The organism is Nitriliruptor sp., assembly GCF_040882075.1.
GTDB lineage: Bacteria > Actinomycetota > Nitriliruptoria > Nitriliruptorales > Nitriliruptoraceae > Nitriliruptor.
The window spans coordinates 15,183-66,206 of record NZ_JBBEBZ010000185.1 but is presented as its reverse complement, the minus strand read 5'-3'; the positions used below and the strand labels follow the sequence as shown (position 1 = coordinate 66,206).

The 51,024-nt window shown below is 71.8% G+C and carries 44 protein-coding genes and 2 pseudogenes; 14 read left to right on the top strand and 32 right to left on the bottom strand.

The window, feature by feature from the left end; all coding sequences use genetic code 11:
* Positions 1-893, bottom strand: a pseudogene (locus tag WEB03_RS12880) (intein-containing recombinase RecA); the annotation flags it as partial.
* 246 nt (positions 894-1,139) lie between these two features.
* On the opposite strand from WEB03_RS12880, the gene WEB03_RS12875 reads away from it, so the two are divergent.
* A complete protein-coding gene (locus tag WEB03_RS12875) occupies positions 1,140-1,949 on the top strand; it encodes an exonuclease domain-containing protein (protein ID WP_368071351.1) in 810 nt (269 codons plus the stop codon).
* A gap of 130 nt (positions 1,950-2,079) precedes the next feature.
* A complete protein-coding gene (locus WEB03_RS12870; RefSeq protein WP_368071350.1) occupies positions 2,080-2,817 on the top strand; it encodes a hypothetical protein in 738 nt (245 codons plus the stop codon).
* Positions 2,818-3,500: 683 nt separating this feature from the next.
* Here WEB03_RS12870 and thpR read toward each other — a convergent pair.
* Genes thpR through WEB03_RS12845 form a run of 5 tightly spaced genes read right to left on the bottom strand, consistent with a single transcriptional unit; the run spans position 3,501 to position 8,453 of the window.
* Positions 3,501-4,058 carry an RNA 2',3'-cyclic phosphodiesterase gene (thpR, locus tag WEB03_RS12865; RefSeq protein ID WP_368071349.1) on the bottom strand — a complete coding sequence of 186 codons (558 nt, stop codon included), beginning with the start codon at positions 4,056-4,058 and terminating at the stop codon, positions 3,501-3,503.
* A complete protein-coding gene (locus WEB03_RS12860) occupies positions 4,055-5,362 on the bottom strand; it encodes a CinA family nicotinamide mononucleotide deamidase-related protein (RefSeq protein WP_368071348.1) in 1,308 nt (435 codons plus the stop codon). Before WEB03_RS12860 ends, thpR begins: the two co-directional genes overlap by 4 nt.
* Positions 5,359-5,985 carry a CDP-diacylglycerol--glycerol-3-phosphate 3-phosphatidyltransferase gene (gene pgsA, locus WEB03_RS12855; protein WP_368071347.1) on the bottom strand — a complete coding sequence of 209 codons (627 nt, stop codon included), beginning with the start codon at positions 5,983-5,985 and terminating at the stop codon, positions 5,359-5,361. Before pgsA ends, WEB03_RS12860 begins: the two co-directional genes overlap by 4 nt.
* A complete protein-coding gene (rimO, locus tag WEB03_RS12850; protein WP_368071346.1) occupies positions 5,978-7,663 on the bottom strand; it encodes a 30S ribosomal protein S12 methylthiotransferase RimO in 1,686 nt (561 codons plus the stop codon). The genes pgsA and rimO overlap by 8 nt, the downstream gene beginning before the upstream one ends.
* 4 nt (positions 7,664-7,667) lie before the next feature.
* Positions 7,668-8,453, bottom strand: a complete 786-nt coding sequence (locus WEB03_RS12845) for a helix-turn-helix domain-containing protein (RefSeq protein WP_368071345.1) — start codon at positions 8,451-8,453, stop codon at positions 7,668-7,670.
* A gap of 225 nt (positions 8,454-8,678) precedes the next feature.
* Here WEB03_RS12845 and WEB03_RS12840 point away from each other — a divergent pair, with 225 nt between their 5' ends.
* Positions 8,679-9,002, top strand: a complete 324-nt coding sequence (locus WEB03_RS12840; RefSeq protein ID WP_368071344.1) for a hypothetical protein — start codon at positions 8,679-8,681, stop codon at positions 9,000-9,002.
* Positions 9,003-9,005: 3 nt separating this feature from the next.
* Here the strand turns inward: WEB03_RS12840 and WEB03_RS12835 are convergent, their stop codons facing one another.
* Positions 9,006-11,555 (bottom strand): DNA translocase FtsK, encoded by a 2,550-nt coding sequence (locus tag WEB03_RS12835; RefSeq protein WP_368071343.1) that lies wholly within the window; start codon positions 11,553-11,555, stop codon positions 9,006-9,008.
* Between the two features lie 248 nt (positions 11,556-11,803).
* Here WEB03_RS12835 and WEB03_RS12830 point away from each other — a divergent pair, with 248 nt between their 5' ends.
* The 4 genes from WEB03_RS12830 (at position 11,804) to WEB03_RS12815 (ending at position 14,484) form a co-directional block, all read left to right on the top strand.
* Complete coding sequence (locus WEB03_RS12830) at positions 11,804-12,556, top strand: hypothetical protein (protein WP_368071342.1); 753 nt, start codon at positions 11,804-11,806, stop codon at positions 12,554-12,556.
* A gap of 83 nt (positions 12,557-12,639) precedes the next feature.
* Positions 12,640-13,371, top strand: coding sequence for a class F sortase (locus WEB03_RS12825; RefSeq protein WP_368071341.1), 732 nt, complete (start codon positions 12,640-12,642; stop codon positions 13,369-13,371).
* A 33-nt stretch (positions 13,372-13,404) separates the two neighbouring features.
* Complete coding sequence (locus tag WEB03_RS12820; RefSeq protein ID WP_368071340.1) at positions 13,405-13,878, top strand: plastocyanin/azurin family copper-binding protein; 474 nt, start codon at positions 13,405-13,407, stop codon at positions 13,876-13,878.
* Between the two features lie 78 nt (positions 13,879-13,956).
* On the top strand, positions 13,957-14,484 hold the full coding sequence (locus WEB03_RS12815; RefSeq protein ID WP_368071339.1) for a hypothetical protein: 528 nt from the start codon (positions 13,957-13,959) through the stop codon (positions 14,482-14,484).
* Between the two features lie 10 nt (positions 14,485-14,494).
* Here WEB03_RS12815 and WEB03_RS12810 read toward each other — a convergent pair whose 3' ends face one another.
* The gene (locus WEB03_RS12810; RefSeq protein ID WP_368071338.1) at positions 14,495-16,174 is read right to left on the bottom strand and encodes a ribonuclease J; all 1,680 of its coding nucleotides are present in this window, start codon (positions 16,172-16,174) and stop codon (positions 14,495-14,497) included.
* Positions 16,174-17,118, bottom strand: a complete 945-nt coding sequence (gene dapA, locus WEB03_RS12805; RefSeq protein WP_368071337.1) for a 4-hydroxy-tetrahydrodipicolinate synthase — start codon at positions 17,116-17,118, stop codon at positions 16,174-16,176. The genes WEB03_RS12810 and dapA overlap by 1 nt, the downstream gene beginning before the upstream one ends.
* Before the next feature lie 185 nt (positions 17,119-17,303).
* Here dapA and WEB03_RS12800 point away from each other — a divergent pair, with 185 nt between their 5' ends.
* Together WEB03_RS12800 and WEB03_RS12795 are read left to right on the top strand one after the other, a co-directional pair.
* Complete coding sequence (locus WEB03_RS12800) at positions 17,304-17,603, top strand: Dabb family protein (protein WP_368071336.1); 300 nt, start codon at positions 17,304-17,306, stop codon at positions 17,601-17,603.
* Positions 17,600-18,358, top strand: coding sequence for a hypothetical protein (locus tag WEB03_RS12795; protein WP_368071335.1), 759 nt, complete (start codon positions 17,600-17,602; stop codon positions 18,356-18,358). Before WEB03_RS12800 ends, WEB03_RS12795 begins: the two co-directional genes overlap by 4 nt.
* Positions 18,359-18,754: 396 nt before the next feature.
* Here the strand turns inward: WEB03_RS12795 and WEB03_RS12790 are convergent, their stop codons facing one another.
* Positions 18,755-19,096: a hypothetical protein gene (locus WEB03_RS12790; protein WP_368071334.1), complete on the bottom strand. Its 342-nt coding sequence runs from the start codon at positions 19,094-19,096 to the stop codon at positions 18,755-18,757.
* 29 nt (positions 19,097-19,125) lie between these two features.
* The gene (locus tag WEB03_RS12785) at positions 19,126-20,718 is read right to left on the bottom strand and encodes an FAD-dependent thymidylate synthase (protein ID WP_368071333.1); all 1,593 of its coding nucleotides are present in this window, start codon (positions 20,716-20,718) and stop codon (positions 19,126-19,128) included.
* Positions 20,719-20,974: 256 nt separating this feature from the next.
* Between WEB03_RS12785 and WEB03_RS12780 the strand changes: the two genes are divergently transcribed.
* The 3 genes from WEB03_RS12780 (at position 20,975) to WEB03_RS12770 (ending at position 23,035) form a co-directional block, all read left to right on the top strand.
* A complete protein-coding gene (locus tag WEB03_RS12780) occupies positions 20,975-22,411 on the top strand; it encodes an SEC-C domain-containing protein (protein WP_368071332.1) in 1,437 nt (478 codons plus the stop codon).
* A 75-nt stretch (positions 22,412-22,486) separates the two neighbouring features.
* On the top strand, positions 22,487-22,738 hold the full coding sequence (locus WEB03_RS12775) for a hypothetical protein (RefSeq protein WP_368071331.1): 252 nt from the start codon (positions 22,487-22,489) through the stop codon (positions 22,736-22,738).
* A gap of 3 nt (positions 22,739-22,741) precedes the next feature.
* On the top strand, positions 22,742-23,035 hold the full coding sequence (locus tag WEB03_RS12770) for a type II toxin-antitoxin system RelE/ParE family toxin (protein WP_368071330.1): 294 nt from the start codon (positions 22,742-22,744) through the stop codon (positions 23,033-23,035).
* Positions 23,036-23,135: 100 nt separating this feature from the next.
* Here the strand turns inward: WEB03_RS12770 and WEB03_RS12765 are convergent, their stop codons facing one another.
* Positions 23,136-23,459: a hypothetical protein gene (locus tag WEB03_RS12765; protein WP_368071329.1), complete on the bottom strand. Its 324-nt coding sequence runs from the start codon at positions 23,457-23,459 to the stop codon at positions 23,136-23,138.
* Positions 23,460-23,608: 149 nt separating this feature from the next.
* The gene (locus WEB03_RS12760; RefSeq protein WP_368071328.1) at positions 23,609-24,322 is read right to left on the bottom strand and encodes a GDSL-type esterase/lipase family protein; all 714 of its coding nucleotides are present in this window, start codon (positions 24,320-24,322) and stop codon (positions 23,609-23,611) included.
* Between the two features lie 148 nt (positions 24,323-24,470).
* Between WEB03_RS12760 and WEB03_RS12755 the strand changes: the two genes are divergently transcribed.
* Positions 24,471-26,342 carry an ABC transporter ATP-binding protein gene (locus WEB03_RS12755; protein WP_368071327.1) on the top strand — a complete coding sequence of 624 codons (1,872 nt, stop codon included), beginning with the start codon at positions 24,471-24,473 and terminating at the stop codon, positions 26,340-26,342.
* Positions 26,343-26,476: 134 nt separating this feature from the next.
* On the opposite strand, the gene WEB03_RS12750 is transcribed toward WEB03_RS12755, so the two are convergent.
* Positions 26,477-28,726, bottom strand: a complete 2,250-nt coding sequence (locus WEB03_RS12750) for a hypothetical protein (protein ID WP_368071326.1) — start codon at positions 28,724-28,726, stop codon at positions 26,477-26,479.
* A 205-nt stretch (positions 28,727-28,931) separates the two neighbouring features.
* Here WEB03_RS12750 and WEB03_RS12745 point away from each other — a divergent pair, with 205 nt between their 5' ends.
* Positions 28,932-29,861, top strand: a complete 930-nt coding sequence (locus tag WEB03_RS12745; RefSeq protein ID WP_368071325.1) for a ribonuclease Z — start codon at positions 28,932-28,934, stop codon at positions 29,859-29,861.
* A gap of 6 nt (positions 29,862-29,867) precedes the next feature.
* Here WEB03_RS12745 and dapB read toward each other — a convergent pair whose 3' ends face one another.
* The 18 genes and pseudogenes from dapB to WEB03_RS12655 all read right to left on the bottom strand — a co-directional run.
* Entirely contained in the window at positions 29,868-30,653 is a 786-nt protein-coding gene (gene dapB, locus WEB03_RS12740) for a 4-hydroxy-tetrahydrodipicolinate reductase (protein WP_368071324.1), read from the bottom strand.
* Positions 30,654-30,735: 82 nt separating this feature from the next.
* The gene (locus WEB03_RS12735; protein ID WP_368071323.1) at positions 30,736-32,004 is read right to left on the bottom strand and encodes a M16 family metallopeptidase; all 1,269 of its coding nucleotides are present in this window, start codon (positions 32,002-32,004) and stop codon (positions 30,736-30,738) included.
* A 67-nt stretch (positions 32,005-32,071) separates the two neighbouring features.
* On the bottom strand, positions 32,072-34,585 hold the full coding sequence (locus tag WEB03_RS12730) for a polyribonucleotide nucleotidyltransferase (protein ID WP_368071322.1): 2,514 nt from the start codon (positions 34,583-34,585) through the stop codon (positions 32,072-32,074).
* A 261-nt stretch (positions 34,586-34,846) separates the two neighbouring features.
* Complete coding sequence (gene rpsO / locus WEB03_RS12725; protein ID WP_368071321.1) at positions 34,847-35,119, bottom strand: 30S ribosomal protein S15; 273 nt, start codon at positions 35,117-35,119, stop codon at positions 34,847-34,849.
* 200 nt (positions 35,120-35,319) lie between these two features.
* Complete coding sequence (locus WEB03_RS12720; RefSeq protein WP_368071320.1) at positions 35,320-37,305, bottom strand: ATP-binding protein; 1,986 nt, start codon at positions 37,303-37,305, stop codon at positions 35,320-35,322.
* Positions 37,235-39,502 carry an ATP-binding cassette domain-containing protein gene (locus WEB03_RS12715; protein WP_368071319.1) on the bottom strand — a complete coding sequence of 756 codons (2,268 nt, stop codon included), beginning with the start codon at positions 39,500-39,502 and terminating at the stop codon, positions 37,235-37,237. The genes WEB03_RS12720 and WEB03_RS12715 overlap by 71 nt, the downstream gene beginning before the upstream one ends.
* A 320-nt stretch (positions 39,503-39,822) precedes the next feature.
* Entirely contained in the window at positions 39,823-40,782 is a 960-nt protein-coding gene (locus WEB03_RS12710; RefSeq protein WP_368071318.1) for a bifunctional riboflavin kinase/FAD synthetase, read from the bottom strand.
* Positions 40,779-41,771, bottom strand: a complete 993-nt coding sequence (gene truB / locus WEB03_RS12705) for a tRNA pseudouridine(55) synthase TruB (RefSeq protein WP_368071317.1) — start codon at positions 41,769-41,771, stop codon at positions 40,779-40,781. The genes WEB03_RS12710 and truB overlap by 4 nt, the downstream gene beginning before the upstream one ends.
* A complete protein-coding gene (locus tag WEB03_RS12700; protein ID WP_368071316.1) occupies positions 41,764-42,798 on the bottom strand; it encodes a bifunctional oligoribonuclease/PAP phosphatase NrnA in 1,035 nt (344 codons plus the stop codon). The genes truB and WEB03_RS12700 overlap by 8 nt, the downstream gene beginning before the upstream one ends.
* Positions 42,795-43,277: a ribosome-binding factor A gene (locus WEB03_RS12695; RefSeq protein ID WP_368071315.1), complete on the bottom strand. Its 483-nt coding sequence runs from the start codon at positions 43,275-43,277 to the stop codon at positions 42,795-42,797. The genes WEB03_RS12700 and WEB03_RS12695 overlap by 4 nt, the downstream gene beginning before the upstream one ends.
* A 30-nt stretch (positions 43,278-43,307) precedes the next feature.
* Positions 43,308-43,637: a DUF503 domain-containing protein gene (locus WEB03_RS12690; RefSeq protein ID WP_368071314.1), complete on the bottom strand. Its 330-nt coding sequence runs from the start codon at positions 43,635-43,637 to the stop codon at positions 43,308-43,310.
* Positions 43,638-43,740: 103 nt separating this feature from the next.
* Positions 43,741-46,506, bottom strand: coding sequence for a translation initiation factor IF-2 (gene infB, locus WEB03_RS12685; RefSeq protein ID WP_368071313.1), 2,766 nt, complete (start codon positions 46,504-46,506; stop codon positions 43,741-43,743).
* A 95-nt stretch (positions 46,507-46,601) separates the two neighbouring features.
* Positions 46,602-46,940 carry a YlxR family protein gene (locus tag WEB03_RS12680; RefSeq protein WP_368071355.1) on the bottom strand — a complete coding sequence of 113 codons (339 nt, stop codon included), beginning with the start codon at positions 46,938-46,940 and terminating at the stop codon, positions 46,602-46,604.
* Positions 46,941-47,063: 123 nt separating this feature from the next.
* Positions 47,064-48,224 (bottom strand): transcription termination factor NusA, encoded by a 1,161-nt coding sequence (gene nusA, locus WEB03_RS12675; protein ID WP_368071312.1) that lies wholly within the window; start codon positions 48,222-48,224, stop codon positions 47,064-47,066.
* A gap of 55 nt (positions 48,225-48,279) precedes the next feature.
* A complete protein-coding gene (gene rimP, locus WEB03_RS12670; protein ID WP_368071311.1) occupies positions 48,280-48,759 on the bottom strand; it encodes a ribosome maturation factor RimP in 480 nt (159 codons plus the stop codon).
* A 275-nt stretch (positions 48,760-49,034) separates the two neighbouring features.
* Positions 49,035-49,520 (bottom strand): DUF4411 family protein, encoded by a 486-nt coding sequence (locus tag WEB03_RS12665; protein WP_368071310.1) that lies wholly within the window; start codon positions 49,518-49,520, stop codon positions 49,035-49,037.
* Complete coding sequence (locus WEB03_RS12660) at positions 49,513-50,634, bottom strand: ImmA/IrrE family metallo-endopeptidase (protein WP_368071354.1); 1,122 nt, start codon at positions 50,632-50,634, stop codon at positions 49,513-49,515. Before WEB03_RS12660 ends, WEB03_RS12665 begins: the two co-directional genes overlap by 8 nt.
* A 93-nt stretch (positions 50,635-50,727) precedes the next feature.
* Positions 50,728-51,024 (bottom strand): annotated as a pseudogene (locus WEB03_RS12655) (site-specific DNA-methyltransferase); the annotation flags it as partial.

Sequence of the window (51,024 nt, the reverse complement as noted above, 5' to 3'; positions counted from 1 at the left end):
GACAGGAACGCCCGCTGGATCTTTGCACCGCCGGTACGGACCGCGTGCGGGATCTCCTTGCCGGCAGACTTCACGTACTCGAGCCCGTAGTCGTCAGCGAGACGACGACGCAGCGCGGTGTCGTGGATGACGTAGTCGCTACCGGTGTAGGACTTCACTCGCTCACGTGGGACACCTAGAACGTGCTCGACGAGATCGAGGTACTCCTCCGCCACGTCGGGATCGTGACGATTCGAGAAGGCAACCATCGCCTTCCCCTTCTCGCCGAGGCTTCCCTCGGCGATGAGGTAGCCGAGGAGGACCGCCTCGTCCTCTGAGAGGTCGCTGCCACCGGTAGCGGTCTCGGCACCGAAGAGGGCCGACACCACCACGTCCCCCTCGGTTAGCTCGTCGACCGTGCGCCAGACGACCCGTCCACGTTCGTTGAGGACCCGTAGGGGGTGGTTGGCCGTGGCCTCGACATGACGGCCAGAATCGAGCACGACTCGCGTCACAGGCTTGCGGTCGTTGTGCGTCACCCCCGCCATGGCCTCGAGCTGCGCCTCCTCGTTGACGAGGCGGACGCCGTAGCTGGACACGTCGGTCACACGGCTGGTGCAGCTGACCGGCTGGTCGACCCGAGCGAACAGCTCCTCGACGGTCTCGAGGCCGTCGTCGGTCCACACGTAGGTCCCCGCTGGATGGCACTTGCCGCTGCTCTCCGGGCCGAACACCTCGATGACGCGGCCTCGGGGGATACCACCGATCCCGAGGGCGAGGTCGAGGGAGAGTGCCCCGGTCGGGATGGCGGCGATGTTGACCGCCGCGGCGTCGCCGAGCTTCATCAGCGAGCCCTTGCCGAACTGCTTCTCGATGTTGGCGAGGGCGAGGTCGAGAGCCTTGTCGCGGTCCACGGCGCTTCCTTGCTCGTCTGGTGGGATCGTGTGTGGGGCGGTGAGGTTCGCGCCACCCGGGGAGCGTGGGAGGCACCGTAGGTCGGAGGTGGGACACCGCCGCGAAGGGTGCGCTCGCGGCTGGGGACAACCGTACCGAACACCTGTTCGTCGGTCGAGCACGTGGCGCAACCAAGGCCGCACCGGCGGTCGCGTCCGAGGCGTTCGCTAGCGTCGACCTCCCTCGTCACCAGCACCGGAGCGTCCGTGTCCAGCGAACCGAACCTCGACACCGGTACCGACACCGACCCCGACAGCGCCGACGCCCCGACCGGCGTCCCCGCCGGCACCGACGCGCCCACCGGTACTCGCTTCGTGTTCATGGACACCGAGGCGACCGGGCTCGACCACCGCCGGCACGAGCTCACCGAGGTCGCGTGGGTCGTGCGGTTCGAGGATGGACGGGAGGAACAGCGTCGCTACTTCCCGACCCACACCACCGACGGTGCGGATGACGACGCGCTCGAGCTCACCCACTACGACGAGCGGATCGCGCCGCAGGACAAGACCCCCTCGAAGGTGTGGTTGACCGAGTTCCTCGAGCACGCGGACGGCGCGGTGCTCGTCGGTGCGGTCCCCGACTTCGATGCCCGCCACCTCGACCTCGCGTGCCAGAAGCTCGGCGTCGAGCCGACCTGGGACCACCATCTGCTCGACGTCGAGACCCTCGCCCTGCCGTTGATCGCTCCCGGCCCGGAGTCACCCCGCAGCCTGGCCAAGACCTGCGCCGCCCTCGGCATCCCGCACGACAAGGACCAGGCCCACGGCGCCCTCTACGACGCTCTACAGGCCATGCGGGTCTTCGACCGCGTGTGGGAGCTGGTGGCCGACCTGCGCTCCTCCGGCGACCCCCTCCCCCCGCCGGTACCCCGCGTCCAGCCACAACCGGACGACGCGACGACCCGATCCGACGGTGAGACGAGCATCGACGGCGTCGCGAACGACGACGCCACGGCACACGCGGTGGAGGCGTCCGAAGCCACCGGTCCCGGCCGGCCCGGCGACGTCAGCGCTTGATGGCGCCGCTCGGGTCCGGTCCGGTGTGGATCGTTCCGGGGGGGAACCGTTGATGGAGAGGTGGAGGGCCGCCGCTCGGGAGGACCTCCGGGAGCGCGGGTACGCCGGTGCGAGTTGGCGGATCGCGACGATGGCTGCACTGCTGGTCACGTCGGCAGCCGTGTTGGTGTGGCTGCGGGCGTACCTGACGACCGGGTACGTGCCGATGCTGCCGGTGCTCGGCGGCGCGAGCCTGGCGACGTTCGTCGTGGCGGCGATCGGCTACCCGGTAGCGGCGCTGCTCTGGATCGATGGCCGTGGACGCGCAGCCCGCGTCGTCGGCTCCGCTGCAGCGGCTGGGTGGCTCCTGACCGCGGTCGTGTTCCAGCTCCTGCTCGGCGGGTCGCTGCAGGTCGCCGGAGAGATCGAGGCCCCGCAGTCAGCGTTGCTCGCGTGGACGTTCCTCGCCGTCGTCGCAGCTGCAGGGCTGTGGCAGCCACCGTCGCGTGCCCGACGATCTGCGGCCACGGTGCTGCTCGTGACCATCGCGGTGGTGGTCTTCACGGCCCGCGGCGGCGTCCAGCTCCAGGGCGCGAGCGGCTACCTCGTCGTCGACGGTGGCGCGGGGTGGCTCCCCGCCGGCCTGGACCGCGGTCCCTTCGACACGTTGCACACCGGCGCATTCACGGCCTGGGTCCTGCTCCTGGTCACGGGGATCGGTTGCTGGTGGATCGATCGACGACTCGCGCTGGCAGCCTGCTGGCTGGCGCCGTTCGTCGCGTTCTCCCAGTTGGGTGCTGCCGGTCCCGCGGCCATCAGCATCGGGCTCGTCGCTGTGGTGGCGGTCGTGGCCCTGGCGGTCCACTCGTCTCCGCCCGGCCGCACGTGACAGCCCACCGACGCGGCTATCGTCTCGTCGCCGAACACGCTGCCGCAGCAGCGATGGTGACCGCGGGTGAACACCGTGTCGCACGGATGGTCGCAGTGGACACTGCCGGTCGGATCGTGCCTCCCTGTGGACGTTGTCGGGAGTTCATCAGCCAGCTTCACGATCAGCACCTCGACGTCGAGGTGCTGGTCAACGACGACACGACCGTCACCCTGCACCAGCTGCTGCCGTTCGACTGGCGCGCCGCACGAACGAACGCGCCCTCACAGTCATCTCGTGGGGCCGACGAGCGATGACGACGATCCCTCGAGCTCACCCGGACCCGCCTGCAGCGATGGCGTCAACGTCCGAGTAGCCCCTACGGGCGTGTCCTTCCGATTGGGCGAGGGTTCCCCGCGGCGTCCGGGGCGCCCGCGGTGCCGCGACTTCGTCGTCTTCGCCTCAGGCGGCTCGCGGGGTCCCCACGTGGCGCTGGCGCCACGCCAGCGCCCCGGTAGGCCGGCGCGCACCCATCGGTCGGGCTCGCGGGGTCCTGACGTGGCGCTGGCGCCACACGAGCACCCCGGTGGGTCGGGCGCACCGATCGGATGGGTTCCGGACGTCCAAGGGGCCGACCAGGCAAGAACCGCCGCTGTCACGGTCGGGGAGGGTTGGGCCCACCGGGCAACACGCCCGCTGCCGGTTCAGGACCCGGCGAGGGGCCAGGCACCCACCGGTTCGTAGCGGGCAGGGCCGCCACCGAGGTGAGAACGAACCAGTTGCACCTCGTCGGCTTCCCAGCTCGCCCCGACCGGCGCGACGGAACCGACCACGGCGTCGGTCACCTCGGCGCCCGAGCGCGACGCGCGGGCGAGGGTGAGGTGCGGGCGCACCGGGCCGCGCCGCACGGGGAGCCCGGCCGCCTCGAGCCCGGTCTGCACGGCGTCGCCGAGCGAGCTGATAGCCCCCTCCGGATCGTCGCGCACCCCCAGCCACAGCGTCCGGTGGCCGAACCGGTCCGGGCGGTCGAGCGCGCAGGTGATCGCCGCACGGGGAGCGACGACCGCAGCGATCACGCGGCCCACGTCCGCGACCGCCTCGTCGGCGACGTCGCCGAGGAACCCCAGGGTGAGGTGCCACCCCTCGGACCGGGTCCAGGTCAGCTCGGGGGCTGCGTCCCGGGCCGGAGCGGCCGCAGCGGTGATCAGCGTGCGGACGTGCGCCGGGACCGGCAGCGCCACGAACAGCCGCTGCGAGCTCACAGCTGTTCGAGCAGCCGGCGACGCAGGAGGTCGAGGGCAGCCGTCCCGAGCCGTGCGATGACCTGTCCTCGGTCGCCGGGCAGCCGGCCGTGGTGCACCTCGGTGTTGCCGTCGGGGTGGGTGAGCGCCCAGAAGCAGGTCCCGATCTCCAGACCGTTCTGGGTGCCGGGGCCCGCCACGCCGGTGACCGCCAGGCCCCAGTCCGCACCGAACCGTTCCCGGGTCGCGCGGGCCAGCGCGTCGGTGACCGGACCGCTGACCGGGCCTTGGCTCTCCAGCAGCTCCTGCGACACCCCGAGCACGCGGTGCTTGGCATCGGTGTCGTAGACCGCCACCCCACCGAGCAGCCCGTGTGACGCGCCGGGGACGCGAGCCAACCGCGCCGAGATCCCACCGGCGGTCGCTGACTCCGCGGTCGAGAGGGTCGTGCCGGTCTGGCCGAGCAACCGGACGATCACGTCCTCGAGCGATTCCTCGTCGAGCCCGGCGACGGCCGGGCCGAGCGCTGCGACGACCTCCTCGACCAGCGGCTGCGAACTGGCGCGGGCCGTGTCGGCGTCCTCCGCGGTGACCGTGAGGCGGACCTGGATCTCCTCGCTCTTGGCCAGGAACGACAGCGTCACACCCTCGCGTCCCTCGACGATGGGTTCGACCTGCTCGGCGACCGAGGACTCCCCCTTGCCGACGACGTGGAGGAGGCGGGTGAGGGTCGCGCCGGCGCCGGCCAGGGCGAGCAGCTCGGGTGCCACATCCCGGTCCCAGAGCGCCTTCAGCTCCCACGGCACGCCGGGGACGGCGAACACCCGGGTCGCCACGTCATCGCCGGGGATGGTCAACGCGAACCCGGGAGCGGTCCCGACCGGATCCAGCGCGAGCGCGCCTCGCGGGATCCGGGCCTGCTTGAGGTTCTGCGGGGCCATCCGCGCGCCCATCGAGGCGAACCGCTGGACGATGGCCTCCTCGAGATCGTCGCGGTGCTCGAGGTCGACGCCGGCGGAGGCAGCCACCGCTTCCCGCGTCAGGTCGTCAGCGGTCGGGCCGAGCCCACCTCCGATGAGGACGACGTGGACCCGCTCGCAGAGCCACCGGAGCGCGTCCACGAACTCGTCGATGTCGTCACGGACGGCGAGGTGGTGACGCACCTCGATGCCGAGCTCGCGCATCCGCTGCGACACCCAGGTGGCGTTGGTGTCGGTGAGGTCGCCGAGGAGCAGCTCGGAACCCACCGACAGGACCGCCGCGCGCAGCGACACGCCCGCCGGTTGCAGCGCCGTGCCGGTCACGTCCACCGGGTGCAGGTTCACCTGGAGCTCCCTTCCGTGGTCGACGACGTCCCACGACGGCCTCGTGCCAGGCGGCCCGCCCGGAACGCGTAGTCGATCCCGGACCAGACCGTCATGACGACCGCGACCAGGAGCAACCCCTCGCGGAGCGTGTCGTCCACGGTCGGCCACAGGTAGGCACCGACCGCGACCACCTGGGTGAGCGTCTTGGCCTTCCCCCAGGCGCTGGCCGCCATGACCAGGTCCAGGCGGCGGACGAGGTTGATACGCAGCAACGTGACGGCGAGCTCGCGGGTCACGATGACCGTCACCGCCCACCACGGCAGCTCGTCGATGTACGCGAGCGAGGCCAGCGACCCGATGATCAGCAGCTTGTCGGCGATCGGGTCCGCCAGCTGGCCCCACCGGGTGATCCCGTGGTAACGGCGAGCGACCCACCCGTCGATCGAGTCGGTGGCCGCGGCGAACACGAACGTGCCGAACGCCCACCAGCGGAGCGTGTCGCCCTCGGCGTCCTGCACGAGCAGCCACAGGATCACGGGGACCAAGAGGGCCCGCAGGAAGGTCAGCGCGTTGGGGAAGTTCAGCCAGTGCGGCTCGGGAGGACCGGCCGGTTCGAGCCCGGTGTCCGACGGGTCACGCACGGGCGCGATCCACCTCGGCGACCAGATCGACACCGACGGCGTCCACGACCTCGGCGGTCACGGTGCGCCCGAGCGGTAGGTCGACGGGGTACCCATCGACGGAGACCAGCTGCACCTCGCCGTCGGTGTCGGGCGCCTCGCGGTAGGAGCGCCCGACCGTGAGCTCGAGCGTGCCGTCGGCCCCGACGTGCTGTTCCTCGACGGTCACGGCGAGGTGGCGGCCGACGAACCGGCGGGCGGCGTCGTCGGCGACGCGTTCCTGGACCTCGGCGAGCCGCTCGAGCCGGTCGGCCGCCTCGTCCGGATCGACCTGATCGGGCATCGTCGCCGCGGGCGTGCCGTCCTCGGGCGAGTAGGCGAACAGGCCGACCCAGTCGAGCTGCTGCTCGACCAGGAAGTCCTCGAGGACGGCCACGTCCTGCTCGGTCTCGCCGGGGAAACCGAGGATGAAGTTGGACCGGAACACCGCGTCCGGGTCGAGCCCGCGGATGCGGTCGATCAGGGCCCCGAAGCGGACGTGGTCGCCGCTGCGGGCCATGCGCCGCACGACCGGGCCGGAGACGTGCTGGAGCGAGAGGTCGAAGTAGGAGGCCACCTTCGGGTGGCCCGCGACGGTCTCGAGCAGCGGCACGGTCAGCTCGGCCGGCTGCAGGTACATCAGCCGCAGCCGTTCGAGCCCGTCCACGTCGGCGAGCGTCCCGACCATCGCCGCCTGACCGTCCCGGCCGCCATCGAGGTCCTTGCCCCACGAGGTGGTGTTCTCGCTGACCAGCACCAGTTCGCGCGCGCCCTGCTCGACCAGCCACGACGCTTCGGCGACCAGCTCGTCGAGCGGGCGCGACCGGAACCGGCCACGGAACGACGGGATGGCGCAGAAGGTGCAGAGCCGGTCGCACCCGGAGGCGAGCTTGAGGTAGGCCCACGGCCGACCGTCGTGCCGGCGGACCGGGAACCGAGGCCCGGTGACGGGCACGCGGTCGAGGTCGTCCTGTGAGGTGCGCGGGTCGGCCGTCGGGCGTGCGGCCTCCGGCGGCAGCTCGGAGACGTTCAGGCCGAGCGCCATCGTCGGGTCACCCGATCCGCGCCCCGTGCCCGAGGCGACGGCCGGCACCGAGATCGGCTCGGCCGCGACCGGCTCGGCCACGACCGGTGTGATCGACAGCAGCGGCAGACCGCGCCGGGTGGGCACGGGCTCCGCAGTCTTCGTGGTGACCCGCTCGTAGGGACGTCCGGCGAGCACATCGTCGACCAGCTGCGGCAGCCGGCCGTACCCGTCGAAACCGACGATGGCGTCGGCTTCCGGGATGGCCTCGGCCAGCTCGTCGGGGTAGCGCTCGGCCATACACCCGACGACGAGCACGGCACGGGCCGCTCCGTCGTCACCCTTGAGATCGCACGCCTCGAGGACGGTGTCGATCGATTCCTGCTTGGCGGGGGCGATGAACGTGCAGGTGTTGACGAGGACGACATCGGCGGTCGCCGGGTCGTCGACGATATCGACGCCCTCGCGGTGGAACAGGCCGGCGAGCTGGTCGGAGTCGACCTCGTTGCGGCCGCAGCCGAGCGTGACGATGGCCACCGAGGTGGCACCGCCCGGTCCCGCGGCAGGGGTGGACGGCGCGGGACCGCCCTCGGCGGGCGGGACCGCGACGGGGGTGGTCGTCGCGTCGGCGGTCACGGGGCTAGGCCTCGCTCTGCCCGTCGGGGGTGTAGGACACCTCGACCACCGAGCCACGGGGTCCGGGGGTACCGAGGTCCTCGCCGTTGAGCTCGACCCGGACACCTCCGGCGTTGCCGAAGCGGACCGTGACCTCGTCCTCGCCCGAGAACGGCAGGGTCTCGCCCTCGCTCGCGACCTGCTCGAACACGATGGTGCCGTCGACGGTCACACGCATCCAGGAATCGGCTTCGAGCGCGAGGAACAGCTCGATGCCCTCGGCGGGCGCGACCGGCTCGTCGGGCTCGTCGGGCTCGTCCGGTCCGGTCGTCGGCTCATCGGGCGCTGCATCCCCGTCGTCTGCCGGTGCGACCGGAGCCTCGGTGGGTTCCGAGGACGCCTGCTCGGGGGCGCGGCTGCCCGCGAGCTGACCGATGAAGGCGAGACCGGCGAGCACGATCACGCCGACGAGCACCCAGGCGATCCAGCCCGGGGGCGCGCTACGCCGCCGGGGCCCGCCGACGCCGATGCCGCTGCCGGGTGCCACGAGCGGCGCGGTGGCCATCGGGTCACCGCTCGAGATCTCGGCCCGGTAGGTGTCGAGCAGCGGCTGCGGATCGAGGCCGAGCTCGACGGCGTAGCTCTTGAGGAAGCCCCGCGCGTACACGTCACCACCGAAGTCGCCGAAGCGTTCCTCCTCGAGGGCACGCACCTGTCCCGACCGCAGACGCAGCGCGTGAGCCGCATCCTCGGGGGTGCGGCCCTGGGCCTCGCGGGCTTCGCGGAGGGTGTCGCCGATACCGGTGCTCAACGGACCTCGCCGATGCGGGGGAACGGGTGGGGCGATCAGGTGGGTGGTCAGGTTGCGTGAGGGTAGAGCCGAGGGGTCGGAGACGCACCAACGGCCGCGGATCACCTCGTCGCCACCGCACACCGCCACCGCCACGAGGACGCTCGTCCGCGGGTCGCTCGACGTGCGCTGATGACCGCGGATGGGTTACGAGCCGGACGTCGCGACGGGCTACGCTCCGCGCCCATGGAGACCTCCCGCGCCCTCACCCTCACCGTGCTCCGCGCACGGGCTACCCGGCTGCTCGCCGCGTCCGTCGTGACGCTGTCGTTGTCGGCCGCCCCCGCCGTCGCCGCCGAGGACAACGTGGCCGAGGACGGCGGAGCCATCGAAGCCGAGGGTGACGAGGAGGAGAGCGGCAAGATCCAGGTCGCCGAGACCCCCCGCGACCGGGTCGGGCTGATCGTCCTCGGGTTCCTCGGCGCCATCACCGTCGGTGGCGCCATCACCAGCCGGCGCCAGCTCAAGGGCGAGCGCCCGCAGGCCTCCGGCGAGTTCCGCTGGCGATGAGCGCTAGATCGAGCCGCTCGACATCGCCTGGTCGAGGTCCTCGGGGCTCCACAGCACGTCGCGGGCCTTGGAGCCCTCGTTCGGTCCGACGATGCCGAGCACCTCGAGCTCGTCCATCAGCCGTCCCGCGCGGGCGAACCCGATGCGGAGCTTGCGCTGCAGCATCGAGGTGGATCCGAGGCCGCTGACCACGACCTGCTCGGCCGCGCGACGCAGCAGCGCCTCGTCGGAGTCATCGTCACCCGAGCGCTGGGCGTCGATCTGCGTCGCAGCGGCGCCCTCCTTGGTGACCGTCGGCACGAACTCGGCCTGGCGCTGGGCCTTGCAGAACCCGACGGCCGCCTCGACCTCGCGTTCGGTGACCCAGCAGCCCTGGAGGCGGGAAGGCTTGCCCTGCGATGCGGGCAGGAACAGCATGTCACCCTTGCCGACCAGCTTCTCGGCGCCGTTCATGTCGATGATGGTGCGCGAGTCGGTCTGCGACGACACCGCGAGGGCGAGGCGCGACGGGACGTTGGCCTTGATCAGGCCGGTGATGACGTCCACCGACGGACGCTGGGTGGCGAGCACCATGTGGATGCCGACGGCCCGGGCCTTCTGGGCGATACGGCAGATCGCTTCCTCGACGTCGCGCGGGGCGACCAGCATGAGGTCGGCGAGCTCGTCGATGACCAGGACGATGTAGGGCAGCCGCTCGGACTCGAGCACGGTGCCGTCCGGACCGGGACGTGGTTCGATCTCGCCCGCGTCGACCGCATCGTTGTACCCGTCGATGTTGCGGTACCCGAGGGTCGCGAGCAGCTCGTAGCGCTGCTCCATCTCCTTGACGCACCACTGCACGGCGTCGGTGGCGCGCCGCGGGTCGGTGACGACCTGGGTGAGCAGGTGGGGGACACCCTCGTAGGGCACGAGCTCGACGCGCTTCGGGTCGATCAGGATCATCCGGACCTGGTCCGGGCGGGCGCGCATGATGATCGAGGTGATCATCCCGTTGACGGTCACCGACTTCCCGGATCCGGTCGCCCCCGAGATGAGCAGGTGCGGCATGGTCGCGAGGTTGACCAGCGCCGGGTTCCCCGCGATGTCGACGCCGAGCGCCACGGTGAGGGGGTGCGGGTCGCGGGCCGCCTCGTCCGAGCGGAGGATGTCACCGAGCGTGATCAGGTCGCGCTGGCGGTTCGGGACCTCGACCCCGATCGCGGACTTGCCCGGGATCGGGGCGACGATCCGCACGTCGGGTGCAGCCAGGGCGTAGGCGATGTCGTCGCCCATGTTGGCGACCTTCTTGACCTGGACGCCGGGGCCGAGCTCGATCTCGAAGCGGGTGACGGTCGGGCCGCGCGACCAGCGGGCCACGGTCGCGTCGATGTTGAACTGGCGGAAGGTCTCCTGGAGCGCCTCGACCTGCGCCTCGATGGTGCGGCGGGACTCCTTGCCCATCGAGCGACCGGCCGCGAGCAGGTCGAGGGAGGGCAGCGTGTAGTCCTCCCAGCTACGGACCGGCGCGACCTTCGTGGCCTTCATGGTTGCCGGGTCACCGCTTCCCCCAGGGCCGACCACGCCGGCCGGCATCCGCGCGCGAGCGACGGGCGGGGCGGGCGCTCGGCCTGCCTCGCGATCAGCGTCGGTGAGCCCGTCCCCGTCGTCGGCGTCCGCGGCGTCCTCGAGCGCGAGCTGCTCGCCGGTCAGCTGCGACAGCGTCGCTCGTACCGGGGTCCCGACCTGGTCGGTGGTGCCGGGATCGATACGGCGGGTGGCGGCGTGGTCCTCGTCGGTCCTCTTCGACCGGGTCGTCTTCGGCTCGTCCTCAGCGGCGACATCGTCCCGCGAGGGTCGCAACCAGTCGATGACCGCCGAGAACGGGGTCTTGGTGACGATCAGCGATCCGAGCAGGAGCAGGGCCACACAGACGGCTCCGGCGCCCCAGATCGACAGGGCGGCGACGAGCGGCGTCGCGATGGCCCAACCGACCAGACCGGCAGCGGGCCAGAGCGTGGAGATCCCATCGGCCGGCGCCGGAGAACCGGCGAACAGGTGCCAGGCGCTGAGCGAGCCGAGCGCGAGCAGGACCGATCCGACCGCGATGCGACCGATGTCCGGGCTCGGGCGGCCGAGCACGACCAGGAGGCCGAACCAGGCGATCAACGGTGGGAGGATGTACCCGGCCACACCGAGCAACCCGCGAGCCACGGCTTCGAGGAAGTCGCCGACGGGACCGCCGGCACCGGCGTACAGGCCGAGGCCCGCCAGGACGCCGAACAGGACCAACCCCACCCCGACAACGTCCTGCTTCTGCTCACCGAGGTGGGACGCGAACGCGCGTCCGGCGCGACCGACGGGGCCGGGACCACCGCCGTCGGCACCCTTCGACCCGCGCTTGCCGGCGCTAGCGCTGCCCTTCCCACCGCCCTTGGCCGAGGACGACCGGGGCGTCGTGGCGGCCTTGCTGCGGCTGCTGCCGCCGCGGCGGGAGGCGGTCTTCTGCCCGCTGCGGCTGCCCGCGGAGGAGGACCCGCCGCGCGTGCGCGAGGGGGTCTTCGTCGAGGACGCCACGGCAGCCTCCGGGGACAGGCAGCGACCCGCGGTCGACGGGCCACGTCGCAGCGTACGCGCACCACCACCCTGGTGGAACTACACCGACGTCGGTGCGCGGATCGTGACACGGTGCGGGGGGCGGGGGTGGACGCCGCCAGCCGACGATGGCCGGACGTGGTCGTCCGGACAGGAGCTCACCAAACCCCACCCCCCGGACGCGGCGAACCAGGTCCAGCAACCACCCACCCCCGACCACGGAGCTGAACGTGCGCAAGACCCTGACCACGCTGGCAGCGACCGGCGCGATGCTCGCGCTACCGATCGCCGCGTCCGCCCAGACCCCTACCACCTTCACCGCGAACCTGACCCAGGCCAACGAGAGCGGCGCGAGCGGCACCGCGACGGTCACCCTCGACGGGACGACGGCGACGGTCCGCGTCGACGGGAACAACTTCTTCGACGGCTTCCCGCACGCCATGCACATCCACGGCGAGCCGGGTGGCGACAACGTCTGCGGTCCGTTGAACCCGAGCGACTCGGGCTTCGACGCGGCCGACGAGGACGGTGACGGCATCCTGAGCGTCGCCGAGGGCGTCCCAGCCTACGGCGGCATCCAGGCCTCGCTGACGACCGAGGGTGACACCTCGCCGGACAGCGGACTCGCGGTCGAACGCTTCCCGACCTCCGGGACCCTCGACTACGAGCGGACCTTCGAGGTCTCGCAGGACGTCGCGGACAACATGAGCTCGCTGCACGTCGTGGTCCACGCCACCGACCTGAACGACTCCGGTGAGATCGGCGACCAGGGCACCCCGAGTTCGCTCGACCCTGACCTCGACATCGAGGCCACCGCTCCCGCCGCATGTGGCCAGCTCGTCGCGTCCGCCGCGGGCGGCGTGGCCACCGGTGCGGGTGGCACGACCGAGTCCGGTTCGACCACCGGCGCGATCGCTGCCGGGGCCCTCGGCCTCGCGGCCCTCGGTGCCTTCGGCGCCCGTCGCCGCAAGGTCGTCGCCTGACACCGCCGGTGCGGGGCGCTCTTCGGAGCGTCCCGCACCGCGGTCACCGACCGTCTCCGCCCAGCCTCCGAAGGAGCGTCTCCGTGCGACGCCTACGACCGCTCCTGGTCCTGATCGCCCTCGTCGCGTTCACGGCTTCCTGTGCCACCGGCCCCGCGGACGACACCGCCAGCACGGCAGCAGCTCCCGTCGAGACCGCCTCCGCCGAGGACGCAGCCAGCCAGGATCGCAGCGAACCGGGCAGCACCACGCAGGCGACCATCGACCAGATGCTGTCCATGGACCCCGACGTCCTCGCCAGCGCCCACGACCACGACACGGCGGGCGACCACAGCGACCACAGCGACCACACGATGCCCGACCACCCGAACGGCATCGACCCCGAACGCCTCGTCATCCCCGCCATCGGCGTCGACGCCGACGTGATCGATCTCGGTCTCCAGGACGACGGCACGATGGAGGTCCCGAACGACTTCGCCCAGACCGGATGGTTCGACCGGGGGCCGAAGCCCGGACGCGTCGGTCCCGCGGTCATCGCCGGTCACGTCGACTCGACCACCGGCCCGGCCGTCTTCTTCCGGCTGAACGAGCTCAGCGCCGGTGACGAGATCGAGGTCCACGGCGAGGACGGCGACATCGTCACCTTCGTGGTCCGTGAGCTCGAGCAGCACCCCAAGGACGACTTCCCCACCGAAGCGGTCTACAGCGGCACCCCCGGTCCCGAACTGCGCCTGATCACCTGTTCGGGTGAGTTCGACCAGGGCGAGCGCAGCTACCGCGACAACACCATCGTCTTCGCCGAGCGGGTCGATTGACCAGCCGCCCGATCACCCTCGAGGAGCACGACCGTGACGATCACACCCCGCGCCCGCAGGACCGCCTCGCTCGCCGCCGCCTCAGCGTGCGCTCTGGTGCTCGCGGCCTGCGGCGCAGGGGACGAGCCACTCGCGGACCCCGACGCAGCGACGCAACCCGAGGTCACCGCGCCCGAGAGCGAGGCGCCGGATGAGGACCCTGCGGAGGAAGCGGCCGACGCGCCGGCCGACGTCGACGAGCCCGCGTCCTCAGGTACCCAGGTCGCACTGCTCGATGACGACGGCTTCGTCTTCTCCCCCAGCGATGTGACGGTCGCCGCCGGCGAGACCGTGACCTGGGTGCACGAAGGTCGCATCTCGCACACGGTGACGGCGGACGACGACTCGTTCGGATCCGGCACGATGGCGGCCGGCGACACCTTCGAGGTCACCTTCGACGAGCCGGGCACCCACCCCTACGTGTGCGACTTCCACGGCTCGATGCGTGGCACGATCACGGTCTCCTGAACCCGGGTCAGGCGCCGCCCAGCGGTACGCCCGGACGGTACGCCCGGACGGTACGCCCGGCGATGAACGGAGGTCAGCGTGTCGCGAGGACCCTGGTTCGCCGGGCTCGGTGCGGTCATCGCCGTGCTGCTCGTCGCACGGCTGCTGTTGCGCCGACCACTGTTCGGCGACAAAGCGCGACCGCTGTCGGCCACCGACGCATGGCTCGCGGGGATCTCGATCGCGCTGCTCGCTTTCCACTGCACGGCGATGTTCGCCCCGGACGCGGTCGCGACGATCGCCGTGCTCGACGGACCGGCGGCACGCGTGCAGGACCTCGGTGACCCCGTGGGGCAGGCGGCCTACTGGCTCCCCGCCATCGCCGCGGTCGCTGCCATCCGACGGCTGTGGTGGCCCGCACCGGTCGGCGCGACCCTCGCGTTGACCGCCGTGGGCGTCACGATGTACGCCGGGGGCTTCACGCTCACCGAGCACGTGGTGACCATCGTCGTGGCCGCGGTCTGGCTCGCCGTCGTCGCGACCGGTCTGATCAGCCGGTTCGACCGGACCGGTCACCCCGTGCGAGCAGCGGATCGCGACCGCTCCGCACCGACGGGAGCCACGTGAGACCCGCCTCCTACAGGTCGACGACCACGGGCAGGATGAACGGCCGGCGGCCGGTCGTCGTCTTCCAGTGCCGCCCGAGCGCCTGGGTGACGTGGCGCGAGATCGCCTGCGGGTCGTCGAACTTGGCTTTGGCGACCCCCGCGAGCTCGGTCTCGACCGCTTTCTTGGCCGCTTCGAGGAGGTCGTCGGCATCGTCGGCGAAGACCACGCCCTTCTGGGTGACGACCGGTTCACCGACGAGCCCGTCGTGCGGGTCGATGGTGACCACGCAGAAGCAGATGCCGTCCTCACCGATGCGACGACGGTCCCGCAGCACGGCGGGGCCGACGTCGGGGAGCAGCCCGTCGATGTACACGTGGCTGGTCGGGTAGGCGTCGGTGCGGCGCACCTTGCCGTCCTCGAGCAGGATGCTGTCGCCGTCCTCGCACACGGTGATGTGCTCGGGCAGGCAACCGGTGAGCTCAGCGATGTCCCGGTGCGCGGACATGTGGCGGTGCTCGCCGTGCACGGGGACGAAGTACTCCGGTTCGACGATGTTGTGGAACAGGATCAGCTCGTCGCGCGACGCGTGGCCCGACACGTGGACCGGTGCGGTCCCGCTGTGGATGACCCGGGCGCCGCGTCGGTAGAGGCCGTTGATGTTGCGGAAGACGGCCTGCTCGTTGCCGGGGATGAGCGAGCTGGCCAGGATGACGGTGTCGCCCTCCCCCACCTCGAGGCGCCGGTGCTCACCGGAGGCCAGCAGCGACAGGGCGCTGAACGGTTCGCCCTGCGACCCGGTCGAGATGACGATCAGTTCGGACCGGTCGTGGCGGTCGACGTCGTGCAGTTCGACGAGATCGGAGAGGTCGCCCTCGAGGTAGCCGAGCTCGGCGGCGATCGCCATGTTGCGGACCATCGAACGACCGACGAAGACGGGTTTGCGGCCGACCGAACGGGCCGCATCGAGCACCTGCTGGATGCGGTGCACGTGGCTGGCGAACGAGGCAACCACGACCAGCCCGGTGGCCTTCTGGATCTCCTCGCGCAGGACCCGGCCGACGGTGCGTTCGGTCGGCACGTGCCCCGGACGGTCGGCGTTGGTGGAGTCGGCGAGCAGCAGATCGATGCCCTCGTCGCCGAGCCGCGCGAAGTGGGCGAGGTCGGTCGGCCGGCCGTCGATCGGCGTCTGGTCGAGCTTGAAGTCGCCGGTGTGGACGATCATCCCGTGCGGGGTCCGGAACGCGTAGGCGCACCCATCGGGGATGGAGTGGCTGACCTGCACCACCTCGGCGTTGAACGGGCCCTCCTCGACGGTCTCGCCGGGCTCGACCTCGACGAACTCGGGCCGAACGAGGTCGGGCCACTCCTCGAGGACGGCCTGCACGAACGCGATGGTCAGGCGGGTACCGAAGACGACCGGGATGTCGGCGTCCGCGTCCTCCTGCAGGTCGCGCAGCAGGTACGGCAGCGCGCCGATGTGGTCGAGGTGACCGTGGGTGAGGAAGACGGCGCGCACGTCACCGGCACGCGGCTTGATCCACCCCCAGTCGGGCAGGATCAGGTCGACCCCGAGGTGTTCAGCGTCGGGGAACAGGACCCCGCAGTCGACGACCGCGATCTCGCCGTCGATCTCGATGGTGGCCATGTTGCGGCCGATCTCGCCGAGACCGCCGAGGAAGCTGACGCGGACAGGTGGGGACTTGGACATCAGGACGAGCCTTGGGAGGAAGAGGTGGCGGCGAGCGAGGTGCGCACCGCGTCGAGGGCGTCGGTGACCGCACGCGTGGCCTCGGGTGAGGCCTCGACGAGCGGGAGGCGGACGGGGCCGGCGGGCAGACCGAGCGCGTTCATCGCGCCCTTGAGCGGAGCCGGCGAGGGTTGGTTGAACAGCGCACGGTGGAGCGGGAGGCAGGCGAGGTGGAGCTGCTGCGCACGGCCGGGGTCGGTGGCGAACACGTCGACCATCTCGGCCAGCTCGCGGCCGACCAGGTGCGCGGCGACCGAGATGATCCCGACACCGCCCGTGGCCAGGATGGCGAGGTTGAGCTCGTCCGCGCCGGACCAGACCCCGAAGCCGCCGGGGGCACCAGCCGTGGCGTTCAGCACGTCACCGGGCTTGGCGCCGTCCCCGGAGGCATCCTTGACCCCGACGATGTTCTCGACCTCGGCGAGCGCAGCGAGGGTCGGCACCTCGATGGCGCGGCCCGTGCGGGTGGCGATGTCGTAGAGCACGATCGGCAGGTCGGTCACGCCGGCGACGGTGCGGAAGTGCTCCACGAGCCCACGCTGGTCGGGGCGGTTGTAGTAGGGGGTGACCACGAGCAGGCTGTGGGCGCCCATCTCGGTCGCGCGTTCCGTGGACCGGATGGCGGTCGCGGTCGCGTTCGAGCCGCTGCCCATCATCACCGTCGCACGGCCGTCGACGGCCTCGAGGACGACCCGGAGCAGGTCCCACTGCTCGTCGCCGAGCAGCGTCGGCGACTCGCCCGTGGTGCCGTGCACCAGCACGGTGTCGGTGCCGGAGGTGACGAGGTGGTCGGCGACGGTCTGGGCACCGTCGAGGTCGAGCGCCCCGTCGGCGGTGAACGGGGTGATCATCGCCGTGACGACCCGACCGATGGCGGGGCTCGGGCTGCTGACGGGCAGGGACACGGGTCACCTCGGCTGACGGGGTGGGACGCGACTGGGTGCGGTGGGACGCGGCGCGGGAGGACGGCGCAGGCGGGCGGCCGAACGGGCCTATCCTAACGGCAGACCCCGTGACCCACCGGTGGTCGTTCCGCCGGTACCTGGGCACCGCACCCGTCGCCCACGGCCCCGCGAGACGAGGAGCTCCCGTGATCTGGCACGTCGTCCGCTTCGACCTCGGTGGACTCGAGGAGCCGGTCCGCGCCGATCTCGAGCAGATGCTCTCAGGGCTGGCCGACCTCGACGTCGTCGCGTTCCTGCGGACGGGACGCGATGTCCAGGATCCGGCCATCACCGGCCTGCTCGTCGGGCTGGCGGACGAAGCCGCCCTCGCGGCCTACCGCGACCACCCCGGCCACCAGCCGGTCGTGCAGCGGATCCGCGAGCTCGACGTCCCGCGGGTCGCGGTCGACATCCGTTCCGACGACGACCCGGGGCTGCTGTCGTGACGGGCTCGACGTTGATCCTCGCCCACGCCGGCGAGGGGGCGACCTGGCAGGCCCTGCTGGTCGTGCTCTCGCTCGGCCTCGTCGTCGTGGCGGTGCTCGCGGTGCTCGGCCGCGTCCGGCTCGACCAGGCCGACGACCTCGTCCTGCCGCTCGCCGGCGTCGCCATCGTGTCGTCGCTCGCACCGCTCGCGTCGGAGTTCCTCTCCGACTGGGTGGGCTGGGCGTTCCCGGCCGGCGTCGTCGCGCTGCTGGCCATCCTGGCCGCGGCGCTGACGCCGTTCGATCTGTCGCCGAGGTCGCCGTTCACCTACGGGGTGGCGGCCATCGCCATCATCGCGGCCGTCGCGCTGCACCAACCGATCACGCTCGCCTGGCACCCGCCGCCGGACTTCCTGCCGATCGCCGACGACATCGAGGTGGCGATCACCGCCCCGGCCGATAGCGGGGACGTCCCTGCGGGTGAGCTGACGGTGACGGTGACCATCACCGGTGGGTCGGTCCAGAGCGAGCTGCTCGCCCCCGACCAGGTGCCCACCGACCCCGAGGAGGCGGGCCAGCTCGCCGTCGCCATCGACGGTCAGGTGCTGACGCCGGAGTTCGTCGAGGACTGCACCGTCGACGCACCCTGCACCGAGGTCACCTTCCCGGTCGAGGTCGAGCCCGGCGAGCGGGTCATCGCCGTCGAGTACCGGCGGGGGGACGGGGTCCCGATGACGCCGTTGGTCACCGACCGCGTGGAGTTCACGGCGAGCTGACCCGGCGACCGTGCCGGAACCTGGGCTCCAGCCCAGGACGTTGCGGCGGAGACGGCCGACGACAGCTCCTGCCGGCGCAGTGGTGCAACTCCCTGGGCTGCGGCCCAGGGAGTTGCACGAGGGCGGCAGCCGAGGCGCTCGCCGCCGTGCTCACGGAGAACGGAACCGGCGGCCCAACGCGAGCTCGGTCGCGAGGTCCAGCGCCGCGAGGGTCAGCTGCTGGCGCTGGCTGGGTCCGCCAGGGTCGCGAGCGGCACGCGGTCGACGATCCACGCGGTCGGCGATCCACGCCGGCGGCATGCGCTCGGTGCCGACCTCGAGCCGGCGTCGGGGACCCGGCGGCGCCAGCTCCGCGAACGCGCGGAGCAACCCCGGCACGCGGCGAGCGCCGCGGCGTCAGCTACCTCGTCCTCGGACCGCGCCGACGACGCACGCCGCCGCGAGCACCACGATGACCGGACGCTGCGTCGCCGCCGCCTCGCCGATGAACGGCAGGGTCGGCAGCGACGACAACGGAGCGGGGAGCGCAGGTGCGACGGCGAGGAAGAGCACCGCGGCAGCGACGGCGGGGATCAACGGATCGCGCCGGGCGTGCACGATGGCCGCAGCGACGATGCCGCCGATCAGGGCGTAGGCACCGATGGCCCACCAGGCGGTCGAAGACTCGGCCACGCGCGACAGCTGGATCGCGAGGTCGAGCAGCAACAGGGGTGCGATACCGAGCGCGAGCCCCAGCACGATGCTCCTCGCACGAGCACCGGCGCCGCTCACGAGCCGCCCGCGCCACGGGCGGTGCGCCGGGCTTCAGCGGCACGCTCGGATTCGAGCCGTTCGAGCTCGCCCGTGCCGTGGTCGACGTGGACCATCGCGTCGGCGACGGCACGGTGGCCGGCGCGATCGCCGATGAGCCGGTGCATCTCCTGGACGACCTTGCGGTACTGCGGGTGGCCCTGCGGGGTCGAACGCAGCTCCAGCATCTGCATCGCGGCGCGGGCGTTGAGCTGCATCGCGTACCGGACGCGGTAGGCGAAGCAGACCGCGTACTGCGCGGCGACCGGGTGGTCCGGCAGCAGCCGCTCGTAGAGCGCTTCGGATCGACCGAGCGCTGCACGCCAGCGGTCGGCGACGCCGGCCTCCTCGAGCTCCGGCGGCGTCTCGTACCCGTGGCGGGTCGTCAGGTCCTGCCACTCGATCGTCAGCATGCGGTGACGCTGCAGGTCGCGGAACCCGCCGTAGTCGCCGAGGACGTCGAAGCGGTACCAGACGCGCTCGAACCCTCGACCGGGGCGGTGGCGGCGGTTCGCGCGCTCCCCCACGTAGGCGCGGAGCACCTCGGCGCGGCGGCTGGCGCTCCAGGTCCGGACCTCACGTGCGAGCTGCCGCTCGGAGACGCGCACGTGGGGGTAGAGCGCCGCGGTGACGAGGGCCACCTCGGCGTCCACCGGGTCGCGGGGCGACCAGTCGGTGAGGGTGACGAGGTCGGCCGGCTGATCGGTGACGGACACGTACCGATCGGCGAGGTCACGGGTGGCGTGCCGGGTGCCGCGCAGGTGATCGGACCAGGCGCCACCGCGGTCCGGGCGGTCGACGCGGGTCAGGAACGAGGGGATGACGCGCCGCAGTTCGCTGAGCAGCCGCCCCGACAGCTCGTGGGACTCGGCGAGATCGTCGGCGTTCAGGTGCAACAGCAGCGACTCGTACGACTGTCCCGACGCGAACATGCCGACGTTGGACGTCGTCGCCGCCGGCAGCAGGCCGCGCAGCAGGTCGAGCGCCTTGGCCTTGGTCGCGTTGCGGTAGACGAAGTCCGAGGTCGCCTCGTCCTGCACCCACCGGGTGCGGACCCACTCGAGGACGATCGGCACCAGCTCGGCGTACGTCGCGAAGATCGCGTCGAGCTCGGTCGTGAACGCCTCCGCGTGCGGACCGTCCATCACCTCCGCGGGACGGTGGTAGCGGTAGCGGCCGTCGACCTGCCCGTCGTAGGCGATGTACCGCGTCGACTGCTCGAGGTAGGCGGCCAACCGCCCCCACTCGATGCGCTTGGTCACCAGGTTGCTGACCTCCTCGAGCGCGACGTGGGCCCCGCCGAGCTGCGCGACCGAGTCGTCGCCGTAGTCGCTGAAGACGCGCTGGTAGAGCGCTTCGGCACGCGCGGCGGGATCCTCGGTGGCGAGGTCGTCGGCGAACTCGTCGAGGAACAGGCGCTTGAGCGACCCGCCGTAGCGCGAGTACCGCGCGAACAGGGCGCCCTTGACCACCTCCGGCAGGTCCGTCAGGGCGAACACGTCCCCATCTGGATCGGTGACGTACCGCCCGAGCAGCTCACGCTCGTCGGGCGTGAGGGGCGCGTCGGACACGTGATGCTCCGGGGAGGGTCGAGGTGTGGTCGTCGGTGGCGCACCCTAGCTCCGCCCCACGACCGCACCGGGGGTCCGCGTACGCTCCGCGCTGACGCTGGTCGACGTCGCCCCCGGCCGCAGGTTCCAGGAGGACTCGACCAGCTGGCTCAACCGACGCTGGCGCCACCGGCGGGAGGTCGCCTCCCTCCCGACCGGTGGCTGCGAACTGACCGACGTGCTCGAGGTGACACCGCGCCTACCGGGCGGCGGTCCCGTGACGCGCTGGTTGGTCGGGCGCATCTTCGACCGGCGCCACCGGTACCTGCGTGACCGCTTCGGTTCGGACCGCGGGCAGGCCGGCGCGGCGCTCGGGCTCCTGATCGGCATGGAGGGTCCCGGGGTCGACGACCTCGTCGAGTTCCTCACGCCGTTCGCCGGTCCGGGGCCGATGTCGGCCGGCCGCAACGAGCCGTGCCCCTGCGGGTCCGGCCGCAAGCACAAGGTGTGCTGCGCGGTGCGTGGTGGGTGGCCACTGCGGGACCGGATGCCGTGGCTGATGCGCAAGCTGATGGCGTTCTACGCCAGCCCGGCCGCCCGCGACACGGTGCTCGATGTCGCCCGCAGCACCGGGATGGCTGAGGAGGGTGCCGCCGACAGCTACCGCGACACCGCGGCGCTGAACCTCGCGCTGTTCGAGGGAGGCGTGATCGCGGACCTGTGCGACCTGCGCGGTTCGCTGCTACCCGCCGACGAGCTCGAGCTGCTACGCGACTGGTCGCGGGTGCGCGCCGGGCTGTACGAGCTGGTGGAGGAGGCCGACGCGGACGGCACCTGCACCCTGCTCGACCTGTTCGACGGCGAGCGCACCACCTTCGCGGACGGGTCACTGGCCGCGAGGCTCGAGGTCGGTGACGCGGTGCTCGCGTGGCTGGTGACCGACGAGGCCGGGACCGCACCGTTCCACAGCGTGGTGCCCGTGCCCGACCGAGCGCGTGACAGCTTGCTCGACCTGCTCGACGATGACCTGTCGGCGACGGTGTTGGCGCGCTGGCTGCGGGACCTGCACGCCCCGCCGCGGCTGGCGACCACCGCCGGGGACGCGTGGCTCGACATCCGGCAGGTCTACGCCGTAGGCGACGTCGACGCGGCCCGGCGGGTGCTGGCCGAGCACCTCGAGGAGGACGAGGACGACGGGGTCCTGCGCGCGTTCGAGGAACGCCGCGGCACCCGGTGGCTGAAGGGCAGCGTCGAGGTGGTGGACGGTCAGCTGCGGGTGGCGACGACGTCCGCGCCGCGGGCGGCGTGGTTCGCCGAGCTGATCGCGCGGGTCGTGCCGGAGGTCGAGCTGATCGACGAGCAGCGCCTGCCGGCGGCGGACCTGGTCGGTACGCCGAAGGACGACGAGGAAGAGGCGGACGACGACGGTCCGGCCGGCGGGCTGATCGACCTCGACGCGCTCGCTCCGGAGGCCCGCCAGGGGATCGAGGAGCAGCTCGAGGCGATGATGGCCAGCTACGAGGACGCGTGGGTCGACGAGCCGGTGCCCGCCCTCGGTGGCGCCACCCCACGGGAGGCGGCGGACGACCCGACGCGGCGCGAGACGCTGCTGCGGCTGCTCGACGACGTGGAGCGCACGCGGGCGTCCTGGACGGGACCCGGCCGCCGCGGGATGGATCCCGACCGTCTCCGCCGCCTGCTCGGCCTCGCCTGACCCCAGGGCCGCGTCGCGCGGTTCGGCTCGGAGCAGGGACGTCCGAGACGTGCCCATCCGTGTACCCTGCCCCCCATGAGTTCAGCCCGGATCAACGTCACCCTCGACGGAGCTCTTGCGCGCAAGCTGTCGGCGATGGCTGAACGGATGCACGTCAACGAGGGCACCCTGGCCCGATCATTGCTCAGCACGGCGATCGTCGAGGCTGAACCGGATGCTGCCAACATCACCGCCCTCCTCGATGGCATCGACGGTGCTTGGGATGACGCTCAGGAGGGTTGGCGGCAGGCTCAGGCAGGCCAGACCATCCCTCTCGACCAGCTGTAGGGCATGCCCCGCGTCGAGTTCTCACCTCGCGCCGCCCAGAACCTCGATGAGCTCATCACGTCGCTGAGTCTGCCGACCGATACCCGGCGGCGCGTCCGCATGAGCCTGCGAACACTGGAGGCCTTCCCCAACCTCGGTCGCGAGCTCGCAGGGCGATGGACCAACTTCCGGGCGGTGCTGGGGCCGTGGCGATGGATGCTGATCGTCTACCGGATCGACGACGCCAACGATCAGGTCGTGGTGGTCACCGTGCAGGACGCGCGCAGCTCGTCAGCCGCGACCAGCTACGGCCGGTGAGACGCGGCCGTCTCCATCCACTCGCTGTTGATGGGGTCGCTCTCCGGTTGGGCGGGGTTCGAGGACAGGGTCAGGCGAGTCACGGGAGGTGGGCCGGCGGCTACGGGCCGGTGCCGAGGCGGCGTTCGCCGTTGGCACGCATCGCGGCGTTGGCCATCAACAGCAGCACGACGTCGGGGTGCGTGAAGTCGGCACGCAGCACGCCGGCGGCCTGTGCGCGCTCGACCCGGCGAACCAGCCCGTCGAAGGCGCGCGTACGCAACTGGTCGATCTCCGGCGCCGACGACAGCTCCATCGTGACCAGGTCGGGGATGCCCCGGTCGCGAGCCTGCAGCGCGGCGGCGGTGCGCACGTAGGAGACGAACCCATCCCACGGGTCGTCGGTGGCCAGCGCCACCTCGACCGCATCGAGGTGCTCGACCACCCGGTCGGCGAACACCGTATGTGGGGAATGTTCCCCACATACCGCGACGTGTGCGGGGAGGCGCTCGCCCTCACCCCTCACCCCTCACCCCTCCCCGCATCCCCGCGAGCCGCCGCGACCTGCCGGTCCGTACCCACCCGCTGACGAACTCACGTCGCGGTGAGCACGGCGAGGACCCGGTCGGCGAGGATCGCCACGCCCTCGGGGCCCGGGTGGAACCCGTCGCGGCCGAAGGCGGACGCCGGCAGGCCCCCGTCCGCGCCCACGACGGCGATGCCCAGCTCGGCCGCGGCACGGCGCTGGGCACGGGCGACGCGGCGGCAGGACACGCCGAGCACCGGCCCGAGCACCGAGGGCAGTCCGGGGGCCCTGGACAGGTCGGGGCAGGTCAGCAGGACGACGGTCGCGCCCGGCGCCCGATCCCGCACCGCCGTCAGCAGCCGCCCGGTCGAGCTGTGGACGGTGGCCAGGGACCGCCCGCGAACCGCGTCGTTCACCCCGACACCCACCACGACCACCTCGGCGTCGGGAGGGAGGGTCGGGACCTGCCGGTCGATGACGTCGTCGGTGGTCGCACCGTCGACCGCGACGCTCGTGACGTGGACCGGACGGCCCGTCGCTGCCGACAGCCGCCGCGCCACCTGCCGGGCCAGCCCGAGATCAGCGTGCGGCAGGCCGTGGCCAGCGGCGGCGGAGTCACCGAGGACCGCGAGGTCGCAGGGCGCCCCACGGCCGGGGAGCACCACCTCGTGGTCGAGCGGGGGCACACGCGCCCCGGCCTCACGCAGGGACCGCACCTGCGCCGCCGTACGCTGGGCGAGCACCACCAGCCCGGTGACCGCCCCGGCGAGGGCGACGGCCACCACCCGACGGGCTGAGCCCCCGGGGTACACGTCGTGCGCCCCCGCAGGCGCCCCGGGAAGGGACCGACCCGTCGGGGGCGTTGGGGACGGAGGTGCAGAGGGCGTCGCCACGAGCAGGAGGCTACGCCGGCACGAGAGAGGACACCCGTTGGCAGGTCACGGCTACGTGCGGCTGCGCCCGCTCGGCGACCCGGACGCGATCAAGGGCAAGGGCGTCGACCGCGAGGTCGTCCGCCGCGCCTGGCAGCTCGCGCGCCCCTACCGCCGCAAGCTCGCCGGTTTCCTCGGCATCCTCGTGCTGTCCGCCGGCGCCGGAGCGCTCCCGGCGCTGCTCATCGGCTGGATCGTCAACGCGATCACCGAGGGCGACCGCGGCCGGATCGTGTGGCTGGTCGGCGTGCTCGCGATCGTCGCGCTGGTCGAGGTCATCCTGACGATGGTCGAGCGGTACCTGTCGGCGACGGTCGGCGAGTACTTCATCCTCGACCTGCGGCGCCGGCTGTTCCGTCACGTCCAGACCATGCCGATCGCGTTCTTCACCCGGACGCAGACGGGGTCGTTGGTCACGCGCCTCAACAACGACGTCATCGGCGCGCAACGGGCCCTGACGGGCACGCTCGGGACCATCGTCGGTAACGCCATCGGCGTGTCGGTCACGCTCGCGTTCATGTTCTCGCTGAGCTGGCAGGTCACGCTGCTGTCGCTGCTGCTGCTGCCGCTGTTCATCATCCCGGCACGTGTCGTCGGCCGCCGGCTCCAAGGCCTGGCCCGACGGGGCATGGAGCTCAACGCCGAGATGAACACCACCATGACCGAGCGCTTCCACGTGGCGGGCGCGCTGCTGGTCAAGCTCTTCGGACGCGTGGACAGCGAGGTCGACAGCTTCGGCGGCCGAGCCAAGCGCGTGGCCGACATCGGCGTGTCGACCGCGATGCACTCACGCGCCCTGTTCGCCGCGCTCGGCCTGGTCGGCGCGCTCGCGACGGCGCTGGTCTACCTCGTGGGAGGGTTCCTGGTCACCGACGCGGGCTCGACCTTGGCCGTCGGCACCGTGGTGTCGCTCGGGGCGTACGTCACCCAGCTGTACGGCCCGCTCGCCCAGCTCTCCAACGCACCGGTCGACCTGATGACGGCGTTGGTCAGCTTCGAGCGCGTCTTCGAGGTCCTCGACCTCCCGCGGGCGATCGACGATCGCGAGGACGCGGAGGACCTCGAGGACCCGACCGGCCACGTCCGGTTCGAGGACCTCTGGTTCCGCTACCCGGCCGCCCTCGGGTCCTCCCTCGAATCGCTCGAGGGGCCACGCTCCGAGCACGGAGGCGACGCCTCCGACTGGATCCTGACCGGCATCGACCTCGAGCTGCCACCGGGTGCGATGGTCGCCGTCGTCGGTCCGTCCGGTGCCGGCAAGTCGACGTTGTCGTCGCTGCTCCCCCGCCTGTACGACGTCACCGAGGGCCGGGTCACCATCGATGGCATCGACATCCGCGACGTCACCCTCGACTCGCTCACGGCCGCGATCGGGATCGTCAGCCAGGACCCCCACCTGTTCCACGACTCGATCGCCGACAACCTGCGCTACGCCCGGCCCGACGCGACCGACGAGCAGCTCGAAGCGGCCTGCCGTGCCGCCCGCATCCACGACACCATCGCTCGGATGCCGGACGGCTACGGCACGATCGTCGGCGAGCGCGGTTACCGGATGTCCGGCGGCGAGAAGCAGCGTCTGTCGATCGCCCGCGTGCTGCTGAAGGACCCAGCCGTGGTGGTGCTCGACGAGGCGACCGCCCACCTCGACACCGGCTCGGAGCGGCTCGTCCAGGAGGCGCTGCGCGAGATCCTGAGGGACCGCACCTCGCTGGTCATCGCCCACCGCCTGTCGACGGTGGTCGACGCCGACCTCATCGTGGTCCTCGACGCCGGCGAGATCGTGGAACGAGGCACCCACAGCGAGCTGCTCGCCCTCGGCGGCCGCTACGCCGACCTCGTGCACACCCAGCTGGTCGAGTCGGCCACCTGACCCAGGGCGGTGACGAGCGCAGCCGGGCCGTGCCTCGTCGCCCCGGTAACGGGTAACGGGTGACGGGCCACGGTCCGGGTGACCAGCCGCCGCTCGGCGCGCCGCTGGTCACCCACTCGCGCTCCGGTCCCCCGCTACGAGGTGGTCGGAGGTTCCTCGGCTGGCGCGTCCTCGGTGGGCGCGTCCTCGGTGGGCGAACCCTCGCCCGGTGCGTCGGCGGCGTCCGTGGCGTCGGGTGTCCCCTCGGCGTCCGGGGTGGCGGCATCACCGGGGTCGGCGCTGGGTCCGGCAGCCGCCGGCGGCGGGACCGCCGGGAGCTGCGAACCCGGCATCGTCGGCGCGTCGGCTTCCGGGTCGGGCGCCGCCTCGGGATCCGGGGCCACGGGCTGAGCGTTGGCGGCCGCGGCACCGGGGTCGGCCGCGGCACCGGGATCGGGGCTCGGGCCCGCCTCGGCAGGAGGCGGCGTCGCTGCCGGCGGTTCCGGAGCGTCAGCAGCCTCCGGCGCCTCCGGTGCGGGTTCCGGCGTCGGCTCGGCCGCGGGGCCGGGCTCCGGCGTCGGCTCAGCCGCGGGTGCAGGCTCCGGCGTCGGCTCGGCCGCGGGCTCGTCACCAGCGGGTGCGGCCGGAGGCGCGTCGTCGGGGGCGGGTGCCGCTGGTGGTGGGGTCAGCGGGAGACCGGGGATCGCCGGCTGCGGGGTCGGGGTCGCAGGCTCGGCGGTCGTCGCGGTCGAGTCATCGACGGCCGGGGTGACGGGGGTGGCGCCGGCATCGAGGTGCTCAGTCGCCGGCGCGTCGCCCTCCGCTTCGAGCGCTGCCTCTGCCTCGGGGTCGGCGTCCGCGGCGATGCCGTCGGGCAGGCGCCGCTCGGTCCGACCGGAGGCCCAGTCGAGCGCCTTCTGGTGCCGGTCGTCGGGGGTGATCCCGGCGGCGACCATCTGGTCGTGCACGGCCTGGGCCTGTTCGGCGTGGCCCTTCTTCGCGTGCGCCCACATCAGTTCGCGGTAGATGGGCTCGTCGACGTGGACCTTCCCGGCGGCCAGCGCCGTGACCAGCCGCTCCGCGACGTCGAGGCCGCCCCCCTTCAGGACCGCCGCGACGACCTTGGACGCGTCGGACGAGGTCGGTTCGAGTCCCTGACCGACCATCTCGGTGAGCAGCGTGACCGCGTCGTCGACCCGCTTCGCGCGGAGCAACGCGGCGAGCAGCGTCCCGTAGTGGCGGCCGTGGGTGAGCGTGCCGGACGCCCGCAGCCGCGCGAGCAACGCCTTGGCGTCGTCGAGCCTCCCGGCTCGGACCAGGCCCTCGACGAGATCCCGGGCGAGGCGGCGGTCGGCGGGGACACCGCGCGCCACGGCCTCGTCGAACACCCCGATGGCCACGTCGAGCTCGCCGGCCTTGAGGTGACCACCGACGACCTCGACGAAGAGCTGCGGTGGCACCGGGACGCCGAGGATCAGCATCCAGTCGACGACACCGGAAGCCGCTGCCAGGCGCTTGGCGCTGAGGCTGACACGACCGAGACCCTCGAGGTTGTCACCGGAGGGGATGCGTCCGCGGTCGGCGAGCGCGAGCGCCGTCGCCCACGCCGCGTCGACGTCGCCGGCGGCGATCCGGGCGGTGAGGACCGCGTTGACGTGGAACGACGACGGCTCGGTGCCGGCGGCACGCATCGCCTCGAGCCGCGCTTCGGCGGCTTCGGCGTCACCGGAACGGGCGTGCGCGAGCAGGAGCTCGGTGTGCACCTCACCGGGGAGGGCGACCCCCGCCGAGGTGAGCCGGTCGAGCAGCTCGATCGCACGGTCGGTGTGACCCGCCCGGGCCACCATCGTGACCAGGTCGCTGGCCAGCCGCGGGTTCGGGGAGGCGCCCGCCATGATCATCAGATCGATGATGCTGCGGGTGTCCTTGATCGCACGCCGGTCGAGGCAGTCGCGCAGGAGCTGGACGTACTCGGCGTCCGTCGCCCGCTGATCGCGGGACGCCATCCCCCGCAGGACGGCCCTGGCCGCGGGGAAACGCCCCGCGGCGATGTAGATGCTCAGGACCGCCGGTGCACGGCCGGCGTCCGGCGCGCTGCCCTCGTCGTGCAGTTCGTCGAGCGCCGCGAGCGCCGCGTCGGTCCGACCCCCACGGGCCGCGGTGATCGCCATATCCCAGCGGATCGAAGGGTCCGGCGGGTGGCCGGCAGCGGTCATCTCGGCGATCAGACGCCGCGCACCTTCGAGGTCGCGAGCAGCGAGGTAGGCCTGGAGCAAGAGCTGGCGGTGGATCGGCTGGACCTCGATCCCGCGGTCCACCATCGAGTTGAAGACCTGCTGCGACATCCGCAGGTCGCCGCTGAACCGCTGCAGCGCCTCGGTGTACCTGGTGGCTTCGTCGGACACGGCGGGACCTCCCGAACGCCCGGCCGACTCGCGGGGCGTGCCGCCGCTCCGGGGAGCTGACGTCCGCCCGCGGCTCCAGCGAACCGGGCTGCGCACCTGACCCACGTGCGCGGTGGTGGCCGGCGATCGGCCGAGCGGCACCCTACCGGCCGCTCGGGACGATGGGTGGGGACTACCGTCACCAGCCACCGAACAGGAGCCGGGCGTGTCGTCGCGAGAGCTCGTGGTGCTCGGCACCGCGAGCCAGGTGCCGACCCGCACCCGCGCGCACAACGGCTACCTGCTCCGGTTCGACGGCGCCGGCGTGCTCGTGGATCCGGGTGAGGGCACGCAACGTCAGCTCACGTTCGCCGGTGCGCGGACATCGAGCATCGACCGCATCCTCGTCACCCACGCGCACGGTGACCACTGCCTCGGCCTCCCCGGCGTCCTGCAGCGCTTGTCGCTGGACGGCGTGGCCGGCCCCGTCCACGTCCACTTCCCGGCCGAGGCGACCGACACCATCGAGCGCCTCCGCCACGCCACCCCGTACCAGGACCGGACCGAGGTCGTGCTCCACCCGGACGTCCCCGGTGAGGTGGCACCCGGGCCGCCGTTCGCCATCCGCGCCATCGCGCTCTCCCACGGCGTCAGGGAGCACCCGGTCCCGACCCTCGGGTGGCGCCTCGAGGAACCCGCCGGCCGCCGGCTCGACCCGCGCCGACTCCGCCGCCTCGGCGTGCCGCGCGAGGCCCGCAGCGAACTGGTCGCCGCGGGCCACGTGGTCGTCGACGGTCGCCGGATCGAGGTGCAGCAGGTCGGCGACCCGCGCCCCGGCCAGGTCGCCGCCGTCGTGATGGACACGCGCGACGGGGACGGTGCTCGTGCCTGCGCCGACAGCGCGGACCTGCTGATCATCGAGGCCACCTTCCTCGACGATCAGCGCGAGCTCGCCGAGGAGGTCGGTCACCTGACGGCCGGACAGGCGGCCGCGATCGGCCGGGACGCCGGAGCGCGTCGGGTCGTGCTGACCCACCTCTCGCAGCGCTACCCCGACCTCGACGGACACCTCGAGGAAGCGCGGGCGGTCGCCCCCGACCTCGACCTCACCGTCGCGAGCGACCTCGACGTCGTCCCGTTCCCGCCGCGCCGCTGATCGGCGTCACAGCAGGTGTTCGAGCCCGATGACGCAGCCGTGGATCCCGCCGACCTTCCGGCAGGCGAGCAGCACCCCCGGCATGAACGAGGAGCGGTCGAGCGAGCGGTGCGAGATCGTGAGGGTCTGCCCAACGCCACCGAAGATCACGTCCTGGTCGGCCACGACCCCCGGGAGCCGCACCGAGTGCACGCGGACGTCGGCGTGGGTCGCCCCGCGGGCGCCGGGGTGGCGGTCGTCGCCGGCCGGCGCGTCCGGCACCTCGCGTCGGGCGTCGGCGATGAGCTCGGCGGTGCGCAGCGCCGTGCCGGACGGCGCGTCGACCTTCGCGTCGTGGTGACGTTCGATGATCTCCACGTGCGGGAGGTGCTTGGCGGCCTCGGCCGCGAACTCCATGAGCAGGACCGCACCGATCGCGAAGTTCGGCGCGATCACGAGGTTGGCGGGGCGCGATGCCGCGAGCTCCTTGCACACCGCGAGATCGTCGTCGTCGATGCCCGTCGCGCCGACGACCGCGTGGATATCGTGTTCGAGGAGCCAGCGGATGTTGGCACCCACCGAGGCCGGTCCGGTGAACTCGACCGCGACCTCGACGCCGGCCTCGACCAGCGCATCGAGCTCGCCCGCGACCTCGAGCTCGGAATCGATCCCCGTGACCTCACGCAGCGACGCGCCGGTGCACGAGGGGTCCACGGCGGCGACGAGGTCGAGATCGTCGGCACCGTCGACGGCACGGCACACCTCGGAACCCATCCTGCCGGCGGCACCGATCACGCCCACCTTGGTGGTCACAGCTCGCTCCTTGGCTCGATGCTCAGCCGACGACGGTAGCCGCCCCCACCCCCGCAGCCGGAGGTGACCACCTGCCGGTGGGTCAGGCCAGCGCGGGGGCGAACCGGTCGGCCTCGTCCTCGGCGAACGGCCCCACGACGGCGAGATCGGCCGGCTGCCCGAGCAGGCGGTCGGCCACCCGCTGGACGTCATCGGTGGTGACCGCGGCGATGCGCTTGAGCGCGTCGTCCACGGTCACGATCGGGACGCCGGTGGCGACCTGCTTGCCGATGCGGCTCATACGCGAACCGGTGTCTTCGAGCCCGAGGACCGTGCCGCCGGTGAGCGCTCCCTTGGCCCGGGCGACCTCGTCCGCGGTCAGATCGACGCGGACGCGGTCGAGCTCGCTGCGCAAGCACCCGAGGGTCTCGTCCACCTTGCCAGGAGCCGTGCCGACGTAGGCGCCGATCAGGCCGGCATCCCGGTACGAGGAGCTGTAGCTGTAGGTCGAGTAGCACAGACCCCGGACCTCGCGCAGCTCCTGGAACAGCCGCGACGACATGCCGCCGCCGAGGGCGACGTTCAGCACGCGTAGCGCCCAACGGTCGTCGGCGAGCTGATCGAGACCCGGGTAGCCGAGCACCAGGTGGGCCTGCTCGGTCGGACGGTGACGGATCCGAAGCTCACGCGCGCCGTACCCCGCGGGAGGCGTCCGCAGCGGGGGGGAGCCACCCGGACGCCCGAGGTCGCCGAGCAGCTGGTCGGTCAGGCGGACGAGCTGGTCGTGGTCGACCGCACCGGCTGCGGCCACCGTGATGTTCTCGGGCCGGTACGTGGCCAGGTAGTGGTCGTGGATGGTGTCGCGGTGCAGCCCGGTGATGGACTCGACGGTCCCGAGCGTCTCGAGGGCCAGCGGGTGCTGACCGAGGACGAGCTCGGAGAGGTCGGAGTGCACGAGGTCATCGGGGGTATCGAGGTGGATGTCGATCTCGGACAGCACCACCTGACGTTCCGCTTCGATGTCGGCGGGGGTGTTGCGCGCGTCCACGAGCATGTCCGCCAACACGTCGAAGGCCAGCGGCAGGTCGTCGTCGAGCACACGCGCGTAGAAGCAGGTCAGCTCCTTGGAGGTGAACGCGTTCATCTCGCCGCCGACCGCGTCGAGCGCTTCGGCGATGTCACGAGCCGTGCGCTTCTCGGTCCCCTTGAACAGGGTGTGCTCGAGGAAGTGCGACGCGCCGAGCTGGGCCGGGGACTCGTCGCGTGACCCGATGCCGACCCACATCCCGAGGGTGACGGATCGGACCGCCGGCATCGGGTCGGTGACGACACGCACGCCGGAGGGCAGCACGCTGATCTGCGGGTCCTGCACGTCAGGCTCCTCATCCACCGACGGCGGCCCCCGCAGGGACCGCCGTCGTCGAGCTACGGGGTGCTGCTCAGTCGCGCTCGCGCGACCGGCTGCGGGTGCGCGTGCGGGTGCGCTCGCCTCCGCCGTCACCGGCGTCGGAACGCTCGCCACGGTCACGACCGCCACGCTCACGGTCACCACCACGGTCACGACCGCCGTCGCTGTCGCCGGCGTCGGAACGCTCGCTGCGGTCACCACCGCCACGCTCACGACCACCGCCGCCGCCGGAACGCTCGCCGCGGTCACCACCGCCACGCTCACGACCACCGCCGCCGCCGGAACGCTCGCCACGGTCACCACCGCGGTCGCCGCCCTCGTCGCCGCCGGCCTTCTCGGCCTTCTCGGCCTTGTCACCGACGTACTCGAGCTTGAACTTGCGACCGCCGTCGAGGACGTCCATGACCTGGACGAGGACAGCGTCCCCGACCTGCACGGCCTCCTCGGCGTGGTTGAGGCGCTTGCCCGCCATCTTCGACAGCTCCGAGATGTGGAGCAGACCGTCGGTCCCCGGGGTCAAGGACACGAACGCACCGAAGTCGACGGTCTTGACCACGAGGGCCTGGTACTTCTCGCCCTTCTCGGGCAGCACCGGGTTGGCGATGGCGTTGACGCGGTCGAGGGCGTCCTGCGCGATCTCCTTGGAGCTCGCGTAGATCTTGACCACGCCGCGGCCGCCCTCCTCGTCGACGTCGATCTGGGCGCCGGTCTCCTCGACCAGCTCCTTGATGATCGCACCACGCGGGCCGATGATCGCACCGATCTTGTCCTGCGGGATGTAGACCAGTTCGACGCGCGGGGCGGTCTCGGCGACCTCCTCGCGGGGCTCGGAGATCGCCGCGTTCATCACGTCGAGGATCTCCATACGGGCGTCGCGCGCCTGCAGCAGGGCTGCCTGGAGCACGTCCGCCGGGATGCCGGAGATCTTGGTGTCGAGCTGGAGCGCGGTGATGAACTCCTTCGGACCGGCGACCTTGAAGTCCATGTCGCCGAAGAAGTCCTCGACGCCCTGGATGTCGGTCAGGGTCGTGTACTTGCCGTTCTCGTACACCAGGCCCATCGCGATCCCGGAGACGGGTGCGTGGATCGGCACACCGCCGTCCATGAGCGCGAGCGAGGTGGCGCAGACCGACCCCATCGAGGTCGAGCCGTTCGAACTCAGCACGTCCGAGACGATCCGCATGGCGTACGGCCACTGGTCGTTCTCGGGCAGCATCGGGACGATCGCCCGCTCGGCGAGCGCGCCGTGGCCGATCTCGCGCCGCTTCGGCGAACCGACGCGACCCGCCTCACCGGTCGAGTAGGGCGGCATGTTGTAGTGGTGCATGAACAGCTTCTCGTCCTCGGGGTCGAGGGTGTCGAGACGCTGGCCTTCACGGGTGGTGCCGAGGGCGAGCACGCTCAGGACCTGGGTGTCACCGCGCTGGAACAGCGAGGAACCGTGGGTCTTGGGCAGGACGCCGACCTGCGCGGTGACGGGACGCAGGTCGGTGACGCTGCGACCGTCGATGCGGAAGCCCTCGTCGACGATGAGGCGACGGACGACCTTCTTCTCGGTCGTGCGGAACGCCTCGCCGGCCTGCTTCTTGACGTCGTCGGCGTCGAGGTCTCCGACCCCGGCCTCGACGACCTGCGCGACGACCTCCTTGCGGATGACGCCGACGGCCTCGTCCTTGTCGGCCTTGCTCAGCTCACCCTGGCGGTACAGCTCCTCGACCCGGCTGGCACCTGCGGCCCAGACCGCGTCGAAGACCTCGTCGGAGTGGTCGAGGAACAGCGGGAACTCGCCCGCGTCGCGGACCCCGACCTGGTCGACGAAGGTCTGCTGCGCCTCGCAGAGCTGCTTGATGATCGGCTTGACGTCCTCGATCGCCTGACCGACGACCTGCTCGGTCGGGGCGGGGGCGCCCATGTCGATCTTGATCCAGGCGTCCGGGGTGGCCTCGGCCTCGATCATGAGGATCGCGACCTCGCCGTCGTCATCGACGCGCCCGGAGATGACCATGTTGAAGACGGCCTCCTCCTCGAGCTCCTCGAAGGACGGGAAAGCGACCCACGAGCCGTCGCGCAGCATCGCGTAGCGGACCGCGGCGACCGGGCCAGCGAACGGGATGCCCGACAGCATGGTCGACAGCGACGAGCCGTTCATGGCGACGACGTCGTAGGGGTCGAACTGGGTGGTCTGGATGATGGTGTTGACGACCTGGACCTCGTTGCGCAGCCCCTCCTGGAAGGTGGGACGCAGCGGGCGGTCGGTCAGCCGGCACACCAGGATGGCGTTCTCGGACGGCCGGCCCTCGCGCTTGAAGAAGCTGCCCGGGATGCGCCCGTTGGCGTACATCCGCTCCTCCACCTCGATGGTGAGGGGGAAGAAGGGCAGGAAGTCCTTCACCTGCTTGGACGCGGTGGTGGTGGTCAGGACCTTGGTGTCACCGAGGCTGGTGACGACCGAGCCGCCCGCCTGGGCGGCCAGGGTCCCGGCCTCGAAGGTGATCGTCTTGCCGTCGATGTCGACGGATAGCTCGTGCGTTCCGAGCGTGCCCACGTGGGCCTCCTCATTCCGTGTCTCCCGCGCACCTGCGCGGGTCCATCACGCACCATGCGTGACGGTTCCTGTCGTCGCTCCCGGGTCCGTGCCACGTACCGCGTACGCGGGGCCGGCGCATCCGTGGGGGCGGCTCGAGCCGTCGCGCTCAGCGGTGAGCGAGCGGGGCTTCGAGGCGTCGCCACGGACGTCCGACCGTCGGCGTGGGTCCGTGGAGCGAGCGGGCCGGCGCCCTCGAACGAGGGGCCGGCCCGTTGGTTCCTAGCGTCGGAGCTCGAGCTCCGCGATCAGCGAGCGGTACCGCTCGATGTCCTTACCCTTCAGGTAGTTCAGCAGGCGACGCCGCTGGCCCACCAGCATCAGCAGCCCTCGCCGCGAGTGGTGGTCGTGCTTGTGTTCCTTGAGGTGCTCGGTGAGGTGCGAGATGCGCTGCGTCATGAGCGCGACCTGGACCTCGGGGGAGCCGGTGTCACCCTCGATGCGGGCGAAGCGGCTGATGATCTGTTGCTTGTCGTCTGGAAGCGCGACGGCCAAGGGACTCTCCTGCGGGTTCGTGTGGCCCTGCACCGCCGGGCCGGGAGGCGAACCTGTCGGAGGTCGCATCCCGCCGGGGGTCCGCTCGCTGCGGCGCACGATCGCGCGCAGCTGAGTCCGACAACCCCGACGCCCGTACGAGCACGGTGAGACGACCCGGGGACGGGTCGTCGGTGCGCAGTGTGCCCGACGGGGTGCGCTCAGGGCAACCGGTGGTGCGTTGCCGCGACCCGCTCACCCTCACCAGCGGTCAGGACGGCGACCTGATCGTGCACCCGCGGCAGGCACACGACGAAGCGGGCGCCTCCCCCCGGGCGGTCGTCGATCCATGTGCTGCCGCCGTGCAGCTCGGCCAGCGCCCGCACCAGCGCGAGGCCGATCCCGGTACCCGGCGAGGCGGCCGCCCCCGCGGTCGGCCCCTGCGCGAACGGCGCGAACAGCTCGTCCTTCAGCTCGTCGGGGACACCCGGACCCTCGTCGTCGATCACGATGCTCGCGCCGACGTCGTCCGCCGCGATCCGGCAGACGATGCGCCCGTCGGCGGGGGTGTGCCGGACGGCGTTGCGCAGCAGGTTGTCGACGATGCGCTCGATCTGGGCGGGGTCGACGGCGAGCACGACCGGCTCCCCGGTCACCGTGACGCGATCCCTGCCCTCGAGACCGTCGACGACCCCGGCCACGAGCGCCAGGAGATCGACGTCGCGCCGCTCGGGGACGATGATCCCCCGCGAGAGCCGATCGACGTCGAGCAGGTCGGTCAGCAACGTCTCGAGCCGCGCCGATTGCCGCTGGACGATGTCGACCATCCGGCGACGCTGGTCGGCATCCATGGCGCCGTCGCGCACATCGAGCGTCTGGGCGGCGCCGATGACCGCGCTCAAAGGCGTCCGCAGCTCGTGCGACACCGCCTGCAGGAAGATCGACTTCATCGCGTCGAGGTGACGGAGTTCGTCCGCCGCGGCCCGCTCCCGGGCGATGACCCGCTGGAGCGCGGCCTCGGTCTCCTGCTGGCGCGTGACGTCGCGCAGCGTGCCGATGACCGTCCGTGCGCCGGCCTCGACGCCGACGAGCCGCTCCTGCAGGGCGATCCACCGGACCTCGCCGTCCGGCCGGCACAACCGGCCCTCGACCGGATCGTCGAGGAGGCCGCCGACCACGATCGCCGCGTGCAGCCGGGGGAGGTCCTCGGGGTGGACCAGCTGCCGTGCCAGCGACGGGTCCGCCGCCAGCTGCTCCGTGCGCACCCCGAGGATGTCCTCGGCGGCGGGGTTCAGGTACCGGTACCCGGGGTGGGGGGCGAGGTCGCGCAGGTAGACGCCGTCACGGCTGTGCTCGGCGACGGTCCGGTACCGGACCTCGCTCCCGACGCGCTGGCGCGCGAGCCTGGTGTCGTTGGAGAGCCGGGCGAGCACGCTGGCCACCGGCTCCGAGACCCGCGCGCCGCGGCCTGGGCCCCTGTCCGCGTCGGCGCCCGTCTCGGCGTCGAGCTGCTCCGGTACCACCTCCACCGAACTGCGGGCGGGTGACGGGTCGTCCGCAGCCTCGGCGCACCGCTCACGGACGCGAGCGAGCGCTTCCGCTCCGATGCGGTCGACGTCGGCGATCGCCGTGGCCGCCACGAGCTCGGCGGCCGCGCCGGCGGCCACCCCGTCGAGGCGGGCGTGGAGGTCGTGCTCGGCGAGCACCTCCCCGAGCCGGCGGAGGGTGACCGTGAACGCCGTCACCGCGGCGAGCACGATCAGGAAGCCGAAACCGTCGACCAGCCGCGCCGACCCGTGGTGCACGACCGTGACGGTGCCGAAACCGACGAACAGTCCGGCGGTGAGCCCGGCGACCCGCGCCCGACCACCGTGCAGCGCCCGCAGCGGCGCGATGGCGAGCAGGCTGAGCAGCACCGCACCGTTGCGCCCGAGGCCCGTCACCGTCAGAGCCACCACCAACGCGACGTCGCCGGCGAGGGGAGCTCGGCGGGTGCGGTGGACCAGCAGCGCCCAGGCCGCCATCGTGCAGATGCCGACCAACGCCACCGTGCGGTCGGGGAACCAGGCGGTCTCGGCGTCGATCAGCTCGAGCAGCTGCACGGCCGCCGCGAGCAGCAGGAAGCCCGCGAACAGGTCACGGGCGCGCGGCAGCAGCAGCAGCAGCGCGCGCGAGATGAGGGTCCCGCCCCGGGCCAGCGTCGTCATCACCCCTCCTGGGAGGGGAGTGTGGTCGAGCGGCGCGAGGCTCGTGGCCCGAGCGAGCGGTCGGCTCGTCGAGCACGTACACCTCACCCTTCTCCGCCATCGCGACCGCCAGCTTGAGCCGCTGCCGCTCGCCGCCGGACAGGGTCGTCAGGGGTTGCCCGAGTGCGAGGTACCCGAGCCCGACGTCGGCGAGCCGCTGGAGGACCTTGTGGGCTGCTGGCGTGCGCGCATCGCCGTCGACGAAGAACCCCTCGGCCTCGGTGACCGACATCGCGAGCACCTCGGCGATGTTCCGGCCTCCCAGCGTGTACTCGAGCACCGCCGGTTGGAACCGCTTGCCCTCGCAGTCCTCGCAGGTGGACTCCACGGCCGCCATGACCCCGAGCTCGGTGTAGATCACCCCGGCGCCGTTGCAGGTGGGGCAGGCACCCTCGGAGTTGGAGCTGAACAGGCCCGGCTTGACCCCGTTGGCCTTGGCGAAGGCCTTCCGGATCTGGTCGAGCAGGCCCGTGTAGGTCGCGGGGTTGCTGCGGCGCGATCCCTTGATGCTGCCCTGGTCGATCACCACCACGCCGTCACGGCCAGCGACCGAGCCGGTGATGAGCGAGCTCTTCCCGGACCCGGCGACGCCGGTGACCACGCACAGGACCCCGAGCGGGACGTCCACGTCGACGTCCCGGAGGTTGTGCGTGTCCGCACCGCGGATCTCCAGCGCACCGCCGTGCGAGCGCACCGTGTCCTTGAGCACGGCGCGGTCGTCGAGGTGGTGGCCGGTCACGGTGTCGCTGGCCCGCAGCCCCTCGACATCTCCCTCGAAGCAGACCTGGCCGCCCGACGTCCCCGCGCCCGGTCCGAGGTCGACGACGTGGTCGGCGATGGCGATGGTCTCGGGCTTGTGCTCGACGACGAGCACGGTGTTGCCCTTGTCCCGCAGGCGCAGGAGCAGCTCGTTCATCCGCTGGATGTCGTGGGGGTGCAGGCCGATCGTCGGCTCGTCGAACACGTAGGTGACGTCGGTCAGGGACGATCCGAGGTGGCGGATCATCTTGGTGCGCTGGGCCTCGCCTCCCGACAGCGTTCCCGTCGGCCGCTCGAGGCTGAGGTAGCCGAGCCCGATGTCCACGAACGAGTCGACGAGGTGCTGCAGCCCGGCGAGCAACGGCGCGACCGACGGCTCGTCGAGGCCGCGGAGCCAGTCGCCGAGGTCGGTGATCTGCATCGCGCAGACGTCACCGACGTGGCGGCCATCGATCAGCGACGAGCGGGCTTCGGGACTCAGCCGGGTCCCGTCGCAGTCCGGGCAGGTCGTGAACGTCACGGCCCGCTCCACGAACGCGCGGATGTGGGGCTGCATCGCGTCCACATCCTTGGACAGCATCGACTTCTGGATCTTGGGGATCAACCCCTCGAAGGTGAGGTTGACCCCCTCGACCTTGATCTTGGTCGGCTCGGCGTACAACAGCGTCTGGAGCTGCTTCTCGGTGAACTTCCCGACGGGCGTGTCCATCGGCAGTCCGGCGCCGCTGAAGATGCGGCCGTACCAGCCGTCCATGCTGTAGCCGGGGACGGTGAGCGCGCCGTCGGCGAGCGACTTGGTGTCGTCGTACAGCGCCGTCAGGTCGAAGTCGGTGACCTTGCCCATCCCCTCGCACCGGGGGCACATGCCGCCGAGACGGTTGAAGGTGGCCTTCTCGGCCTTCGTCTTCCCGCCGCGCTGGACGGTGATCGCGCCGCTCGCCGAGACCGACGGGACGTTGAAGGAGTACGCGTTCGGCGGGCCGATCGAGGGCTGTCCGAGCCGGCTGAACAGGATGCGGAGCATCGCGTTGGCGTCCGTCGCGGTCCCGACCGTGGACCGGGGGTTGGCGCCCATCGGTTCCTGGTCGACGATGATCGCGGTCGTGAGACCGTCGAGCAGGTCGACGTCGGGACGCGCCAGGGATGGCATGAAACCCTGGAGGAACGCGCTGTAGGTCTCGTTGATCATCCGCTGGGACTCTGCGGCGATCGTGCCGAACACCAGGGAGCTCTTGCCCGACCCGGACACGCCGGTGAACGCTGTCAACCGGCGTTTCGGGATCTCGACGCTGACGTCGCGGAGGTTGTTCTCCCGCGCGCCCTGGACCCGGATGAGATCGTGGCGATCGGCGGGGTGCTGGGCTGCGGCCGACGTGTCCACCCTCGTACCCGTGCCCATCGTGTCTCCGTGTCGCCGAGGACGTCGGAGCCAGGCTAGAGCGTCACCGCGATGCGTTCGCCCTGCGCGTCAGGTCTGTCGCTCCCACGACCCGTGGGCCCCCCACCCTCCCCCGGAACGCCCCCGTCACACCGCGGCCGGAGGCTGGACCCGTTCGCCCGCGGAGGAGGCGTCCTGGCGGCAACGCCCCCTGCGGCCGCCCGCGGGCAGATGGACATCCTCGGAGGCTGGGACCCGCCCGCTCACGTCCTGGCGCGGTACGGGTCGACCGCGCACCGGCCGCTGACACCGAGCCGGGACCCGGGTGGCGGAGCCGAGGGTCAGAGCTCGGAGGCCACGAGGTCGCGGGCTTCGGCGGCGTCGGCGGCGATCTGGGCGCGGAGCGCCTCGAGCCCGTCGAACCGTCGTTCGCCGCGCAGCCGGTACAGGAAGGTGACGTCGAGGTACTGGCCGTACAGGTCGGCTTCGTGATCGAGCAGGTGGACCTCGACGATGATGCCGTCACCGTCGAAGGTCGGCCGCGTCCCGACGTTGGTCACCGCGCCGTAACGCCGGTCGCCCACGGTGGCGACGCCGGCGTAGACCCCGTTCGCCGGCAGGAGCCGACCGGCGGGGATGTCGACGTTCGCGGTCGGGAAACCGATGGTGCGCCCCCGCTGATCGCCGCGGACGACCTCGCCAGCGAGGTTGAACGGGCGTCCGAGCGCGCGGTTCGCCCACGCGAGGTCACCCTCCTCGCCGATGCGCCGACGCACCTCGCTGGAGCTGATCGGGGCACCATCGAGCTCGATGAGGGTCACCGCCTCGGTCGCGAAGCCGTAGCGCTCCCCCGCGTCGGTCAGGGTGATCACGTCGCCCGCGGCTTTGTGACCGAACCGGAAGTTGGCGCCGACGATCACCTTGGTGGCCTGCAGCCGCTCGACGAGCACCTTCTCGAGGAACACGTCGGGACCGAGCGACGACAGCCCCGTGGTGAAGGCCAGCACCAGGACGAGGTCCACGCCGACGCCGAGCATCTGGTCGATGCGAGCCTCGAGCGGCTGGATCGCCAGCGGTTCGGTCCCCGGGCGGAGCACCGCCGCGGGGTGCGGGTCGAAGGTCACGGCGACCGAGCGGACCTGCTGATCACTGGCTGCGTCCACGGCGCGGCGCAGCAGGACCCGGTGGCCGCGGTGGACCCCGTCGAAGTTGCCGATGGTCACCACCGAGGGCCCCTCGACGACCTCCTCGAGCCCGTGAACGACCGCCGGCGGACCGACGTCGTGCGGACCGACGTTCACACGTCCTCCGGGCGGCTGTCGGGTGCGGGACCGAGCTCCTCCGGCCGCGTCCACACCAGCTCCGCGCGCGACTCGGCACCCGACGGAGCGTAGACGCCGACCAGGAGCTGCCCGGACCGCACCGCGACCGGACCCTGGTAGCCGGACCCGAGGGCAGGCTCGAGCAGCGAGGTGGGGAGCTTGCCGCCGTGGGCGAGCCGGCGGACGAGGTCGTCGTCGGTCACCTCGACCGTCGGCAGGGCGCGGGAGACGGCGGTGAGCGGATCGAGCAGGAGCGCGTCGAGCTGTCCCTGCTCGGCAGCCTCACGCACGGCGGCGATCGTGTGCGACTCGTCGACGGTGAACGGACCGTTGGCCACCCGTCGGAGCGCGGTCAGGCTGCCGCCGACCCCGAGCGCCGCACCGACGTCGTGGGCCAGGGTGCGCACGTAGGTACCCGCCGAGCAGGTCACGAGGAAGGACGCCTCCGGGTGGTCCGGATCCGATCCGCCGTACCCGTCGAGGATGAGGTCGTGCACCGTCACCCGGCGGGGCTCACGTTCCACGACCTCACCGCGACGGGCGATCTCGTGCAGGCGTTCCCCACCGACGCGGACGGCGGAGACCATCGGCGGGACCTGATCGAGGTCACCGACGAACCGGGTCAGAACCTCACAGAAGGTCCGTTCGTCGACGTGGCCCGCGGGGGTCCGAGCGACGACCTCGCCCTGCGCGTCCTGGGAGGTGGTCTCGACGCCGAGCACCATCCGCGCCGCGTAGGTCTTGGTCCCCGCCTGCTGGAGGAACGGCACGAGCTTGGTGGCGCGTCCGAGGCAGGCGACCAGGACGCCGGTGGCGGCCGGGTCGAGCGTGCCCGTGTGGCCGACGCGGCGCTGGCCCGCCGCTCGGCGGACGTCCTGGACCACGTCGTGCGACGTCGGCCCGAGGTCCTTGTCGACGAGCAGGACCCCGGCACGATCGGGTTCACCTTCGCGACGTCGCCTAGCCACCGCGGACCTCCTCGAGAACCGCGACGAGGCGGTCGACGACCTCGTCGAAGGTGCCCTCGGCCGTGAACCCCGCCGCGCGTTCGTGGCCACCCCCGTCGAACCGTGCCGCGACCACGCCGACGTCGATCGCGCCACGTGAGCGGAGGCTGATCCGCCAGGCGCCGGTCGTCTCCTGCCGCCCGACCATCGCGACCTCGGCGACGTCAGCGGTGCGGACGACGTCGATGATCGCTTCGGTTGCCTCGAGGCCAGCGCCGGCCTCGGTCGCGTCCTCCGCCGTCACGTGCGCGTGCACGAGCCGTGCCTCGGGAACGAACGTCAGACGTTCGAGCGCTCGGGCGAGCAGCGTGAGTTCACCGACGGTCCGGGTGCCGAACAGGCGGCGGGTGAGCTCCTCGTGCGCGACGCCGGCCTCGATCAAGCGTCCCCCGAGCTCCATCGCCGCCCGGTCGGTCGTCGCGTGCTGGAATCGTCCCGTGTCGGTCACCAGGCCGACGTACAGGCACGTGGCGAGGTCGACGTCGAGGTCGACGTCGAGCCGGCGGAGCAGCTCGTCGACGATGACCACCGTCGCCGCGGCGCGCGCTGCCACGAGGTGCACCGTCCCGAACCGGGTGTTGGTCGGGTGGTGGTCGATGACGATGACCGGCGCGCCGGCCGCGAGCAGCGGCTGCAAGGCGCCGAGCCGTGAGACCGACGCCGAGTCGACGCTCACGAGCAGATCGACCTCGTCGACGGGGATGTCGGAGGGGGCGACCAGATCGTCGATCCCCGGGAGGTCGGCGTAGGCGGCTGGGACGCGCAACGGCTCCTCACCCCACGTCGGCAGCGTCCGCGCCCCGCGACGGGACAGGGCGAGGTGCAACGCGAGCGCGGCACCGAGCGCGTCCCCATCGGGACCGATGTGCGCCGCGATCACGACGGTCCGACCGTGGTCGGCAGCGTCCTGCAGCCGCGCGACGACCTCGTCGACCGCGCGCGGGTCGAGGTCGGTCAACCACGGCGAGGCGATCTCGGTCACCGTCACGACGGAGCGTCGTCGGTCGGCTCGTCGTCGGCCGCGTCGTCACGCACGCGACCCTCGTCGTACTCGCCGGTCGGCTGCGCGCCCTCGACCGGGACCACCGGTTCGATGCGGCGGAGCAGGTCCTCGACGCGGGAGGCCTGTTCGACCACCGGGTCCGGCTCGAAGGTCAGCTCAGGTGTGGTGCGCAGCTTGGCGCGGCGCGACACACGTCCCTGCAGGCGCGGGGCGACCGAGGCGAGGCCATCGGCGACCTCGGCGGCGGTCGGGACCCGATCACCGCGGGTACGACGGGGGTCGGAGGACAGCACCCCCGGGTCCAGGGTCGAGTAGAAGACCAGCGCGTGCTCGTGGTCGGGGGTCACCTGCGCCTCGGTGAAGGTGACGAACGCCAGGCGCGGGTCCGCCACCTCGCTGTCGACGAGGTCGGCGACGGCTTCACGGACGGCCTTGTCGACCCGCGGGTTGCGCTTCCTGGCCACGGTGGGCTCCTGTCGGTGCGGTGGTTCGGTCTAGAGCGGTGGGTCGGCGTCGAGCACGTCGACCACGTCGACCACGTCGATGACCTCGACCCGGGGGTCACGTTCGACGATGGCCGTCAGGCGGTCGAGGACGCGGTCGACGCCGGTGGCGCTGCCGCTGACGGTGCTGATACCGAGCGCCGCTCGCTGCCAGCGCTCCTGGTAGCCGACCTCGGCGACGGCGCAGCCGAGGTCGTTCTGCAGCCGGGCGATCGTGGCCTTCACGAGGGCCCGCTTGCCCTTCAGCGAGTCGATGCCCGGCAGGTGGAGATCGACGCGCGCCACCCCGTGGTGGACGCGACCGGCATCGTCACGTGCCACCTTCGCCCTCCTCGGTGCTGGTGTGTTCGAGTGAACCGGCCCGGACGGCTGACGGCCCCGCGTGGCGGGGCCGTCAGCACGGGGACCTCAGCTGAGGTGTGGATCAGTCGCGCTCGACCTCGACGGTCTCGAAGGCCTCGATGACGTCCCCCTCCTTGATGTCCTGGAACTTGTCGAGCCCGATACCGCACTCGAACCCGTCACGGACCTCGTTGACGTCGTCCTTGAACCGGCGCAGCGACGACATCTTGTTGTCGTCGGCGATGACGACACCCTCGCGGATGACGCGGATGCCGGCCTCGCGACGCACGACACCCGAGGTGACCATGCAGCCGAAGACGAACCCGATGCGCGGCACCTTGAAGATCTCGCGGACCTCGGCCTCGCCGATGATCTGCTCGCGGAATTCGGGAGCCAGCAGCCCCTTGACCGCACGCTCGATGTCCTCGATCGCCTCGTAGATGATGCGGTAGGTGCGGACGTCCACACCCGAGCGTGCGATCTCGTCGCGGGCGTTCGGACCGGGGCGGACGTTGAACGCCACGATGATGGCGTCCGACGCGTCCGCGAGCCGGACGTCGGCCTGGGTGATGGCACCGACGCCCTTGCTGATGACCCGGACCTGCACCTCGTCGAGTTCGAGCTTGAGGAGCGCGTCCTCGAGCGCCTCGGCGGAACCCGACACGTCGGCCTTGATGATGACGTTGAGGGTCGCCTTGTCGCCAGCTTGTACCGCCGAGGTGAACTCCTCGAGGGTCGAGGGGCGACGGTCGGCGAGCTCCTTGCGACGCTCGCGGGCGGACCGGCGTTCGGCCACGTCGCGGGCGAACCGCTCGGCGTCGACGACGCGGAACTCGTCGCCGGCTTCCGGCACGTCGTTGAGGCCGATGACCTGCACCGGTCGCGCCGGCAGGGCCTCGGTGACGTCGTCGCCGTTCTCGTCGAACATGGCGCGGATCTTGCCGTCCGCCGTCCCGGCCACGAGGATGTCCCCGCGTCGGAGCGTGCCGGCCTGGACCAGCACGGTGGCGACCGGACCACGGCCCCGGTCGAGGTGGGCCTCGACGACGCGACCGCGAGCGTCCTTGTCCGGGTTGGCCTGCAGCTCGAGAAGGTCGGCCTGGAGCAGCACCACCTCGATCAGGTCCTCGAGACCCAGACGCTTGAGCGCCGAGATCTCGACCATCGGGACATCGCCACCGAAGTCCTCGGCGATGAGGTCGTGCTCGGTCAGCTGGGTCTTGACCTTGTTCGGGTCAGCTCCCTCGACGTCGATCTTGTTGATCGCGACGACGATCGGCACCCCGGCCGCCTTGGCGTGGGTGAGCGCCTCGACGGTCTGCGGCATGACGCCGTCGTTGGCGGCCACGACGAGGATCGCGACGTCGGTCACCTGCGCACCACGGGCACGCATGGCCGTGAAGGCCTCGTGACCCGGGGTGTCGATGAAGGTGATCGTGCGGTCGGCGTGGCGGATCTGGTACGCGCCGATGTGCTGGGTGATGCCACCCGCCTCCCCGGCCACGACGTCGGTCTCGCGGATGGCGTCGAGCAGCAGGGTCTTGCCGTGGTCGACGTGCCCCATGACGGTGATGATCGGGGGCCGGTCCTCGAGGTTCTCGGGGTCCTCGGGGGCTTCGATACCGAACTCGAGCTCCTCCTCGGACATGAAGTAGACGTCGAAGCCGAGGTCGGCACCGAGGATCTCGACGGTGTCGTCCGGCAGCGTCTGCTGCACGGTCGCCATCTCGCCCATCTCGAACAGCTTCTTGACGAGGGCCGCGCCGGCGACGTTCAGCTTGTCGGCGAGCTCACCGACGGTGATGCCCGAGAGCACCTCGACGCGGTCGACGGTGATCTGTTCCTCGAGCGGGACGTCACGACGCATCGGACCCCGCGAGAGCTCCTGCTCCGCGGGCGACTGCTTCTCGCGCTTCTTCTTGCGACGCTTGCCGCCGGGGCCGGGAGGACCTCCGCCGGGGCCACCGGGACCGCCGCCGGGACCACCGGGACCGCCGCCGGGACGCGGACCGCCGCCCGGAGCCGAGCGGTAGGGCGAGCTCGGACCGGGGCGTGCGCCACCGGGACCGGGACGCGGACCACCGGGACCACCCGGGCCGCCGCGCTGCGGCGGACCACCGCGGCCAGCCGGCGGCTGACCCGGAACAGGTTGGGGACGCGCCGGCGCGGAACGCAGCGGCGGCGGGATCGAACGCCGGCCGGAGCCGGTCTGCGGCAGGTTCTGCTCGGCCCGACGGCGTGCCTCTGGCGAGTCACCCGTGGCGGTCGGCGACGCCGGTGGACGTGCCGACGGCGGACGCAGGGGCACCTCGCCGGGCTTGAGGCGTGGTGGCGGCGCGCCGGGCATCCGTTTGGCCGGGGGCGTCGCGGGCGGTGCAGCACCTTCGTCGCCGGCGGCCGGAGGGGTCGCGGACGGCGCGGACGGCGGGGAGCCGGCCGCCGCGGCGGGTGCGGCGGGTGCGTCAGCCGCGGGCGGGCTGGCGGGAGGGGCAGCGGGCGGCGTGGCCGGCGGCGACGATGCTCCCGCGCCCGTTCCGCCGTCCTGCTGACCGCGAAGGTGGGGCGGGAGGACCTTGGCGGCCTTCTTGCCCTCGGGCGGCGCTGCGGCCTGCATCGAGCGGTACCGCTCGAGCTCCGCGCGCTCCTTGTCCTTGCGCGCCTCATCCTCGGCCTTGCGCTCCGTCTCGCTCTTGCCGAGCGATTCGCGGAAGCGGGTGCCGTCGGGGCCGGCGACCGAGGACGAGTGCGAGGACGCATCGATCCCGAGGTCGGACAGCCGTCGGAGGACCTCCTTGTTGTGGAGGCCGGTCTCCTTGGCGAGCTCGTAGACGCGGACCTTGTCGCTCACGTGCGGGAACTCCTCACGGCGCCGTGTTCGGGCGCCTGGCCACCCCGGGGTGCGGGGTGCTTGGGCGTCACCCCGATCTCCGGGGTGTTGTGACGTCACCCCGCGCTCGGGGTGTTGCTACCGGTGACCCGTGGTCGGGTCGTGGTGGGTGCTGCGACCTCGCAGCGGAGCTCGTCGAGCGCCGCGCGGATCTCCGTCTCGGGGGCCCCCCGGAGCGCCCGCCGGACGGGTCCGGCGCCGCGCTGACCGGCGGCTTCGATGCAGGAGAGCTCGGGGCAGATGTTCGCGCCCCTGCCGGACGCGCGTCGCCGCCGGTCGTAGCGGACCCCCGCGGGGGTCCGTGCCAGCCGGGCCAGCTCATCCCTCGGCCGGGTCCGACGACAACCGACGCACGTGCGCACCGGTCCCACGTCCGTGGGTCGAGGCTCGCGCATCTCGCGCTGCAAGGGTACTCCCTCCGGGCGGTGGGACCATGGTGGACATCCGACCGACGCGCGGCGCACGTCGGGCGGCCGGGACCGGACCCGCACGGAGCGGTACCGGCGCCGGCGGGTGGATCAGGCGTCGGCCTCCGTCGGCGTCGTCGCCGGTGCTTCCTCGTCCGAGTCGTCGTAGTTGGCCTGCCGGACCTGTTCGGCGGACTCGTACGCGGCCTGGATGGCCTGGGTCCCCTCGTCGGAGAGGGGGTTGCCGTACTCGTCGATCAGGCCGGCGTCGAGCGCCTCCTGGAAGGCGCGCTGCTCCTCGGCGAACTGCGACTCGGACTTGATGTCGATGCGCCACCCGGTCAGCCGGGCCGCGAGGCGGGCGTTCTGGCCCTCGCGTCCGATGGCCAGCGACAGCTGGTAGTCGGGCACGATCACGAGCGCCGTGCCGTCGTCGGGGTAGAGGTAGACGTCGGTGACCTTGGCGGGCGACAGGGCGTTGCCCACCAGGCTCTCGGGCTCATCCGACCACCGCACGATGTCGATGCGCTCGAGCTCCTCGGTGTGGAGCTCCTTCTGGATCCCCCGCGCCCGCTGACCGGCCGGGCCGACGCACGCGCCCACCGGGTCGACCTGCGGGTCGTTGGACATCACGGCGACCTTGGTGCGGTGGCCGGCCTCGCGGGCGATGCCGCGGACCTCGACGATGCCCTCCTCGATCTCGGGCACCTCGAGCGCGAACAGGCCGACCACGAGCGCCGGGTGGGTGCGCGAGGCCACGATCTGCGAACCCTTGAGCTGGCGTCGCACCTCGATCACGACGGCCCGCACGTGCGCACCGTGGTCGAGCCGCTCGTTGGGGATCTGTTCGGAGTAGGGCAGCAGCGCTTCGGTCCGGCCGAGCTCGAGCAGGGTGACGTTGCCCTGCTGGCTGATCTGGCCGGCGATGATGTCGCCCTCCCGGCCGACGAACTCGCCGTAGGTGGCCTCGCGCTCGGCCTCGCGCAGGCGCTGCAGCAGCACCTGCTTGGCGGTCTGGGCGACGATGCGGCCGAAGTCCTTCGGCTCCTCCTGCCACTCGCTGACGATGTTGCCCTCGTCGTCGAGCTCCTGGGCGAAGAGGGTCACGTCACCGGTGACGCGGTCGACGATGACACGGGCTTCGTCGCCGGTGGCCTGAGGGGAGCGCTTGTAGGCGGAGGCCATCGCGGTCTCGAAGGCCTCGACCACGGTGATGAAGTCGATGGACTTCTCGCGCTCGATCTGACGCAGGGCGTCGAGGTCGATCTTCAACTCGTGGCCTCCGTTGCGTTCGTGGTGGTTCCGGTGCTGGTCCTCGCCGCGTACGTCACCACGGCAGCACCACCTTGCCGTGATCGATGTCGGCGAGGGGCACCCTGACGGGCCCGTCGGCGGTCTCGAGGGTGACCGCGTCGTCGTCGGCGCCGGTGACCTCGCCACGCAGGGTGCGCGGATCGCCGAGCTCCTCGCGACGGATCACGTCGACCTCGCGGCCGGTGTTGCGGGTGAAGTCGCGGGGTCGACGCAGCGGGCGCGTCGCACCGGGGCTGGTCACCTCGAGGGTGTAGGCACCGGGGACGAGGTCGGTCTCGTCGAGCACGTTGCCGACCTTGCGGGACAGCATCGCGATGGTGTCGACGTCGAGCCCGTCCCCCGGGCCGATCGCGTCGGCGACGAGCTTGACCACGCGGCGACCCTGCTGACCCTTGACCTCGACGTCGACCAGGTCGACCTCGAGCTCCTCGGCCAACGGCAGCGCCAGCTCACGCACCCGCGCGGGGAGCGTGGTGTCGTCTGGGCGGGCCATCGGGGTGCCTGGTGTCGAGAGCGTGCTGATGGTGGTCCCACGACAACGGCCGGCCCCGGCGGGCCGGCCGTCGCGGTGGACGTCCGTTGTCGTGTGCGGTGGGTTCGCTACCGGGTGCTCGAGCCCGAACGCACGACGCGGGCCGTAGCCCGCGTGGACGCCGAGACTACCAGCGACGCCACACGGTCGCACCCGCGCGATCGCGGGCGGCGGCACGGACGAGTCGCCCAGCGATCAGAAGCACGCACCGCGCGGGAGACCGAGGTGGGTCACCCTCACCAGCCATCGACTGAACGCAGGAACGTATCGAGGTCGATGGCCGGAACCCCGAGCCGCTCGCAAGCAGTCGCGAGGCCGATCCTCGGGGGCCGATCGATCCGGTCGTTCGTGACCACCTCAACGTCAAGAGCCACTGCCTGTAGATCCAGGGCGAGAGCAAGCACGTAGGGGTCTGCTGGATCGGTCTCAGCATCCACATCGATCAATTCGAGGCCGACTTCCTGCATGACCCGTTCGAGGTTCGCTTGGCTACAGAGAACGGGGTGCTGCAGGTGCGGCTCGATACCGAGGAACCACGCCTCCGGAATGTCGGTGTGGCGTTGACCCCGCGCTTCGTTGATGACTTGCTTCGGCACCGCGATCCGTCCCACGAGCACCAGCGCCTTCAAACGCTCGAAGAGAGCCCACTGGCGGTCGGCCGGTACCTCGATCTTCGCTCGGAACACCGAACTCGCATCGAGTATCCAGACCGTGTCAGCCACCGGACGCCGACGCTCGCGTGAGGTGCCGGAGTTCGTCTAGTTCTTGGCCATCGAGCCGAAGAAGGTTCCGCGCATCTCGTTCGGTGAGACGGTTCCGATCCAATCCGTCGAGCAAGACCTGGGCTGTGCGGGGTCCGAGTTCACCGAGCCGCTGCACCGCAGCGGGCCGTCCACCAGGTGGGCCGCCGCTTCGCTTCTGACGATCCCCACCGCGCGCCACCTTCTCGACGGCACCGTAGAGGCTTCCTGGCGCGAGGCCCAGATCGACCAACCGCAGCGCAGCGGCTCGCAAACTCGTCCGAAAGCGTTTCGCGACCTCTCGAGCCAGCTGGAGATCCTCGATCGTGGCGTCACGTTCCGTCCCGAGCAGCGCCAGCTGCCCGAGCACCGCGCCCTGTGGCAACAGGACAGCTGCCGCGACCCGATCACACCAACGTTCGTGCTTCCCGCCGTCCGTGTAGTTCCCCAAGGGCGGCCCGCAAGCCGCTTGTGAGCGACTCGCCAGGTGCGCGAGCTCGTGCATGAGCGTGAACGTACGCGCTTCGATCGTCTCAGCTGAGTTCACGGCGATCATCGGAGCAACGTCGTGGGTCAGCGAGAAGCCTCGGACACCGTCGGCCCCGAGACGAAGGGTGAGTACCAGGACCCCACGTCGCTCGAGCGCGGATCGCCAAGCGGTGAACCCGACTGAGGGGGAGGACCACCCGCGCTGCTCGGAGTTGCTCACCTGGAGCCAGGAGCGGAGCACACGGGCCACGTCATCCGGCTCGTCGCCGAGACCGGCCGTCGGGAGGAGCGCCGTTCCGCCACCCTCCTCGGCGATGAGCTGCGCCAGGTACCGCTGCAGCCGACCAGCGCGCCGGAGCTGAAGCCGCTCGTCAGGTCCTAGTTCACGCGATCCCCATCCGGCAGCGGTTCGTAGATCAGGGGGCAGCGATGAGGACGGGGGTCTCGGAAGGAGAAAGGCTGACTTGGGCCTCTTGAGATGGCGAGCGAGCTTGGTCCACTCACCAGCGGTCGGTTCATCCGCTCCGGAGACCCACGAGTCGAGAACGTCGACCGTCACACCAACCGCCTCGGCGAGCACCTCGGGAGCCTCCCCGCTCTCCGCCATCGCCCATTCCAAGACGGACGGGTTTATAGACACGGTCGACGCGCTCATGTTGACCTCCGTCTCCAGTGTGACAGCTGCCAGCGACACGGGTGATTAGACGTCGTAGACCTTCAGGACCTCGTCGCCGTAGTGGTTGATGACCTTCACCGCGATTCGGCCCGTGCTGGGCACCGGGAAGGGACGACTCGTCGTGGCGTACAGGCTGTCCCACGCATCGGCATCGATGTCGGCCTTCAGCGCCCTCTGCAGCTTGGTGTACGGCTCATCGGCGCCCGTGAAGTAGGCGTGGCGCACGAAGAAGGACTCGCCGTCGTAGTCGGTGTCGACGAACCAGCAGGCGATGTCGTCGGTCGAGTCGGACCGGACCTCGCCGGTCGTCGGGTCGTAGAC

Coding starts and splice junctions, on each gene's coding strand:
- WEB03_RS12660 (WP_368071354.1), bottom strand. CDS start 50,634: ATGGCGGAGAGCGGGGAGGCTCCCGAGGTGCTCGCCGAGGCGGTTGGT.
- WEB03_RS12770 (WP_368071330.1), top strand. CDS start 22,742: ATGCCCCGCGTCGAGTTCTCACCTCGCGCCGCCCAGAACCTCGATGAG.
- WEB03_RS12715 (WP_368071319.1), bottom strand. CDS start 39,502: ATGGGCACGGGTACGAGGGTGGACACGTCGGCCGCAGCCCAGCACCCC.
- WEB03_RS12775 (WP_368071331.1), top strand. CDS start 22,487: ATGAGTTCAGCCCGGATCAACGTCACCCTCGACGGAGCTCTTGCGCGC.
- rimP (WP_368071311.1), bottom strand. CDS start 48,759: ATGGCCCGCCCAGACGACACCACGCTCCCCGCGCGGGTGCGTGAGCTG.
- WEB03_RS12870 (WP_368071350.1), top strand. CDS start 2,080: ATGGCTGCACTGCTGGTCACGTCGGCAGCCGTGTTGGTGTGGCTGCGG.
- WEB03_RS12720 (WP_368071320.1), bottom strand. CDS start 37,305: ATGACGACGCTGGCCCGGGGCGGGACCCTCATCTCGCGCGCGCTGCTG.
- WEB03_RS12810 (WP_368071338.1), bottom strand. CDS start 16,174: ATGTCCAAGTCCCCACCTGTCCGCGTCAGCTTCCTCGGCGGTCTCGGC.
- WEB03_RS12840 (WP_368071344.1), top strand. CDS start 8,679: ATGGAGACCTCCCGCGCCCTCACCCTCACCGTGCTCCGCGCACGGGCT.
- WEB03_RS12680 (WP_368071355.1), bottom strand. CDS start 46,940: ATGCGCGAGCCTCGACCCACGGACGTGGGACCGGTGCGCACGTGCGTC.